The sequence below is a fragment of the Gilliamella sp. Nev5-1 genome (genome assembly GCF_001690895.1).
GTDB classification, from domain to species: Bacteria; Pseudomonadota; Gammaproteobacteria; order Enterobacterales; family Orbaceae; genus Gilliamella; species Gilliamella apicola_C.
Genome location: NZ_LZHO01000060.1, coordinates 1 through 42442, shown reverse-complemented (window position 1 = coordinate 42442; position 42442 = coordinate 1). Strand labels below are relative to the sequence as shown.

The window sequence follows — 42442 nt, the reverse complement described above, 5'->3', positions numbered from 1 at the left end:
ATCTACGTCTTAGTCTCAAACGGACCTTACTGAATCTCTTCAGGGAAAACTCATCTCAAGGCTAGTTTCGTACTTAGATGCTTTCAGCACTTATCTATTCCGCACGTAGCTACCGGGCAATGCAATTGGCATCACAACCCGAACACCAGCGGTGCGTTCACTTCGGTCCTCTCGTACTAGAAGCAAACCCTCTCAATTTTCCTACGCCCATGGCAGATAGGGACCGAACTGTCTCACGACGTTCTAAACCCAGCTCGCGTACCACTTTAAACGGCGAACAGCCGTACCCTTGGGACCTACTTCAGCCCCAGGATGTGATGAGCCGACATCGAGGTGCCAAACACCGCCGTCGATATGAACTCTTGGGCGGTATCAGCCTGTTATCCCCGGAGTACCTTTTATCCGTTGAGCGATGGCCCTTCCATTCAGAACCACCGGATCACTATGACCTACTTTCGTACCTGCTCGAGCCGTCACTCTCGCAGTCAAGCTAGCTTTTGCCATTGCACTAACCTCCTGATGTCCGACCAGGATTAGCTAACCTTCGTGCTCCTCCGTTACTCTTTGGGAGGAGACCGCCCCAGTCAAACTACCCACCAGACAGTGTCCCTTACCTCGATTCAGAAGTATAGGTTAGAACATCAAACATTAAAGGGTGGTATTTCAAGGTCGACTCCACACACACTGGCGTGCATGCTTCTTTGCCTCCCACCTATCCTACACATTAAGGCTCAATGTTCACTGTCAAGCTATAGTAAAGGTTCACGGGGTCTTTCCGTCTTGCCACGGGTACACCGCATCTTCACGGCAATTTCAATTTCACTGAGTCTCGGGTGGAGACAGCCTGGCCATCATTACGCCATTCGTGCAGGTCGGAACTTACCCGACAAGGAATTTCGCTACCTTAGGACCGTTATAGTTACGGCCGCCGTTTACTGGGGCTTCGATCAAGAGCTTCTGCATAAGCATAACCCCATCAATTAACCTTCCAGCACCGGGCAGGCGTCACACCGTATACGTCCACTTTCGTGTTTGCACAGTGCTGTGTTTTTATTAAACAGTTGCAGCCAGCTGGTATCTTCGACTGATTTCACCTCCATCCGCATGGGACTTCAATTACCATCAGCGTGCCTTCTCCCGAAGTTACGGCACCATTTTGCCTAGTTCCTTCACCCGAGTTCTCTCAAGCGCCTGAGTATTCTCTACCTGACCACCTGTGTCGGTTTCGGGTACGATTGATTATAACCTGAAGCTTAGAGGATTTTCCTGGAAGCAGGGCATCAATTACTTCTGCACCTTAGTGCATCGTCATCACACCTCAGCGTCTCAGTGACCGGATTTGCCTAATCACACGCCTACATGCTTAACCCACCATCCAATAGGTGGTAAACCTAGCCTTCTTCGTCCCCCCATCGCAGTTATAACCAGTACGGGAATATTAACCCGTTTCCCATCAGATACGCCCTTCGGCCTCTCCTTAGGGGTCGACTCACCCTGCCCCGATTAACGTTGGACAGGAACCCTTGGTCTTCCGGCGAGCGGGCTTTTCACCCGCTTTATCGTTACTTATGTCAGCATTCGCACTTCTGATACCTCCAGCATGCCTCACAACACACCTTCTACGGCTTACAGAACGCTCCCCTACCCAATACACTTGCGTGCACTGCCGCAGCTTCGGTGCATAGTTTTAGCCCCGTTACATCTTCCGCGCAGGCCGACTCGACTAGTGAGCTATTACGCTTTCTTTAAATGATGGCTGCTTCTAAGCCAACATCCTAGCTGTCTAAGCCTTCCCACTTCGTTTCCCACTTAACTATGACTTTGGGACCTTAGCTGGCGGTCTGGGTTGTTTCCCTCTTCACGACGAACGTTAGCACCCGCCGTGTGTCTCCCATGATTAAACTTGTCAGTATTCGGAGTTTGCATCGGGTTGGTAAGCCGGGATGGCCCCCTAGCCGAAACAGTGCTCTACCCCCAACAGTCATTCATGAGGCGCTACCTAAATAGCTTTCGGGGAGAACCAGCTATCTCCCGGTTTGATTGGCCTTTCACCCCCAGCCACAGGTCATCCGCTAATTTTTCAACATTAGTCGGTTCGGTCCTCCAGTTAGTGTTAACCAACCTTCAACCTGCCCATGGCTAGATCACCGGGTTTCGGGTCTATACCCTGCAACTTAACGCACAGTTAATACTCGGTTTCCCTTCGGCTCCCCTATTCGGTTAACCTCGCTACAGAATATAAGTCGCTGACCCATTATACAAAAGGTACGCAGTCACTATTACCCAACGGTAACAGCTCCCACTGATTGTACGTACACGGTTTCAGGGTCTATTTCACTCCCCTCCCGGGGTTCTTTTCGCCTTTCCCTCACGGTACTGGTTCACTATCGGTCAATCAGGAGTATTTAGCCTTGGAGGATGGTCCCCCCTTCTTCAGACAGGATATCACGTGTCCCGCCCTACTCTATAAGCTTCCACATCATGCATTTTCATGTACGGGACTTTCACCCTCTATCGTGCGACTTTCCAGACGCTTCCACTAATACATCATGCTACCCGCTTGGGCTACTCCCCTTTCGCTCGCCGCTACTTAGGGAATCTCGGTTGATTTCTTTTCCTCGGGGTACTTAGATGTTTCAGTTCTCCCGGTTCGCCTCATATAACTATGAATTCATTATATGATAGTGTAGTCACCTACACTGGGTTTCCCCATTCGGACATCAACGGCTATAGCGCCTTTTATCGGCTCACCGTCGCTTTTCGCAGATTAACACGTCCTTCTTCGCCTCTGATTGCCTAGGCATCCACCGTGTACGCTTAATTTCTTAACCTTACAACTCACAGTTGTCTTGGTTTTCAATTTACGCTTTTTTCTCTTTCTTACTTCAATGCTTTTTATTTCCTTAACTTAACTCCATATCTATTGAATATATCATTAAACCAAAAATAAAAGCTTTCCGTAAAAACGAGAACTCGTTTCTTTCAGCTTGTTCCTAATTGTTAAAGAGCTTTATCTTTCTATTCACTCATCACTAAACCAAGCAAATACAAACATAATTTTTCATCATCGAATAATAGAGATATCTTTAATGGTGGAGCTAAGCGGGATCGAACCGCTGGCCTCCTGCGTGCAAGGCAGGCGCTCTCCCAGCTGAGCTATAGCCCCATTGTCTCACTTCATCAACTAATCAAGCTAAAATCAGCTTAATAAGTAGAATTGGTGGGTCTGAGTGGACTTGAACCACCGACCTCACCCTTATCAGGGGTGCGCTCTAACCACCTGAGCTACAGACCCAATAAAGTGACTCTTTCTTCTAAACAAACAATCTGTGTGAACACTTACGAGCTCTTCGTAAGGAGGTGATCCAACCGCAGGTTCCCCTACGGTTACCTTGTTACGACTTCACCCCAGTCATGAACCACACCGTGGTAAACGCCCTCCCGAAGGTTAAGCTATCTACTTCTGGTGCAACCCACTCCCATGGTGTGACGGGCGGTGTGTACAAGGCCCGGGAACGTATTCACCGTGACATTCTGATTCACGATTACTAGCGATTCCGACTTCATGGAGTCGAGTTGCAGACTCCAATCCGGACTTAGACGTACTTTATGAGGTCCGCTTGCTCTCGCGAGGTCGCCTCCCTTTGTATACGCCATTGTAGCACGTGTGTAGCCCTGGTCGTAAGGGCCATGATGACTTGACGTCGTCCCCACCTTCCTCCGCTTTATCAACGGCAGTCTCCTTTGAGTTCCCGGCCAAACCGATGGCAACAAAGGATAAGGGTTGCGCTCGTTGCGGGACTTAACCCAACATTTCACAACACGAGCTGACGACAGCCATGCAGCACCTGTCTCACAGTTCCCGAAGGCACTCCCATATCTCTACAGGATTCTGTGGATGTCAAGACCAGGTAAGGTTCTTCGCGTTGCATCGAATTAAACCACATGCTCCACCGCTTGTGCGGGCCCCCGTCAATTCATTTGAGTTTTAACCTTGCGGCCGTACTCCCCAGGCGGTCGATTTATCGCGTTAGCTTCGGAGCCCATCACTCTAGGCAACAAACTCCAAATCGACATCGTTTACAGCGTGGACTACCAGGGTATCTAATCCTGTTTGCTCCCCACGCTTTCGCATCTCAGCGTCAGTATCTGTCCAGAAGGCCGCCTTCGCCACCGGTATTCCTCCACATCTCTACGCATTTCACCGCTACACGTGGAATTCTACCTTCCTCTACAATACTCTAGTTAACCAGTTTTAAGTGCAATTCCTAGGTTGAGCCCAGGGCTTTCACACCTAACTTAATTATCCGCCTACATGCCCTTTACGCCCAGTCATTCCGATTAACGCTCGCACCCTCCGTATTACCGCGGCTGCTGGCACGGAGTTAGCCGGTGCTTCTTCTGTAATTAACGTCAATTGTTGCACCTATTAGATACAACACCTTCCTCATCACCGAAAGTACTTTACAACCCGAAGGCCTTCTTCATACACGCGGCATGGCTGCATCAGGGTTCCCCCCATTGTGCAATATTCCCCACTGCTGCCTCCCGTAGGAGTCTGGACCGTGTCTCAGTTCCAGTGTGGCTGGCCATCCTCTCAGACCAGCTAGAGATCGTCGCCTAGGTGAGCCTTTACCCCACCTACTAGCTAATCCCATATGGGTTCATCAAATGGCGCATGGCCCAAAGGTCCCATGCTTTGGTCTCTCAACTTTATGCGGTATTAGCAGTCGTTTCCAACTGTTGTCCCCCTCCATTCGGCAGATCCCCATACTTTACTCACCCGTCCGCCACTCGTCATCAAGTGCAAGCACTCATGTTACCGTTCGACTTGCATGTGTTAAGCCTGCCGCCAGCGTTCAATCTGAGCCATGATCAAACTCTTCAATTTAAAGTTTGATGCTCAATAACTGTCTCTGACATATTCAAATGAATCTTCAGTGTCACTTATCAAGACTTAACTTTTTAGTCCGTAGACTTTAATCTTTCGTCTCGCAAGTGCCCACACAGATTGTCTGTTTCTTATTTTTAAAGAGCTAACAGCCTTTTTAAATCAATCAACTTTCCGTTAATTTACTTCGCTGTCTCAAGGGTTGCATATACTACGCTAACCTTTTTTGTTCGTCAAGATCTTTTTTCAAAATTTTTGATCTTAATTTTTCACTAACTTGCCTCAGCTTTTCTCTGACGCCGTGTCAGTGGGTGCGCATTATAGGGACTTTAAAAATTCGTGCAAGGGGTTATTGTGCATTTTATTCTTGTTTGCTTTTTTTTTATTCAAGACGAACTAAAAACAAACTAAATTGAGTTATTGTAAAAGCAAATTTTAATATCTTTGGCGGATTGATTATATTTCTTATAACAGACAAAATAACTTCAAATTAAACGCGCTTTATTAAGTTAGAATAAAAAATGCCTTTTACACTCGCTCATCCTGCTATCATATTACCTCTATATAAGAAACCCCACCTATTTTCTATGACGGCTTTGATTATTGGTAGTATGTCGCCTGATTTTGAATACTTCTTAAGAGTGGAGGTAAAAAGCACTTTAAGTCATAGTCTAGCTGGTATTTTTTATTTGATTTACCAATGACCCCAGTTATTGCTTATATTTTTCATTTTATTGTCCGAAATACTTTAATTAAAAATTTACCTAATTTCTTTTATAAGCGATTTGCTAATTATTTAACTTTCAACTGGAATAAATATTACTGTCAGCATTGGGGAGTTGCTTTGTTCAACTTTTCAGTTTATTACAAGACACTGTTAATATAGGGAAAATGGAAATTCCAATTTATAAATTATTACAACATGGTAGTTCATTAATCGGTACGAGCTTGGTGTGACTATTTATTATTTACCAATTATAACATCTAAACAGAATAAAGTTGGTTTTCCATACTGGAGATTAATATCACTTATTACTTTGCTTATTTTTATATTTAGCAACTATTCTTTTCCTATAAATCAACTAGGCATAACTGTTGTTACTTTTATTAGTGCCTGTTTTATTGGATTAACCATTGCTCCACTAATACTTAAAAGTATCACTTTAATACAGCGTTTAATCTAAACGCTGTATTAGTTAAAACCACAATCAAGATTGGTTTTTTATTCTTTTTGGCAGATCAGCCAAACTATCAATAACCCAATCAGCTTGTTCTAATGCTTCTTCTGTTATGGTATCACCCGTTTTTACTAATACGGTTTTTTTAACACCCGCTTTTTTACCCGACAATAAATCAGACACTCTATCCCCAACCATATAGGAATTAGCAATATCAATTTTTAGTTCTTTGGCTGCTGTTTGAATCATACCGGGACTTGGTTTGCGACATTCACAGTTATCAATTAACGGATCATGAGGGCAATAGTACACACCATCTAAATCAACACCGCGATCTTGTAGTGACCAATCCATCCATTCTGTCAACGTGTGAAATTGTTCTTCAGTAAATATGTTTCTGGCAATACCTGATTGGTTAGTTGTGATGACTAACAAAAAACCCATTTTCTTGAGCTCTTGCATCGCATCAATAACACCATCAATGAAATGAAATTTATCAATGGTATGCACATAATTATAATCTACATTAATAGTACCATCTCGATCTAAAAAAATAGCAGGTTTCATATTGACTCTTTCCCTTTTAATTTAGGTATTACTCTACTTCGCATAGCATATTATCGATTGACTTAGATGTCTAGACGTCTTAATATTCATTTATTCATCTTTTTCTTTATATATTATGATACAACTACAACACATTTCGAAAACATTTGAGCATAATAAAACACCTATTTATGCTTTAAAAGATATTAATATCCATGTTCCTAAAGGGCAGGTTTATGGCGTTATCGGCAAATCAGGGGCAGGAAAAAGCACACTTATTCGTTGTGTTAATCTTCTAGAAAAACCGACTAATGGTAAAATTTTTTTTGATAATCAAGAAATAACACATCTATCAAATAGAAAGTTAATCAAAATACGTCAAAAAATAAGCATGATTTTTCAACACTTCAACTTACTTTCTTCACGGACAGTATTTGATAATATTGCATTTCCTCTTGAATTAAGCCAAACCCCAAAATCAAAAATCAAGCAAAAGGTTAATGAATTAATTGAATTAGTCGGCTTAGCTGAAAAAGCCGATGCTTATCCTTCGAATTTGTCTGGCGGCCAAAAACAACGAGTTGCCATTGCCCGAGCTTTAGCAAGTGAACCCAAAGTTTTATTATGCGATGAAGCAACAAGTGCCCTTGATCCTGAAACCACTCGTTCAATTTTGGCATTATTAAAAGATATCAACCAAAAATTAGGACTAACCATTTTATTAATCACACATGAAATGGATGTAGTAAAACAAATTTGTGATCAAGTAGCAGTGATCAGCAATGGAGAATTGGTTGAACAATCATCGGTAGGTGAAATGTTCTCACATGCAAAAACAGATATTGCACGACAATTTATTCAATCAACCTTGCATCTTAATATCCCTGATGATTATTTAACAAGACTATCATCTGAGCCAAAAGAAGGGCTCAATCCTTTAGTACGCTTAGAGTTTACGGGAGTTTCTGTCGACTCCCCCTTGTTATCGCAAATTGCTAAAGAATTTGAAATTGATAGTAATATTATTAGTGCACAAATGGATTATGCAGGGGGGGTTAAATTTGGCTTAATGCTAGCAGAAATGAAAGGGAACCCGAAAAGTATGGCACCAGCAATTCAATTTTTAATAAAAAATAATACCCAAGTAGAGGTTCTCGGCTATGTTTGATTTTATTCCTTCATTTAAACCTTTCGAATCACTATTTCACTATTTATCCCAATACAGCTTTTGGGGTGACTTTGTTGCTTTTTGTTCATCATACAATGGTTTTAATCAAGCTATGCTATTGAAAATGGCACAAGCCACTGATGAAACCCTTTATATGATCTTTCTATCGGGTTTTTGGGGAACGGTGATTGGATTACCTATTGGAATATTGCTTTATACAACACGCAAAGGGCAGATCTTAGATTGCTATATAACTAATAGTGCTATTTCATTTATTACTAATATATTTCGTTCTATTCCTTTCATTATACTAATTGTATGGATTATTCCTTTTACCACGTTGTTAATGGGAACCTTTATAGGTAAACAAGCAGCTGTAGTACCGTTAAGTATTGGTGTATCGCCATTAATTGCACGTATGATTGAAAATGCATTGTTAGATGTACCTAAAGGGTTAATTGAGGCGGCTAGATCAATGGGAGCAACACCATTTCAAATTATATATAAGGTTTTATTACCTGAATCATTACCTGTAATTGTTAATAGCATGACGATTACCTTAATTACTTTGACAGGATACATTGCGATGGCTGGAGCCGTTGGCGCTGGAGGTCTTGGACAACTAGCTATTCAATATGGTTACAACGGCTACAAGCCTGCTATAATGAACACTGTTTTGGTTATATTAATTATTATTGTCTTTATTATTCAATTTATTGGCAATAGGATTGTTAAACGAGTTACACATCATTAATTTTGGGAGAAATATATGTCTATTAAAAAGCTAGTACTTATTAGCACATTGGTAAGTGCATTTTTTTTAACTGGCTGTGATAATAATAAACAACCAGCCACAACAGATAGCAAATCAGCAGAGCCTGCTAAAGTAAGTTCTATCAAAGTAGGAGTGATTTCTGGTCCTGAACAAGAGGTCGCCGAAGTAGCTAAACAACAAGCAAAAGATCTTTATAATTTAGACGTTGAACTAGTTATTTTTAACGATTACGTTACACCAAACCAAGCATTAAATGACGGCTTAATTGAAGTGAACGCATTCCAACATAAGCCTTATTTAGATGAGCAAATAAAAGAACGTGGTTATAAATTAGCTGTTGTTGGAAACTCATTTGTTTATCCAATTGCAAGCTATTCTCGCAAATTAAAACCGATTGAAGAATCAACAGAAACAGGTGAAGGGGTAAAAGTGACATCACCACGCGGTGAAACCTTCTTTATTCCAGCTAATTCAACTATTGCTATTCCTAATGACCCAACCAACTTAGGACGAGCGTTATTATTATTACAACATGAAGGCATGATTACAGTTGATAAATCTAAAGGTTTATTGCCTACTGTACTTGATATCACTAGCAATCCTTACAACTATAAGATCGTTGAACTTGAAGCACCCATGTTGCCACGTTCATTAGATGATACTCAAGTTGATCTTGCAATTATCAATAACGCCTTTGCAGGGCAAGCCAACTTAACACCAAGTAAAGATGGTATTTTTGTAGAAGATAAAGAATCACCTTATGTTAACATTATTGTTTCTCGTGAAGCTGACAAAGAGAATGAAAGTATAAAAAACTTTGTTAAAGCATACCAAACTGACGCAGTGGCAGAAAAAGCTAACCAAATCTTTAATGGTGGCGCTATTCGCGGTTGGTAATAACTTACAATAAATACTTATTACTATCAATTCCGCCGGCTTCTGTTATCGGCGGAAAGCTATTAGCATAAAAGCTATTAGCATGAAAACTATTAGCATAAAGAAAATAAACCAATCCACTTAAAAATTTTCTATAAATCAATAAACAATGACATATCAAATAAAACCAATCGGCATAATCCGCTCCCCTTATAGTGAAAAATTTTCTGTGCCAAGGCAACCTAATTTAGTTAACGCAGGACAAGGCGATCTTTACTTATTAGCGCCTTACAATGATCCCGTCAGTGTTAAAGGGCTGGAACAGTTTTCACATTTATGGCTATTATTCCTATTTCACCATATTGCTCCTGAAAAATGGAGATTAACCGTACGCCCTCCTCGTTTAGGTGGTAATAAAACAATGGGAGTATTTGCTACACGCTCACCATTTAGACCTAATCATATAGGGCTTTCTGCTGTCGAATTAAAGGACATCCTTGTTGAAAATAAACAGGTCATTTTAAAACTAGGTAGCCTAGATTTAGTTGATGGCACGCCAATTATTGATATCAAGCCTTATATTCCTTATTGTGACAGCCATTCAGATGCATTTGCAGGATACGCACAATCTACACCTAAAGAAAAACTAACTGTTACATTTTCACAAAAAGCACAATTAATTTTAGATTTACAAAAACAGGATTATCCTCAGCTCACTGAGCTCATTACACAAGTTATTTCTCAAGATCCAAGGCCTGCCTACAAACAAAAAAAAATTAATGAACAAACCTATGGACTGACGCTTTACCATTTTAATATTAAATGGAAGATCAGCAATCAACACGCTCTTGTTGAAGATATCTATATAGATAATATATATTAGTTAGACAAAAATTTAGATCAAATATGTTCTTTATTCTAAATTTTTATTAATGAAAAGCAGGTTTATCAGTGTCTTTAATAAAAAATTACATGAAACCGTTAAAAAAAATTGGTAGATTTTGCTAATTCTGATAGACTAAATGCGGGTTTAATTTCCCTATATTTCACTTTGCCACTAAAACTTTATAAGTTTTAGTGGTTCTTTTTATCTGCAATATCAATGATAACTAAAGTTATGCTTGCTTCTCATTTCGGCAATATCGATTGAATCAAATAAATAATGCTTTCCGCAATAATCACAATGAATATCAATTTTACCACCCTGTTCAGCTAGAGTTTCATCAACTTCATTATTTGGTAAGGTCATTAAGCTATTCTCGCAACGTTGGCGTGAACATCCGCACTTAAAAATAATATCCTGTGTTTCAAAAAGGCGTACGTCTTCTTGATTATATAGGCGGTATAAAATCTCATCAGTAGGAAGCTGAAACAGCTCATCGCTAGTCATTGTCTCAGTTAATGCACAAAGATGCTCAAATGATTCATAGGTGTTTTCATGAGCGGGCAAAACTTGCAATAAAATGCCTGCTGCCATTGGCTTATTATTATACACTCCCGTTTTGACAAATAAGCGCGTTGGCAGTTGTTCCGATTGCATAAAATAGTTTTCGATACAACCAATAAGCGTATCTTTTTCTAATCCGACAATTCCTTGATAACGCTCACCGTGTTTTGGTGTGATAGTGATAACAACATAACCATTACCTACCATATCTTTAAGCGTCGCATTATCAGTGATCTCACCGTTAACTCGAGCAACACCACGTAACTGTTGTTGATCATTACCATTCACTACCGCTAAAGATAAAGCGCCATCACCCTGCAACTGCACAGCAATATCGCCTTCAAATTTTAGTGTTGCGGTTAATAAACTGGTTACAACCAACAATTCACCAAGTAATTTTTGTACCGCAATTGGGTATGAATGATTATCTAAAATCGCTTCATACGTCTGCTCAAGACGGGTAATTTCACCACGAATAGGGTGATTATCAAATAAAAAACGATTTAAAGTATCCATATTAATTGTTGTCACCTTGTTGTCTATTGTATTTAAATTTAATCAAATCGCGCCGCTCCTTTTTATCAGGTTTTCTATCGGGGTGCGGCATTGTCAATGCATTGAGTTTACGTGCTTGTGCTATTGTTTCTCGTTTAACAATACTATCGGGAGTTTCTAGATAAAGTTGTTGAGCCTCAGTAGCAGTTTTTCGTTGCTCGCTAATAGCTAAAATTTGAATTGTTTTTTGATCCAAACCTTGGCGAAGCGTTAAAATGGCCCCAACTTCAACAATTTTACTTGGTTTAGAGCGCTGACCATTATAATGTACCTTGCCACCTTCAACCATTTCTCGAGCTAATGAGCGAGACTTATAAAATCTTGCAGCCCAAAGCCATTTATCTAACCTTACAAGCAAAATAACACCTTCATATCATACTAATTGTTGAGCTTTCACGCTCAAACACACATAGAAAGCGCATCTTATACATCTTAACCAGTTATATAACGATGCTTTTAATAAAAATCAATGCTCAAGATTGATAATATAATCATTTCCCTCGTTTGTCGAAAACACCCCTGAAAAGCTAAATGGTCGAAATTGTCCATGTAAATTAGCTGAATAATTTATCGCTGTTGGAGGTTGCTTTACCAATTTCCAGTCTTCTAACAACGAACTGGTGATATTATATGCATTAAATTTCAAAGATAACGGCTCATTTTGCGACAGATCAATATCTGCTTGGGATTCGATCATGCCACTATTAACTAAAGAGCCAAAAGTTAACAAAGCATGATTTTGAGAATCAAATTTTAGGACCAGATCTGGATAACGAATATCAATTCTATTAAACGAACCTTTTTCTGATTTAAAAAACACAGTTCCTGAAAATATGCCTAATTTTTGATTTTCAGCTAAAACAACATTTGAACCTGAAGCTTGAAAATTATATAGGCTAAACGGAAAATCGCTGTATTTTCTAATTATTAAACTTTGTAAAATATCAAGTTTATCAACTATAATATGCTTAAAAATATCGGGTAACACGGGTAGCTCAAATTTTTCAGGAACGTCATAATTGATATCGGCTAATGTTAATTTCTCTAGCTGTAGGTCATTATCTTTCCATTTTCCAGAAAAATTTATACTGCCTTTATTCCATTTCGCTAACGCTTTTTGAATCGTCACTTCTTGATTATCGGATGATAATTGAACCAATACCGACGAAAATGACTGCTCATGTAAAACAACATTATCAGCATTAAAAGTAAAAGAGCTTTGCTCAAAACGCCACTTATCATCATAACAAAGATTGGTTACTTCAATATTGCCTTTCTCAATTAAAAAATGAGGCAATTGTATACTACTTTCAAGTATTGATAATTGCTTAATAGTTAATTTTGGCAAAATATGGGAATAGTTGCTCCAAAACGCCTCATCTGTTGATTGGAAATTGATATTATGTAACTTTAATTGATCAATATTCAAACTATTATCAGCAAGTACTTTTAATTTACTCACAAAAAAGCCATTATTAATATTTCCACCTAAATTAGTAATCGTTGTAACACCATCGCGATGGAACCCTTGAATAAGTAGTGATTTTATTGGAATTTGATTCACTAAAACATCTTGTGAAGAAAAATCAAATTGATACTGACCTGCTCCCGATGAAATAAAAGGTTGAATGCCCCCATTAATTTTATTGAATGAAAGTTTGTCTTTTCCATTGTTGACCAGAACATCAACGTTTGAATTAACAAATTTTAGCGTATTGCTTGAAAAGGCATAGTGGCCAAAGTGAGTATCAGCAACCGCGCCGTTAATAATGGTAATATAATTAAAGTGAGATAATTGCCAAAGATTGCTTTTATCCAATCCTATCACTAATTTAGGAATATGAATAATTTCTTGCTTATTATCGCTCACAACGACTTCATCAAAAGCCAATTCATAGAAATTTGAAAACGAATGATGAACGTTGCCTATTGAAATTGTATAAGAACTTAATCTAGATAATTGCTGACTAACTATTTTAGCGCCAAAAGAGGTTTGCACAACAAAATAAGACAACAAAACTAAAAGCCAAAAAATGAATAGAAAAATGATGATATAAAATCGTAATCGTCGCATAAATAAATTTAATTGTTATAATGAACTATGAATAATTGCATTACGATAACTGATTTTAACCAAAATAGCACCTCATTGCGTATAAATGATTTGTGGTTAAGTTGGTTTTACAGTTAAGATATAAACTTTCATTATATATTTTTAAATAATAACTGAACAACTCACTTTCCCCTTCTTTGATTAAGATAAGGGAGAGTTATTTTTATTTACTATAAGTAAAAACGGGAGATACCTAGATGAAACAAATCCCAATGACGGTTAAGGGAGCTGAATTATTACGAGCCGAGCTTGAAGAGCTCAAAAATGTCAAAAGACCACAAATAACAGCCGCCATAGCTGAAGCAAGAGCTCACGGCGATTTAAAAGAAAATGCTGAATACCATGCCGCAAGAGAACAGCAGGGCTTTTGTGAAGGCCGTATTCAAGAAATTGAAGGCAAACTTTCACAAGCACAAATTATTGACATAACTAAAGTAAAAAATACTGGGCGTATTATTTTTGGTGCAACAGTAACCGTTATCAATGTAGAAACAGACGAAGAAACAACCTATCGTATCGTAGGTGATGATGAGGCTGATTACAGGCAGAATCTTATTTCAGTCAATTCACCAATTGCTAGAGGTTTAATCGGCAAAGAAGATGGCGATACTGTACAAATTAAAACGCCAGGTGGTGATGTGGAATTTGATATTATTAAAGTGGAATATATCTAATCTTCAATACATTATAAATAACAAACAGGGCTTATAGCCCTGTTGTCGCATTTATTTAGGTAAAGTGATTTTCTTATCTTCACTTGGTCTAAAAATGGTAAAGTTAGAACCCACCAATTGCACTGGCAAAGCCTTTGTTTCACGAATAATAGCATCACAAATAAGCTTCTTCGTTTCGCGATCTTCCGCAGAAACCTTAATCTTAATTAACTCATGGAAATTTAAGGCGTTGTCAATTTCGGCAAGCACTCCCTCGGTAAATCCATTGGCCCCAATCATCACTATAGGTTTTAAATGATGAGCTTCACTTTTTAAATACTGTTTTTGTTTATTCGATAAATTCATTAAATTTTTATCACTTTAAGTTGTAATTTTGCTATTCTACCCTTATATATATTTGTAATCAATGAAGTGACCTCTTTACATTAAGGATTTATTAGCTGTGAGTAATAAAAAACGCTCAGCAAGTTCAACGCGTTGGCTCAATGAACATTTTAATGATCGCTTTGTACAACAAGCACAAAAAAAAGGCCTACGCTCTAGAGCATGGTTCAAACTCGAAGAAATACAAAAAAGTGACAAATTATTCAAACCAGACATTACCGTTGTTGATTTAGGTGCAGCTCCTGGTGGTTGGTCACAATATGTTGCATCACTTATAGGTAACAAAGGTCGCATTATTGCTTGTGATTTATTACCAATGGATCCCATTGTAGGTGTTGACTTTTTGCAAGGTGATTTTCGGGACGAAGCCGTTCTAAAAGCGTTACTCGAACGAGTTGGTGAAGAAAAAGTTCAGGTTGTCATGTCAGATATGGCGCCAAATATGAGCGGGCAACCCGCTGTTGACATCCCCAGAGCCATGTATTTAGTAGAGCTTGCATTAGAGATGTGTAGAGATGTGCTTGCGCCTAATGGTAATTTTATTGTCAAAGTGTTTCAAGGTGAAGGATTTGAAGAATACCTAAAACAAGTACGTTTGATGTTTAAAACAGTCAAAATTCGTAAGCCAGAGGCTTCGCGAGCTAGGTCTCGAGAAGTTTATATTGTTGCAATGGGGATGAAGTAGCCAGTTGTATAATTTTGTAGTACCATACTTCGTTAAATTTAGTCGTAACTGTTAATTTTTATGAGAGGTTTTTCTTTTGAACGACATGGTAAAGAATTTACTGATCTGGGGAGTTATTGCTGTAGTATTGATTACTGTATTTAACCAATTCAGTTCAATATCCAATAGCGGACCTCAAGTCAATTATACCCAATTTAATTCCGATATCACAGCTGGTAATCTCCAAGAAGTGCATATTAAAGGACGTGAAATTATTGCCACAACCAAAAATAATGGCAACTACGTCACTTACATCCCTTATTTAGATGAAAAACTAATGGATGACTTGTTAGCCAATAAAGTACCTGTCTATGGTGCACCTGATGAAAGACCAAGTTTAATAATGAGCATATTTATTTCTTGGTTCCCTATCATTTTACTTATTGGGTTCTGGCTCTTTATGATGCGCCAAATGCAAGGTGGTGGTAAAGGTGGTCCAATGTCAGTTGGCAAAAGCAAAGCCAAAATGCTAACGCCAGACCAAGTTAAAACCAAATTTATCGACGTTGCTGGCAGTGAAGAGGCAAAACAAGAAGTCACTGAAGTGGTCGATTTTTTAAGAGATCCAGGTAAATACCAAAAACTAGGTGGACGAATTCCAAAAGGTATTTTAATGGTTGGGCCTCCAGGTACAGGTAAAACATTACTAGCAAAAGCAATCGCTGGCGAAGCCAAAGTGCCTTTTTTCAGCATGTCAGGTTCGGACTTTGTTGAAATGTTTGTTGGTGTGGGAGCATCACGTGTCCGAGATCTATTTGAACAAGCGCGCAAACATGCGCCTTGTATCATCTTTATTGACGAAATTGACGCTGTAGGCCGAAAACGTGGCGCAGGCTCAATGGGCGGGCATGATGAACGTGAACAAACATTAAACCAAATGCTAGTTGAAATGGATGGTTTTGAAGCCAATAGTGGCATCATTATCATTGCAGCAACCAACCGAGCCGATATTTTAGATCCAGCCTTACTCCGTCCAGGTCGTTTTGACCGCCAAGTACAAATTGGCTTACCAGATATGAAAGGCCGAGAACAAATTCTTGCAGTGCATGTGCGTAAAGTGCCTCTAGGATCTGATGTTGATTTATCGGTACTAGCGCGTGGAACGCCGGGTTATTCTGGTGCAGAATTAGCGAATTTAGTCAATGAAGCGGCTTTATTTGCTGCGCGTCGCAATAAGCGTGTGGTCACAATGGATGAATTTGAAGAAGCTAAAGATAAGATTAACATGGGCACGGAAAGACGTTCATTAACCATGACTCAAGAGCAACTTATTTCAACCGCTTATCATGAAGCAGGACATGCTATTATTGGCTACTTAATGCCTGATCATGATCCTATCCATAAAGTCACCATTATTCCACGTGGGCGCGCACTTGGTGTAACCTTCTTCCTACCTGAAGGTGATCGTGTTAGTGAAAGTCGTGAAAAACTGGAAGGCGATATTGCAACCCTTTATGGTGGACGACTTGCAGAAGAACTCATCTACGGTGCCAATAAAATTTCTACTGGTGCATCAAATGATATAAAAGTTGCCACACAATATGCACGAGCGATGGTAACACAATGGGGATTTTCTGAACGCTTAGGTCCATTATTTTACGAAACCGATGATAATTCATACGGACGACCAAAAGATATTTCTGACGAAACAGCTAGAATTATCGACGAAGAAGTCAAAGCCATTATCGATCGTAATTATCAACGAGCTCGTCAAATATTAACTGACAATATCGATATCCTTCATGCAATGAAAGATGCGCTAATGAAGTATGAAACCATTGGAGCAAAACAAGTTGCAGATTTAATTGCACGTCGCCCGATTACAGCGCCTGATGATTGGACTGAAAGTGACGAACACGCAGCAAGCAAAATACCCAATGAAGGAAGTGACATACCGCCTCAATCAAAAGGTTAATAAGCTCAAATAAAATATAACGCGCTACGGCGCGTTTTTTATCGGTAAAATAAAAATAGATGATAAGTAAATTTACCTGAATAAAACAACAAGCAAGCTAAAAATTTAACTCAACCTAGTTGATAAGTCTCAATGCCATTTAAATTATTGCATTATTGACACTAACCATATAAGGCTTTTAATCATGGAAATACATTTTAAAAATCAAGTGATGGATCTTTCATTCCCACAAGTTATGGGCATTATAAATATGACGCCAGACTCGTTTTCTGACGGTGGGACTTATAACAATCTTGATGATGCCATGCGCCGGGTTGATAGCATGATTCAAGCTGGTGCAACATTTATTGACGTAGGTGGCGAATCAACACGCCCAGGTGCAACCGAGGTTTCCGTTGATGAAGAGCTTAACCGCGTTATCCCACTCGTTGAAAAAATTGCTCGTTATTTTGATGTCTGGATATCGGTTGATACCTCAAAACCACAAGTCATGACAGAATCTGCTAAAGCAGGCGCTCACCTAATCAATGATATTCGAGCCCTTACAGAGCCTAGTGCTATTGAAGCCGCTGCACAAACAGGGTTACCTGTTTGCATTATGCACATGCAAGGCGATCCTAAAACCATGCAAAATGCACCACACTACCAGCAAGACATATATCAAGAAGTCGACCTATTTTTTGCAAAGCATATAGATCGTTGCTTAAATGCTGGTATTGCCCGTGAAAAAATCATACTCGATCCTGGTTTTGGATTTGGCAAAACACTAGCCCATAATTATCGCCTATTAGCAATGCTTGAAAAGTTCCATCATTTCAACTTACCGTTATTGGTTGGCATGTCTCGAAAATCGATGATTGGGCAAGTATTAAATGTGCCGCCACAAGAACGTACTCTCGGCAGTGTTTCATGTGCCGTGATTGCAGCCATGAAAGGTGCCCAAATTATTCGTGTACACGATGTTAAAGAAACTTTTGATGCATTGCGGATTGTCCAAGCAACGCTTGCAGAGCAAGGCTAATAGGTTGGACAGTTGAAAACAAGACATTTTGCACTAAAAACAGTCAGAAAAGCCATTGATTTTATTCAAGTTTTTATTTTAATTTAAAAAAATCAACGACTTTCTTTATTGTTTAGTGATTTTGCTGTTCTAAGATAGTGTTGTGTCGGGCATTTTAGTTTTTATTAATAAAACAAGCTAGTGTTACCATGCCAAATTTAGCGGATTTGGTGCAAAATGCCGCACACTCACACAACGCTAAATAGACTAAACAAGGTATTTGCACTAAAAAACAGTCAGAAAACCCATTGATTTTATTGAAATTTTTATTTTAACTTTAAAAAAAAATCAACGACTTCCTTTATTGTTTAGTGATGTTACTGTTCTAAGATGGTGATGTGTCGGGCATTTTAGTTTTTATTAATAAAACAAGCTAGTGTTATCACGCCCAATTTAGTGGATTTGGTGCAAAATGCTGTACTCTCACACAACGCTAGATAGCCTAAGCAAGATATTTTTCACTAAAAAACAGTCAGAAAAACCATTGATTTTATTGAAGTTTTTATTTTAACTTTTTTAAAAAAATCAACGGCTTCCTTTATTGTTTAGTGATGTTACTGTTCTAAGATGGTGGTGTGTCGGGCATTTTAGTTTTTATTAATAATAACAAGCTATTGTTATCACTCCCGATTTAGCAGATTTGGTGCAAAATGCTGTACTCTCACACAACGCTGGATAGCTTAAGCAAGATATTTTGCACTAAAAAACAGTCAGAAAAACCATTGATTTTATTGAAGTTTTTATTTTAACTTTTTTAAAAAAATCAACGACTTCCTTTACTGTTTAGTGATGTTACTGTTCTAAGATAGTGTTGTGTCGGGCATTTTAGTTTTTATCAATAAAACAAGCTAGTGTTATCACGCCCGATTTAGTGGATTTGGTGCAAAATGCCGCACACTCACACAACGCTAAATAGACTAAACAAGGCATTTGCACTAAAAAACAGTCAGAAAACATATTGATTTTATTAAAGTTTTTAAGTAATTTATACTGCACTTGTTAACCTCTGTTCACGAGCGATCTAGTTTACGGCTCATTGTCAAGCAAACAACAAACCTAAAAAAATAATAAAACCAACATAATTATTATTCATAAAGGCACTAAAACATTTGTTTCTATCTCGGTTTTTTATGAGCCATTGTTGGTAAATAAATAGTCCTATAACCAATAATACAGCCATATAAAATATCAGCGATAACTGATTGATTAAACCAATAAATAACAAGCCAATAACAGATATTATCTGTAATAATCCAATAATTAATTTATCATAATTGCCAAATAAAATAGCCGTGGATTTGATGCCAATTTTTATATCATCATTACGATCTACCATCGCATATTGGGTATCGTAAGCAATTGTCCAACAGATATTAGTCAAGAAAAGTATCCAGCACGTTAAGGGGAACTGTTCAATGGTTGCTGCATATACCATCGGAATACTCCAACTAAATGCGATGCCTAAGGTGACTTGTGGTAAATGGGTGTAACGCTTCATGAAAGGGTAAATGAGTGCGGTAAGTAACGCAAAGCAAGCAATTAGCCATGACAGCTTATTTAAATTTAATAATAAACAAAGCGCTATCAGTAATAAGACCAATAGCGTCCATAGTGCGTTTTTTTCGGTTAATGCACCTTGAGCAAGGGGGCGGTTTTTTGTTCGCTCAACGTGTGCATCAAAGTGGCGATCGGCATAATCATTCACGACACAACCTGCCGAGCGCATAACAAACACGCCAAGCACAAAAATAATAGTAATATAAGTAGATGGATGACCCGTAAGCCAAATAGCCCAAAGTGTGGGCCAGAGTAAAAGCAATGATCCAATTGGCTTATCCAATCGCATGAGTTGTAAATAAGCTAACATTAATAATATCTATTTTAAATAAATCATAATAGCGATTATACCGATTACGCTAAAAGCTGCAATGTTATGGTATGGCAAGTTATACCCAATGAGTGATGCCAATGAATATTTGCCCAAAATAACCACATTAGATTGAATCGGTTTGCGTAAGATGTTAATCACAGCATGTGTAAATATTGCTCAGCAATTACCGCTAACGCTTGATAAAATGGGCTAATCTGGCTTTTCTGTAGCTTTTTTAAATAGGCTGATGACCAACTTAACAAATGTTCATCAATTAATTGTTTTGCCGTTACATGGTGATTATTTTCCAACAACATAGCGTATGCCATAAGCATTAATCCAAATTGATCTTCTGGCTCGTTTATTCCTGTATTGAGTTTTACCCCATGTTGTTGCAGAAATTGACGATAGCTTTCTAGTGATTTTCCTAGCAATAGGTTTTCTTTATCCAAATAAAATGAACCCCACGGGGGTACAGGCATTGTTCCCTGTCCTTCAAATAATAATGAAAATTGGTAATTAAGATCTGGATTATCAATTTGATTAGCTAATATATGGCACTGCTCATAAATAAGGATAGAATCTTTCCATGGGGCTAAATGGTTAATATGTAATAAGGCCTGCGTTAATGATGTAGTAACTTTACTATTGGGTGGATAATAAAGAAACATACCAAGTAGTTTGGCTAATGTGATAGAAACTAACTTATCCAAATAAATATCTCCTTAGAACGATTCTATCAGTTAGTTACACTGATACCCCCCCAAAAAAACCCGTGGTAATTATGACATATTACTTATACTTCTTCAGGATTAAGTATTTTACCTAAGGTATCGCCAGACATCTTAGCTTGTGCATGGGGTTTTATTACAATATTGGGCTTAGTGAGCTGTGAGCTTGGTAGTGGTGCAATATCGCATTGTTCGCCATAGTGCTGGCGTAGCGTTTCAATTTCATCAAAATCTAAAGCTCGCTGTGGGCATGACTCAACACAAACAGGCTTTAATCCCTCGGCAACACGTTCATAACAACCATCACATTTTGACATGACCTTTTTTTGATAATCAAATTGTGGTGCTCCATATGGACAGTGGGTTTCACAATTTCGGCACCCCATGCAAATGTCTTGATTAACAACCACTAAGCCATCTTGTGAACGTTTATGCATTGCCCCCGTTGGGCAACTCTGCACACAAGCAGGTTGTTCGCAATGATTACATGCGATAGACAAATAATAGGTAAAAGTATCATTTTGCCAAAGATTATCAACTTGCTGCCAACGACCACCACCATATTCATAAACACGGCGAAAACGGACGCCTAAAGCATTATCTTTTTCATCTTTACAACTCACTTGGCAAGTTTTACAACCCGTGCATTTTGAAGAATCAATATAAAATCCATATTGCATTTTTATTATCCGTCCTTTTATTTATAACGCTAAACACGTATCTGATACTGGTTTGACATCAACCAAGTTGGTATGCTGTGGATTTGCTTTAGCAAGCACCGTTGGACGCAATGATGTTAAACGATTAATGCAACCGCCAATATCAACCCCTTCAGCATTATTTTTTGCCCACATTCCTTGGGGAATCGCAACAACACCTGGTAATATCCTTGGCGTAACTTTAGCAACAATATGCAACCGACCGCGATCGTTATAAACTTCAACTAATTGTCCATGTTTTATTTGCCGTTGTTCAGCATCAAATGGATTAATCCAAATACTGTTAGCGACAGCTTCACGCAATTGTGGTAAATTACTGTAAGTAGAATGGCATTGCCCTTTGGTATGAAATCCAATAAGTTGCAACGGGTATTGTTGACGTTTAGATTTATCTTCACTGCCTTCAATCGCTGGTAAATAGGCAGGAATAGGATACAGCACATCTTGCACATCAAGTTCCCATTCATTGGCAATGTTCGCTAACGTTTCTGAATAGATTTCTATTTTTCCTGACGGGGTAGTTAATGGATTTTTAATGGGATCATCTCTAAAAGCTTTTAATCCAATTTGGCTATCACTATCGGCAAGTTTGCGATCGATAACCCCCATGCCATCAGTATCAGCAAAAGGCGGTAAATGCGGATCACGTTTTCGTAATTGTTCATAACAATACGCTATCCACTGCTCTTGAGTACGGCCTTGGGTAAATTTGTCTTTTACCCCCATTTTCTCAGACAATTCAGTTAATACATCATAAACAGGACGACTTTCCCAAAGCGGTTTAATAGCACTTTGCATACGGATAAGGTAACAATATGCCCCAGATGAATAAGAGTTATTAATCAAATCATTATTCTCAACCGATGACACATCGGGTAATAATAAATCAGCATACTTAGCTGATGCTGTCATATGTGTATCCCAAACAAGAATAAATTCACATTTTGACTCATCTTGCAAAATCTGGTGAGTACGATTGAGATCTGAATGTTGATTTCCCAGTACATTACCCGCATAATTCCAGATAAATTTGATCCCCACATCCAATTTATCTTTACCTTTAAGGTAGGCATTTTTAGCAGTCATGCTTGGTCCATCTTCAATCGCTTTCGTCCACAAAAAGAAAGGAATACTGGTTTTTATTGGATTAGGTAAATTAAAGTTAGGTATAGGATAAACAACGCTCCCGCCCCAAGTTCCAATGTTAGTGCCAGGTTTACCAAATTGCCCCGTAATAATTGGTAAGATCATAATGGCTCGCGCAGTATGTTCACCATTTTGCCAACGTTGCACACCATAACCTTGCGAAATCCAAGCAGCTTTAGCATCAACAATATCTATTGCGAGTTTACGAATTTGTGTTGCTGAAATACCTGTTTTTTTAGCTGCCCATTCTGGTGTTTTAGGTGTTCTGTCATAGCCTAAACCTAAAAGGTAAGATTTATAATCACTATAAGGCGGTGCACTATCAGGCAAAGAATCGGCATTCCACCCAATACAGTATTGATTAAGCATATCCTCATCAATACGATCTTGCTCAAGCAATGTATAGCCTATTGCCGCAACTAATGCCGCATCAGTACCGGGAATAATCGGGATCCACTCAGCATTATACGCAACGACACTTTCACTACGACGAGGATCAATAATAATCACCCTTGCATGACTTTGCGCTAACGCATGAAAAAGCTCGGTAACTTGCCCACCGCCTGACATTCGAGTTTCGGCAATGTTATGTCCAAACATAACCACTAAATCAGAATGCTTGATCTGATCCAGTAAAGATTCTTTAGCATGACCAAACAAATAAGGCCGAATAGCTGAAATCTGCCCGCTTGAATAATCACCATGGTAATTTAAATGACCACCAATGATACTTAAAAAACGCTTACATGCATTACGCCCTGAAAGATTAGCGCCCGTTGTTCCTGATCCATACTGATAATAAATTGCTTCATTGCCATATTGATTAATCGTATATTTAAGTTTATTTGCAAGTAAATTAATCGCTTCATGCCAAGAAATACGTTTAAATTTACCTTCACCACGTTTACCAATTCGTAGCATTGGATACTTTAAGCGCGCAGGATCATAAGTTCGCCAACGAACTGCTCTGCCGCGAAGGCAAGGGCGGATTTGATGCAGACCAAAAACGGCATCATTAATGCCATCTTCTGAAGATATTTTAGTAATAATATCGTTTTTGACATGAACTTTTAAAGGACAACGGCTACCGCAGTTAACTAAACACGCACTATAAATAATCTTTTCTTCATCGATGGGATTTGAAATTGTACTATTAGCATTAGTACTTGGTTCAATGTAGGAAAAAGGTAATTGTACATTATTAGTTAGGGCAGCTATATCATTAATTGTTTTTGGTTTTTGTACAAAATCGCATTTGCTTGTTTTATTCTGTAATTTACTCACATCATTCCCTAATGTTGATATGAAATTATGTTGATAATAATACTAAAAGATGAATAAACAAACTAAAAACGAAAATTGTTATTAAATTAATCAAAATTCAATGGATCAATGATTAAGTAGATTGATTAGCAATATATAATGTCAACATTTTTATGTTGAACTTAGGAAAGGAGGAATTTGATATAGTTTAGACTTCATGATTAAAATAATCCGCTAAAAATGCATAAGGCGTTTTACCGGAATTTGCTTAACCTTTTATTTTCTATTTTTTTTATCTTCGAATATTGGTTGATTATGTCACATTGCCATTAAGATGCATATCACATGTTTTAACAAATAGGTGTTCACCTGTGTCTTGATATTCATGTCCATTATCCGAATAGATATCTTCAATGGTATAAGGACAGCTGTGATAAGGTATTAATTTTGTTTTTTATATATATTCATGCAGTTGTTTTTCAAATTACGGTAAATAACGCGAGTAATTGTTACATATTATTTGAAAAACTGATATCAACGTATCACTTCACGCTAATAAACAAGCAAATGATAGCGATTCATTGATGTTTTTATTTTGTGAGTGATAACTTTAGTTTATCCCTTTGAACAAGGGTATATTTAGTCTAGTTCACCTAAGGTGATATTATGGCATATTTACTTAAATTATTTAAAGCTAAGGTGTTACGCAAGCGACTTTGTGATAATTAGCAGAAGGTTTTGCATAATTAACACTTCCCCAATTTTCAGAAACGCCGTACTGATAGTTACTGTATGAATTGGAGGCCCAAAACCTATAAAATGTGTGCCAATCGCTAGCTGCGGGGGTAGTCGCTATTGTCAGTCTTGCCCCACTCATTAAACAAGCCCCCTATCCATCTGCCATCATATTTATAACTTAACTGCCTGCGGTATTTATTAATGTCCCTTCCTAGTATACCCCCAGTCCAAAAACTAGCACTATTATTTGCATTAGTGTAATCTGTGATGTGAGGAACACGATAACCATTGCCTAAATCATGACAAAATGCTTGAGCAATAGCATAACTTCCCGAATTCGGATGCGCAATATACCAGCGTTCTATCTTAAAGCTATAGAGCAACTGGCTATGACTACTGTTTGAATAAAGTTTAAATACTGCAGGGGTAAAGCTTTTATCACTTGAATCTTTAGTTGGTCCAATTAATTGTATCTTCAACGCTCGTCGCTTAGGAGAAAAAGCCCACCCAGGAGTATGTTCAGGGGTTAACAATAAATTTACTGTGCCACTGCCATTAACTGTTGACACAGTTTTCCCATTAACATCAATTACTTGCTGTGGCGTAATACCCGCTAACAACAAATAAAAATGAAGTCCATTTGAACCAGTTGTGGGAAAGGCGGTAGTTAGATCATTACCACTTGTAACTATAAAACCTTTATTTTTATCCCATTGACTTTCAAGTTCATCACCGTAACTCCACCATAAATTTGGTTGCGCATGACAGGTATATGGTTTATCTACCATTGGGGAAATATAGTAAGTATGGCTAACCTCATTAAATGTGTTAGTCCTAGGCATCCCATATTTAGTGGACAGTTTGCCATCGTGCACAGAAAGGGTAAACTTAAAGGGTGCATCGCAAGGATCTAATACCTTTGTAGGATTGTTTTTAACTAGGCTTGTAATATCTTTATTATCTGCATTTTCCCATTTTACTAACAAAAAACCAGATACTTTGGCGGAGCCATCTCCATCCTCATCCCCCCAATAGTTATTTGCACCTATTAGTCTATCGAAATAAATAGCTGGGTAATGCCCATTGCCAGATATAGGCACTAATGTTTGGATGTTTTCAAAAGAAGCAACACTGGGTGGTAACATAATTGGCTCTACTTCGCTTGATACATCTACCTCCGCATTGGGATATAAGCCTGACTCCCCACCATCTGGCACATATTCACGCCCATCAGGGAGTTTGATGCCGAATAGCGCATTAATATCGCTTTTGGTTACATCTCCATCAAAAGTTAAATATGGTGCACTACCATGTACGACTTGATTTGTCATTGCCGATAAGGCTATTGCATTATTAGCATATAAAAGAAGATAAATACAAGTAAATAGGGGTAAACGTAAAGAGAAAAATTTTATAAATGAACTATGACGTTTGTATGTAGTATAAAATAAATGTGACTGACAATTAAAAAGCGATGATTTCTGAAAAATTAAATTTTTTGATTGCTCAAGAGTATGATTAGATGACATTATACCATTACCTATTTCATGCATTTTGTAAGTTTCTTCTGATTCACTCCGTTTTTCTAAAACAAAATCATACAGTTAACTAATTTTTAAATCATTTGTTAATGATTTTTTCGATGCTAATGTTAACAACATCACTTTTGAGCAGTAATACTGTTCTAATTTTAAACAAAAAACAATGTTGTTTAAAGAAAAAACGCTTTTTTTGGTTAAGATTTGTAAAGATCTATTTATAAGATACCACCCAGATAATCCCAATCTTTATTAAAAATTGAGATTATCTATATGCAACCATTTAATAACGGGTAATCTAACAAGCGTTATTTTAAGGCGTCACACACGCAGCCATGGCGAAGGTGTAGATATTATTATTTGAGGCAATACTTCCATACGGAGATACTGTATAGCCGTCAAATGCCCAATATCGGTCATCGCTCCAATCGTCATTTCTATCTTTATCGTAGGTAAATTCTCCCCATTCATTAAATAAACCGCCTATCCACTTGTTGCCACTTTTGTAACTTAGTTGCCTGAGGCTTTCATTTGTTTGTCCCGGCTCGCCCCACTGCCAAGAAGAGTCATTCGCATTGGTATAGTCCCCAACACTAGGTATACGATAATCGTTACCTAAACTATTACAGAATATTTGAGCTTCAGCATAAGAACCATCATTAGGATCATCTGGATTGGCAATATACCAGCGTTCTATTTTAAAGCTATAAAGTAATTTGTTGTGGCTACCATCGGCGTAAAGCTTAAATAACGAGGGATTAAAACTTTTGTTACTCGAATCTTTATTTGGACCTTTTAATGTTATCTTTAATAGCTCTTCATCATAGCCACCCAATCCTAGACCTGTTTCTATACTTAATAATAATGTCACAGATTGACCACCACTTACTGCTGACACTGTTGTACCATTCGCATCAATGATTTGCTTTGGTGTTATACCACCTAAAAGTAAACGGAAACTGAGTTCATTTGATCCCGTTGTCGGAAAGTTTTGCTTGGGGTCATCAATATTTTTCACCTGAAAGCCAAGATTTCTGCTCCAGTTTGTACCTTCCATACCATACAGAGCCGGAGGTTGTGCATAACAAACACGTGCTCCATTTGTCACTTTAAACGTGTACAGTTGCCAAGCATTCGGTAAGATCCTTGTCCTTGGTACGCCATATTGAGTTGATAGTTGAGGGTTGGTTAAGTAAAGTTCTAACTGATATGGGGCCGAGCAGGGATCAAAATTACTTGTAGTATCTGTAATATATTCACCATTTACATCATACCAAGCAAGTTCTAGACGACCTGTTATGCTGACATTACCATCGCCATCATCATCTGACCAATAGTCATTTTCACCTATTAAATCGTTTAAATCAATACTTGAATCAGATAGAGGCACTAGTGTTTGGATACTATCAAAAGTGTTTGCATTGCTTGGCAACTCAATTGGTTCATACCCATCTATGACTACTTCAGCATTTGGATATAGATTTGACTCCCCACCTTCTGGCACATATTCACGCCCATCAGGGAGTTTGATGCCTAATAACGCTTTAATATCGCTTTTGGTTGCACCACCATCAAAAGTAAGATAAGGTGCATGACCGTGTATCACATCTGCTGTTGTAGCTGATAACGCACCTGCATCATGAATACGGCATGCCATGAAAAATAGAATCGGTATAATATAATGTAATACAGGTTTTGCTTTACAATAATACCAATAAAAAAGGCAAAATATTGAAATGAAAAATAAAACGACTAAATGCTTATAATTGTGGCTTACTTGCCACAACAGGTAAGTGACTATTTCTAACATTATTCATTTCCTTTCCATATGCGGATTTTATTATTTATGTTTGGTTTTTTTATTAAAAACTCAAAATAAAATCATTAAGTAAACGCTAATAAACAATCAATATCGGGGTGAATTATAAGCGATTTTGTGTTTTTAGTAATAAATTTTTATCTTACCTCCTTAAAAAATCGTATTATTTAACTTACTTAATTAATAGCGGCTCTCGTCACTTGTTAAAGTGCCTTTACCATTGACCTTGGTCTTATTTATGAAAGGTTGTTATAATAAGCCCATTTATTCGGATAAATAGAAACATTATGCCACAACCCACTTATAACGCCGTTGATATTGAAGTATTAAAAGGCCTTGATCCTGTTCGCCATCGCCCTGGAATGTACACTGACACAAGTCGTCCAAATCATTTAGGGCAAGAAGTCATTGATAATAGTGTTGATGAAGCGATCGCTGGCCATGCTCGTAAAATCAAAGTGACACTTTATGAAGATAACTCATTAGAAGTTATCGACGATGGTCGAGGTATGCCTGTTGATATTCACCCAGAAGAAGGCGTGCCAGCCGTTGAGCTATTACTTTGTCGTTTACACGCTGGTGGTAAATTTTCTAACAAGAATTACCAATTTTCGGGCGGTTTACACGGTGTCGGCATTTCAGTTGTCAACGCCTTATCAAAACGCGTTGATGTTACCGTTCATCGTGACGGGCAAGTATATGAAATCGCGTTTGAAAATGGCAACAAAGTTGAGGATCTACACGTTACTGGCACTTGTGGGCGCCGTAATACTGGCACCAAAGTCCATTTTTGGCCAGACGAAAAATATTTTGATTCACCAAGATTTTCTGTTCCTCGATTGTCTCATTTATTAAAAGCTAAGGCTGTACTTTGCCCAGGGCTTGAAATTATCTTTAAAGATAAAATTAACAATACTGAGCAACGTTGGTGTTATCAAGACGGCCTAAAAGACTATTTAATGGAAACTATTAGTGGTTACTCACTATTACCCGAAACCCCTTTTACTGGCAACCATATTGGTGAAACGGAAGCGGTAGAATGGGCGCTACTTTGGTTGCCCGAAGGTGGAGAGCTATTGACTGAAAGTTACGTTAACTTAATTCCAACGGTACAAGGTGGTACGCATGTTAATGGTTTACGTCAAGGCTTGTTAGATGCTATGCGTGAGTTTTGTGAATTCCGCAATTTATTACCGCGAGGCTTAAAATTAACTGCCGATGATATTTGGGAACGCTGTGCCTACGTTATTTCGGTCAAAATGCAAGAGCCGCAATTTGCAGGTCAAACTAAAGAGCGCTTATCTTCACGGCAATGTGCAGCTTTTGTTTCGGCTATTGTGAAAGATGCATTTAGTCTTTGGCTAAATCAAAATGTACAATTAGCCGAATTACTAGCCGAAATGGTCATTTCGAGTGCGCAAAAACGCTTAAAGGCATCTAAAAAAGTTATCCGCAAAAAATTAACCAGTGGACCTGCTTTACCGGGTAAATTGGCGGATTGTTCATCGCAAGATTTGAGCCGTACTGAGCTTTTTTTAGTGGAAGGGGATTCTGCCGGTGGTTCAGCCAAACAAGCGCGAGACCGTGAGTTTCAAGCCATTATGCCACTTAAAGGTAAGATTTTAAATACTTGGGAAGTGTCATCTGACGAGGTGCTTGGCTCACAAGAAATTCATGATATTTCGGTTGCTATCGGTATCGATCCAGATAGTGATGATTTGAGCCAGTTACGTTATGGCAAAATCTGTATTTTAGCCGATGCCGATTCTGATGGACTACATATTGCCACTTTACTTTGTGCGTTATTTGTTCGTCATTTCCGCACCATGGTTGAACATGGGCATGTCTTTGTTGCGATGCCACCACTTTATCGTATTGATTTGGGTAAAGAAGTTTATTACGCGCTTGATGAAGAAGAAAAAGAAGGTATTTTAGAGCAACTTAAACGCAAAAAAGGTAAGCCAAATGTACAACGTTTTAAAGGTTTAGGGGAAATGAACCCTCTGCAGCTACGAGAAACGACAATGGATCCCAATACACGCCGTTTAGTACAGTTATCGCTTGATGATACAGAGCAGACTATGGCATTAATGGACATGTTACTTGCCAAAAAGCGCTCAGAAGATCGCCGAGAATGGTTACAAGAAAAAGGCGATCAAGTTGAACTTAATGTCTAATAAACAGAATGATTTAGAGGAACAATAATGAGTGAGATAACTCATGACGGAGTAGAAATTCAGTCGCTACGTACCTTTACCGAAAGCGCCTATTTAAATTACTCAATGTATGTCATTATGGATCGTGCACTGCCATTTATTGGTGACGGTCTCAAACCCGTGCAACGACGCATTGTCTATGCCATGTCAGAGCTAGGTCTAAATGCGCAAGCAAAATTTAAAAAATCAGCACGTACCGTAGGTGATGTGCTTGGTAAATATCATCCTCATGGTGATAGTGCCTGTTATGAAGCTATGGTACTGATGGCACAACCCTTCTCTTATCGTTATCCATTAGTTGATGGACAAGGTAACTGGGGGGCACCTGATGATCCTAAATCATTTGCTGCCATGCGTTATACCGAATCTCGCTTATCGAAATATGCTGAATTATTATTAGGTGAGTTAGGGCAAGGAACGGTTGATTATACCCCCAATTTTGATGGTACTTTGCAAGAGCCAAAAATGTTGCCAGCCAGACTACCGAATATTTTATTAAATGGCACAACGGGGATTGCGGTTGGTATGGCAACCGATATTCCCCCACATAATATTCGTGAGGTGGCAAATGCCGCAATTATGCTGGCAGACAATCCAAATGCAACTTTAAGCGAAGTAATGGCTCACATACAAGGGCCTGATTTTCCAACCGAAGCTGAGATTATTACGCCACCTGATGATATCGCGAAAATCTACAAAACAGGGCGCGGGTCAATTCGTATGCGTGCGGTTTGGAAAAAAGAAGATGGAGATATTGTGATTACAGATCTCCCCCATCAAGTATCGGGCGCTAAAATCCTAGAACAAATTGCTTCTCAAATGCGAGCCAAAAAGCTACCTTTAATTGAAGATTTACGCGATGAGTCGGATCACGAAAATCCAACTCGTTTAGTGATTGTGCCACGTTCAAATCGAGTCGATTTAGAACAAGTGATGAATCATCTATTTGCAACAACTGATCTCGAAAAAAGTTACCGCGTTAATATGAACATGATTGGGCTTGATAACCGCCCGTCAGTCAAAGGCTTGATTGAGATTCTTACTGAATGGCTAGAGTATCGTAAAAATACCGTTACACGTCGCTTAAATTATCGTTTAGATAAAATATTAAAAAGACTGCATATTCTTGATGGTTTATTGATTGCATTTTTAAATATTGACGAAGTGATTGAAATTATTCGCCATGAAGACGAGCCTAAAAAAGAGCTGATTAACCGTTTTGCTTTAACCGACATTCAGGCCGAAGCAATTTTAGAACTAAAACTACGCCAATTAGCCAAACTTGAAGAAATGCGCATTAAAGGCGAACAGAGTGATCTTGCAAAAGAGCGCGATCACTTGCAAGCCTTGTTATCTTCGCCTAAAAAACTGAGTAACCTTATCAAAAAAGAGTTACAAGAAGATGCCGAAAAATATGGTGACAAACGTCGCTCCCCCATGGTTCAACGTAGTGAAGCAAAAGCAATGAGTGAGCAAGAATTAACACCATCAGAGCCTGTTACCGTGATTTTATCCGAAATGGGCTGGGTAAGAACGGCAAAAGGTCACGATATCGATCCTGTTGGTTTAAGCTATAAAGCAGGTGATAATTTTAAAGCAGCCGCTAAAGGTAAAAGCAATCAACCCGTTATCTTTTTCGATTCAACTGGTCGCAGTTATGCTATCGAGCCAAACACATTACCATCGGCTAGAAGTCAAGGTGAACCATTAACGGGAAAATTAGCGCTCCCCGCTAACGCAACGGTTGAACATATAGTGATGAGCCAAGAGGATAATCAAAAATTGTTACTTGCTTCAAGCGCTGGGTATGGCTTTATTTGTAAATTTAGTGATTTAGTTGCTCGTAATCGTAATGGTAAGGCGATTATCAATTTACCGAAAGAGGCAAAAATACTTGCACCAATTGAAATTACATCTGAAGATAGCTTACTACTATCTATTACTCAAGCTGGGCGAATGCTCATCTTTCCTGTAAAAGATCTACCTGAACTTGCTAAAGGCAAAGGGAATAAAATTGTATCTCTTGCAGGTGCTGATGATAGCCTTGCTTATCTACTATTAATTACACCAGAAACATCGATAACCTTATATGTCGGTAAACGCAAACTTACGTTAAACCCTGTTGATTTACAAAAATTTAGGGCAGAACGCGCACGTAAAGGAAGCACCTTACCACGGGGTTTACAAAAAATAGATCGAATTGAGGTAAACAAATAATGTCTTTTATCTGGGCAATGATCACCGGCTTTGTATTAAGCCTTATATTAAAAACGGGGTGGGGCTTTATACTAGGGCTATTTGTTGGACCAATGCTTTACCAAACTTTTTGTAATAAATTGACCGAACAAAAAACCAAAGCAAATCCAGAACTTTACTTAACGGTGGTTTTTGAAGTGCTAGGCCATTTAAGTAAAGCGAAAGGCGTTGTCACACAAGATGATATAAATCTTGCAAGCCAATTTATGGATAGGCTACAACTTAATAGTAGCAGCCGAAAACTTGCCCAAGACTCATTTAATCGTGGCAAGGCCAGTAATTACCCACTACGATCACGCCTTCAAGAGCTTTATACTCAATACCGTTTTAGACGCAACGTACTAAACATTTTTTGTGAACAATTGATTCAAGCAGCATTAGTCGATGGTGTGTTGGATGATAAAGAACAACAAATCCTGTTGATTGTGGCAGATGAATTAAATATTTCTCATCAAAAAATGGCATTATATATCCAAATGATGATGGGCAGTTACCATTTTCACCAAAATAATTACAGCTACCAACAAAATCAACGTAGCCAGCACCAATATGATCAATATCAACGCAATAACAATAACCATGGCGCTTACCAGAATCGCTCATCACAATCAGATCTACAAAACGCTTACAAAATATTAGGCGTTAAATCTACAGCCGAAATTCCCGAAATCAAAAGGGCTTATCGAAAATTAATGAATGAACATCATCCTGATAAATTAGTTTCGAAGGGCTTACCCAAAGAGATGCTAGAAGCAGCTAAAAAACGTGCGCAAGAAATCCAAGCCGCTTATGATCTTATCAAAACGTCTCGTGGTTTTAAATAGAGACGATTATCATGATGCATTGGCGCTCAATCCTTCGAATCATCGGGTTATTAATTGCCCTGTTATCGGTATTTATGTTGCTACCAGCACTTGTTGCTTTAATCTATCGTGATGGTGCTGGCGCAATCTTTGTTCGATCGTTTTTTGCCGCATTGATATTAGGCTGTTTATTATGGCTACCAAATCGCCATCATCGCCATGAACTGAGCACGCGTGAAGGCTTTTTTATCGTCGTACTATTTTGGGTGGTGTTAGGTACAATCGGCGCATTTCCGTTTATTTTTGACACACATATTAATTTAAATTTAACTAACGCCTTTTTTGAATCATTCTCAAGCCTAACAACAACTGGCGCAACAACCATCGTTAAATTAGATCACCTACCTAAAGCCCTGCTTTTTTATCGGCAATTACTACAATGGCTTGGTGGTATGGGGATTATCGTTTTAGCTGTCGCCATTTTACCATTATTGGGCGTTGGGGGAATGCAACTTTACCGAGCAGAAATTCCCGGCCCACAAAAAGATAGCAAAATGCGCCCTCGTATTGCCGAAACGGCTAAAACACTTTGGTCAATTTATATTTTACTGACCACGCTTTGTGCTGTTTGTTTATGGGCAGCTGGAATGAATGCCTTTGATGCCATTTCACATAGCTTTTCAACAATATCGATGGGTGGATTTTCAACGCATGACAATAACCTTGCTTATTTTAATAGTGCTACAATCAATTACATTGTTACCCTCTTTTTAATTTTATCGGGTTGTAACTTCGCACTTCATTTTGCCGCATTAAGTGGATTTTCAATTAAAGTTTACTGGCGAGATCAAGAATTTAGAACTTTTGTTTTTATTTTAGCTGTTTTAATTGCAATCTGTGCGTTTGGCATTTATTTTTATCAACCAGAACGAAAATTAAGTATCGATAAGATAGTACTGCAAGTTGTATCAATAACGGCAACGGTTGGATTTACGGTTGATGATATTAACACATGGCCTTCATCATTACCGATTTTTTTACTATGCGCTTCATTTATTGGTGGTTGTGCCGGTTCAACTGGCGGTGGCTTAAAAGTAGTTCGAGTTCTCCTTTTGTTTATGCAAGGGTCGCGTGAATTAAAGCGCTTAATTCATCCAAATGCTATCTATACCTTAAAATTAAATAATCGCGTGGTTCCTGAACGTATTATTGAAGCTGTTTGGGGATTCTTTTCTGCATATGCGCTAGTCTTTTTAGTCAGCTTATTTGCTATTATGGCAACCGGTATTGATACTACAGATTCTTTTTATATTGTTGCCTCATCACTGAATAATTTAGGGGTCGGCCTTGGTAGTGTGAGCGATAATTTTGCCAGAGTTAGCGATATAGTAAAGTGGGTAATGGTTGTCGATATGTTATTTGGCCGATTAGAAATATTTACTTTATTAGTTTTATTCACCCCAACGTTTTGGCGAAGCTGATTTTATACTAAAACACATGCTTTCCTGAAAATTTTTGACAAAATACACAAATTTACAAATATTTTATTGATTATTTAGCCAATTACAGACAGAATTACTGGGCAGCATGTGCTGTATTTATTAGAGGTAATCACCTGACATATGGAATGGATCATGGATCCTACAATCTGGATTGGCTTATCCACTCTGGTTGTACTTGAAATCGTCCTTGGTATTGATAACATTGTTTTTATTGCCATTCTTGCCGAGAAACTTCCACCCCATCAACGAGACAAAGCCCGCATTACAGGCCTTGCCTTTGCATTAATTACCCGAGTGTTATTATTAATGTTCACGGGTTGGTTAGTTACACTCACTACACCATTATTTTCAATATCTGGAATCAACTTTAATGCACGCCAACTGATTATGTTAATCGGGGGGATATTTTTACTATTTAAAGCCACAATGGAGCTCAATGAGCGCCTTGAAGGTGCGTCACACGAAGACGGAAAACCGAAAAAAACCTCTCACTTTTGGACTGTTGTAGCCCAAATAGTCGTACTTGATGCGGTGTTCTCACTTGATTCGGTGATTACCGCTGTGGGAATGGTTGAACATATTCCTGTGATGATTATTGCTGTTTGCATCGCCATTGGCATTATGATGGTGGCAAGTAAACCATTGGCTTATTTTGTCAACGCTCACCCAACGATTGTCATTCTCTGCTTGAGCTTCTTATTAATGATTGGCTTTAGCCTAGTTGCCGAAGGTTTTGGTTTTATGATTCCAAAAGGTTATTTGTATGCCGCAATTGGATTCTCAATTATGATTGAGTTTTTCAACCAATTAGCCATTTTTAACCGCCGCAAAGCATTAAATAAAAAACCATTACGTGAACGCACTGCCGAAGCAATTTTACACTTATTAAAAGGTGATGCAGAAGAAGATCCCGATACCCACACCATTGATGTGGTGTCAGATGCCAATAAAAAAGTCTCGGTATTTAATCATCAAGAACTGAGCATGGTTGAGCGAGTGCTTGGCCTAGCGCAACGTTCCGTCAGTAGTATCATGACATCTAGGCTTGATGTTGATATGGTTAATATCAATGATAATCGAGATGTCATCATAAAAGAAATTTTTGATAATCCTCATTCACGCTTAGTAGTCACGGATAATGACTCGATTGATGAACCATTAGGCATCATCCAAGTTAATGATCTTTTAAAAGATGTGCTACAAAGTAAAGCACCAATCGATATTCACTCACTTATCAAACAACCTTTAATCTTTCCAGAAACGGTATCGTTACTGGTTGCACTGGAACAATTTAAAAAGGCTAAAACTCATTTTGCTTTCGTGGTTGATGAATTTGGTTCAATGCAAGGGGTTGTTTCGGTAACCGATATTATCGAAACCATTGCAGGCGATTTCCCAACAGAAGAAGAGGAAATTGATGCTAAACATGATATTCAATGTTTAGATGATAATAGCTGGATTGCGAATGGTTATATTCCAGTTGAGGAACTCATTCGTTTTGTACCAATACCGATTGATGATAAGCGCGAATATCATACCTTGGCAGGACTGTTAATGGAAAAAGCGCAGCATTTACTCAATGTTGGCGAAACCATTCAAATTGGCGATTATCTATTTGAAGTAGCCGAAATAGAAAGCCACAGAATTCTGAAAGTAAAAATTACGTTAAATAAACTCGATTCTGGCGCATTGTAATACAGTATAACCAGAATAACGCTTGACCAAAATAAATAACTGGCAATAATAATGTGGCAACACCTCTGAAGATGTGGAGCAATAACTCCTCATCTTTTTTATTTTTACTTTTTGGTAAAAAAGCTAGCACTGTTTATCAACATTTATGATTACTTATCAATCCAATTAGGCCTTAACTTATGAATTCAATATTCGAAAAACTGTTTCAATTGAAAGAAAAAAAAACAACTATCGGTACGGAAATAATTGCAGGATGTACAACCTTTCTTACTATGGTTTATATCATCTTCGTTAATCCATCCATTTTATCAGCAACAGGTATGGATACCTCCGCAGTATTTGTTTTAACTTGTGTGGTTACTGCCTTTGCATCTATTTTAATGGGTTTGTTTGCTAATTTACCCATTGCATTAGCGCCCGCAATGGGGCTTAACGTCTTTTTTGCCTATGGTATCTGTGGTGCAATGGGCTATTCTTGGCAAATTGGTATGGGCGCCATATTTTGGGGTTCTTTAATCTTTTTTATGTTGTCACTCTTTAAAGTCCGCCACTGGTTAATTGAACATATTCCACAATGTTTACGTATAGGTATTAGTGCCGGTATTGGACTATTTATTGCTTTTATGGGCTTTCAAAACATGGGTATTGTGGTTGCTTCACCTTCCACACTCTTAACGATGGGGAATATCTTATCGCTGAAAGTCCTATTAGGATCACTAGGTTTTTTCATCATTGTTATTTTAGCGGCTCGCAACTTTCATGCTGCGGTATTAATTTCGATTTTAGTTGTGACATTACTGGCACTATGGCTAGATCCTAATATCAGTTACCAAGGTATTGTATCTATGCCACCAAGTGTGACAAGCGTTGTTGGTCATGTTGATCTAGCAGGTTCGCTTAATATCGGCATCATGGGTGTTATTTTTTCTGTGATGATTGTCAGCCTATTCGACTCATCGGGCACCATTTTAGCATTAACCGATAAAGCCGGAATTAGCGACGAAAAAGGCCGATTCCCTAAAATGCGTCAAGCGCTATTAATTGATAGCTTTAGCTCTTCTTTAGGGGGATTATTTGGTACATCATCAGTATTAACCTATATCGAAAGTTCGGCTGGTATTTCAGTCGGTGGTCGCACAGGCTTAACAGCTGTGGTAGTCGGTATATTATTCTTAGCCGTGGCCTTTTTATCGCCACTAGCCCATTTAGTACCAAGTTATGCAACATCTGGCGCACTTATCTTTGTTGGGATCTTAATGGTTTCAAGCTTAGTTAAAGTTAACTGGTCTGATTTAACCGAGGCAACACCAGCATTTATCACCGCAATCATGATGCCTTTTGCCTTTGCTATTACAGAAGGTGTTGCACTAGGCTTTATCTCTTACGTAGTGCTAAAAACCTTTACAGGTAAATTTAAAGAGCTCAATCTTTGCGTAATTATTTTTGCGTTACTATTTGCTTTAAAATTTATCTTTATCGATCATCATTAAAACAACTCCCCATTGTGACTTGCAATGGGGAATAAGCATTTGTCAAAACGGCTAATACAGATATTGATCTATTTTTGCTTATGAATATCAGTATAAAAACCCTACCCTCTTTTCATTAAAAAAATGATGACCTTCAATAAGAATTAAACTCTAGATCAAACACTTAATATTAGCAAAAACTTGACATTATTTCCCCTGGGGTCTAGAATCTTGCGACCCAAAACTTATATACATAGGTTTTGGTCTACAGTTATTAATTACGTATCTAAAAAGCAATTTTAAATTTATTTTAATTAATCAGGAGCTTATTAATGGCAACAATTAATCAGCTGGTACGCAAACCAAGAGCACTAAAGGAAGCGAAAAGTAACGTCCCTGCCCTTGAAGCATGCCCGCAAAAACGCGGTGTTTGTACTCGTGTTTACACAACTACACCGAAAAAACCAAACTCAGCATTACGTAAAGTGTGTCGTGTACGTTTAACTAACGGTTTTGAAGTAACTTCTTATATCGGTGGTGAAGGTCACAACTTACAAGAGCACAGTGTAATTTTAATCCGTGGTGGTCGTGTTAAAGACTTACCAGGTGTGCGTTACCACACTGTTCGCGGTGCATTAGACTGCGCAGGTGTTAAAGATCGCAAACAAAGCCGTTCTAAATACGGTGTTAAACGACCTAAAGCTTAATGGAACTCCGTTAAGTAAGGCCAAACTATATAATTCCATTTAACTCATTTGAGTTTTGGGTAAACCTGAAAAATTTATAACATATAAACGGAGTATTCCAATGCCACGTCGTCATGTTGTCGGTCAAAGAAAAATTCTTCCTGATCCGAAGTTCGGTTCAGAGTTACTGGCGAAATTTGTAAATATTTTAATGATAGATGGTAAAAAATCTATCGCAGAATCAATCGTATATTCAGCTCTTGATAAATTAGCTGAGCGTAGTGGAAAAGACCACTTAGCAGCTTTCGAAGTTGCATTAGATAACGTAAGACCAACTGTAGAAGTTAAGTCTCGTCGCGTTGGTGGTTCTACATACCAAGTTCCTGTTGAAGTGCGCCCTGTTCGTCGTAATGCACTTGCAATGCGTTGGATTGTAGATGCTGCACGTAAACGTGGCGATAAATCAATGGCTCTACGCCTTGCGAATGAACTTATGGATGCTTTTGAAAACAAAGGCACCGCTGTGAAAAAACGCGAAGATGTTCATCGTATGGCTGAAGCTAATAGAGCGTTTGCACACTATCGTTGGTAATCAAGTCATTTACACAAATGACTTGAATTAAGACTGATTGCCCTTATCTGCTTTCAGTCTACTTAAATGATACTTTGTTAAGCAAACGATTCTAAATAGAGGATTAATATGGCTCGTACAACCCCCATAGCACGTTACCGTAATATCGGTATCAGTGCGCATATTGACGCAGGTAAAACAACAACAACTGAACGTATTTTGTTTTACACTGGCGTAAGTCACAAAATTGGTGAAGTTCATGATGGCGCAGCGACCATGGACTGGATGGAACAAGAACAAGAGCGTGGTATTACTATCACATCTGCAGCAACAACTGCATTCTGGTCTGGTATGGGTCAACAATTTGAACCACACCGCATCAACATTATCGACACCCCAGGACACGTTGACTTCACAATCGAAGTTGAGCGTTCTATGCGTGTACTTGATGGTGCAGTTATGGTTTATTGTGCAGTAGGCGGTGTTCAACCACAATCAGAAACAGTATGGCGCCAAGCAAATAAATATAAAGTTCCACGTATCGCATTTGTCAACAAAATGGACCGTATGGGTGCTAATTTCTTACGTGTTGTTGATCAAATCAAAACCCGTTTAGCAGCAGTTCCTGTTCCTTTAGTTTTACCAATCGGTGCAGAAGAAGGATTTACTGGTGTTGTTGATTTACTTAAACGTAAAGCAATCAACTGGAATGATGCTGATCAAGGTGTAACATTCACTTATGAAGATGTACCAGCAGATATGGTTGAGCAAGTTGAAGAATGGCGCTCATTCTTAATAGAAACTGCTGCTGAAGCAAGTGAAGAGTTAATGGAAAAATACCTTGGTGGTGAAGAGTTAACTGAAGAAGAAGTCAAAGCAGCACTACGTGAGCGCGTGCTTGCTAACGAAATCATCTTAGTAACTTGTGGTAGTGCCTTTAAAAATAAAGGTGTCCAATTTATGCTTGATGCCGTTATTGAATATTTACCAGCACCAACCGATGTACCAGCAATCAAAGGGGAATTACAAAATGGTGAAGCAGCGGAACGTCATTCAAGCGATGATGAACCATTCTCATCATTAGCATTCAAAATTGCAACTGACCCATTTGTTGGTAACTTAACATTCTTCCGTGTGTACTCTGGTGTGGTTAACTCTGGTGATACTGTTCTTAACTCTGTTAAAGATAAAAAAGAACGTTTTGGTCGTATCGTTCAGATGCACGCTAACAAACGTGAAGAAATCAAAGAAGTTCGCGCAGGTGACATTGCAGCGGCTATCGGTCTTAAAGATGTGACTACTGGTGATACACTGTGTGCTGAAAGCGCACCGATCATTCTTGAAAGAATGGAGTTCCCAGAGCCAGTAATCTCGGTTGCTGTTGAACCAAAAACCAAAGCTGACCAAGAAAAAATGGGACTTGCTTTAGGTCGATTAGCGCAAGAAGATCCTTCATTCCGTGTTCACACTGATGAAGAATCAGGTCAAACTATTATTTCTGGTATGGGTGAACTTCACTTAGAAATCATCGTTGACCGTATGAAGCGTGAATTTAAAGTGGAAGCAAATGTTGGTAAACCACAAGTTGCTTACCGTGAAACAATTCGCAATGAAGTAGAACAAGAAGGTAAATTTGTTCGCCAATCTGGTGGTCGTGGTCAATATGGTCATGTATGGTTAAAAATCAAGCCATTAGAAGCAGGCGGCGAAGGCTACAAATTCAACAATGAAATTGTTGGTGGTGTGGTTCCTAAAGAATACATCCCTGCAGTTGATAAAGGCTGTCAAGAACAAATGAAAAACGGTGTTCTTGCTGGTTATCCAATTGTTGATGTTGAAGTCACTATCTTTGATGGTTCTTACCATGATGTTGACTCATCAGAAATGGCATTTAAAATTGCTGGTTCAATGGCATTTAAAGACGGCTTTATGAAAGCAAAACCAGTGCTTTTAGAACCGATTATGAAAGTAGAAGTTGAAACGCCTGAAGATTATATGGGTGATGTTATCGGTGACTTAAACCGTCGTCGCGGTATGATCGAAGGCATGGAAGATACTGCAACTGGTAAAACAGTAAAAGCACAAGTTCCACTTTCAGAAATGTTTGGTTATGCAACAGACCTACGTTCACAAACTCAAGGTCGTGCTTCTTACTCTATGGAGTTCTTGAAGTACAATGAAGCACCAACAAATATTGCAACAGCAATTATTGAAGCTCGTAAAGCGAAATAATTATTTATCTAAATAAAGTAACACTTCCCTTAATAACATAAGGGAAGTGATTTAATAAAGGAACATTAAGATGTCTAAAGAAAAATTTGAACGTACAAAACCCCACGTTAACGTTGGTACAATCGGCCACGTTGACCATGGTAAAACAACTTTAACTGCAGCAATTACTTCTGTTCTTGCTAAAAAATACGGCGGTCAAGCTCGTGCATTCGATCAAATCGATAACGCACCAGAAGAAAAAGCACGTGGTATCACCATCAATACTTCACACGTTGAATACGATACACCAACTCGCCACTATGCGCACGTAGACTGCCCAGGCCATGCTGACTATGTTAAAAACATGATCACTGGTGCGGCACAAATGGACGGTGCTATCTTAGTCGTAGCGGCAACTGATGGTCCTATGCCACAAACTCGTGAGCACATCCTTTTAGGTCGTCAAGTAGGTGTTCCTTACATCATCGTATTTTTAAACAAATGTGATATGGTTGATGACGAAGAGTTATTAGAATTAGTTGAAATGGAAGTCCGTGAACTTCTATCTCAATACGATTTCCCAGGTGATGACACACCAGTAATCCGTGGTTCAGCGCTTAAAGCATTAGAAGGCGAAGCAGCATGGGAAGACAAAATTGTTGAATTAGCTGAAGCATTAGACAGCTATATTCCAGAGCCAGAGCGTGATATTGATAAACCATTCCTATTACCAATTGAAGACGTATTCTCAATTTCAGGTCGTGGTACAGTAGTAACTGGTCGTGTTGAACGCGGTGTAATCAAAGTGGGTGAAGAAGTTGAAATCGTGGGTATCAAACCAACAACTAAAACCACTTGTACTGGTGTTGAAATGTTCCGTAAATTACTTGACGAAGGTCGTGC

The 42442-nt window shown here is 38.5% G+C and carries 29 protein-coding genes, 2 tRNA genes, 2 rRNA genes and 1 pseudogene; 19 read left to right on the top strand and 15 right to left on the bottom strand.

From position 1 onward, the window contains the following. The 4 genes from A9G41_RS08280 to A9G41_RS08265 form a co-directional block, all read right to left on the bottom strand. Positions 1 to 2831, bottom strand: a 23S ribosomal RNA gene (locus A9G41_RS08280); the annotation flags it as partial. Positions 2832 to 3090: 259 nt separating this feature from the next. Next, positions 3091 to 3166: transfer RNA gene (locus A9G41_RS08275), tRNA-Ala, on the bottom strand. A 52-nt stretch (positions 3167 to 3218) separates the two neighbouring features. Continuing rightward, a tRNA-Ile gene (locus tag A9G41_RS08270) sits at positions 3219 to 3295 on the bottom strand. 58 nt (positions 3296 to 3353) lie between these two features. Next, positions 3354 to 4891, bottom strand: a 16S ribosomal RNA gene (locus A9G41_RS08265). A 521-nt stretch (positions 4892 to 5412) separates the two neighbouring features. On the opposite strand from A9G41_RS08265, the pseudogene A9G41_RS15070 reads away from it, so the two are divergent. Then, positions 5413 to 5777, top strand: a pseudogene (locus tag A9G41_RS15070) (DUF4184 family protein). A 322-nt stretch (positions 5778 to 6099) separates the two neighbouring features. Here the strand turns inward: A9G41_RS15070 and gmhB are convergent. After that, positions 6100 to 6636: a D-glycero-beta-D-manno-heptose 1,7-bisphosphate 7-phosphatase gene (gmhB, locus tag A9G41_RS08260; RefSeq protein WP_065566584.1), complete on the bottom strand. Its 537-nt coding sequence runs from the start codon at positions 6634 to 6636 to the stop codon at positions 6100 to 6102. Positions 6637 to 6751: 115 nt separating this feature from the next. Here gmhB and metN point away from each other — a divergent pair, with 115 nt between their 5' ends. From metN to tsaA, 4 genes are all read left to right on the top strand, one after another. After that, complete coding sequence (gene metN / locus A9G41_RS08255; protein WP_065582201.1) at positions 6752 to 7783, top strand: methionine ABC transporter ATP-binding protein MetN; 1032 nt, start codon at positions 6752 to 6754, stop codon at positions 7781 to 7783. 112 nt (positions 7784 to 7895) lie between these two features. Further along, a complete protein-coding gene (locus A9G41_RS08250; protein WP_065566589.1) occupies positions 7896 to 8537 on the top strand; it encodes a methionine ABC transporter permease in 642 nt (213 codons plus the stop codon). Between the two features lie 15 nt (positions 8538 to 8552). Then, a complete protein-coding gene (metQ, locus tag A9G41_RS08245; RefSeq protein WP_065582202.1) occupies positions 8553 to 9455 on the top strand; it encodes a methionine ABC transporter substrate-binding lipoprotein MetQ in 903 nt (300 codons plus the stop codon). A 148-nt stretch (positions 9456 to 9603) separates the two neighbouring features. Then, positions 9604 to 10317 carry a tRNA (N6-threonylcarbamoyladenosine(37)-N6)-methyltransferase TrmO gene (tsaA, locus tag A9G41_RS08240; RefSeq protein ID WP_065582203.1) on the top strand — a complete coding sequence of 238 codons (714 nt, stop codon included), beginning with the start codon at positions 9604 to 9606 and terminating at the stop codon, positions 10315 to 10317. 216 nt (positions 10318 to 10533) lie between these two features. Here tsaA and hslO read toward each other — a convergent pair whose 3' ends face one another. From hslO to A9G41_RS08225, 3 genes are all read right to left on the bottom strand, one after another. Further along, on the bottom strand, positions 10534 to 11397 hold the full coding sequence (gene hslO, locus A9G41_RS08235; RefSeq protein ID WP_065582204.1) for an Hsp33 family molecular chaperone HslO: 864 nt from the start codon (positions 11395 to 11397) through the stop codon (positions 10534 to 10536). A 1-nt stretch (position 11398) separates the two neighbouring features. Next, a complete protein-coding gene (gene hslR, locus A9G41_RS08230) occupies positions 11399 to 11794 on the bottom strand; it encodes a ribosome-associated heat shock protein Hsp15 (protein ID WP_218057944.1) in 396 nt (131 codons plus the stop codon). Between the two features lie 108 nt (positions 11795 to 11902). After that, a complete protein-coding gene (locus A9G41_RS08225) occupies positions 11903 to 13453 on the bottom strand; it encodes a hypothetical protein (RefSeq protein WP_065582206.1) in 1551 nt (516 codons plus the stop codon). Positions 13454 to 13746: 293 nt separating this feature from the next. Here A9G41_RS08225 and greA point away from each other — a divergent pair, with 293 nt between their 5' ends. Beyond that, on the top strand, positions 13747 to 14223 hold the full coding sequence (gene greA / locus A9G41_RS08220; RefSeq protein WP_065566577.1) for a transcription elongation factor GreA: 477 nt from the start codon (positions 13747 to 13749) through the stop codon (positions 14221 to 14223). A 51-nt stretch (positions 14224 to 14274) separates the two neighbouring features. Here greA and yhbY read toward each other — a convergent pair whose 3' ends face one another. Then, positions 14275 to 14568, bottom strand: coding sequence for a ribosome assembly RNA-binding protein YhbY (gene yhbY, locus A9G41_RS08215; RefSeq protein WP_065582207.1), 294 nt, complete (start codon positions 14566 to 14568; stop codon positions 14275 to 14277). A 97-nt stretch (positions 14569 to 14665) separates the two neighbouring features. Here yhbY and rlmE point away from each other — a divergent pair, with 97 nt between their 5' ends. The 3 genes from rlmE to folP all read left to right on the top strand — a co-directional run bounded on the left by rlmE (position 14666) and on the right by folP (position 18267). Then, positions 14666 to 15292, top strand: a complete 627-nt coding sequence (rlmE, locus tag A9G41_RS08210; RefSeq protein WP_065582208.1) for a 23S rRNA (uridine(2552)-2'-O)-methyltransferase RlmE — start codon at positions 14666 to 14668, stop codon at positions 15290 to 15292. A gap of 85 nt (positions 15293 to 15377) precedes the next feature. Further along, the gene (ftsH, locus tag A9G41_RS08205) at positions 15378 to 17246 is read left to right on the top strand and encodes an ATP-dependent zinc metalloprotease FtsH (RefSeq protein WP_255305719.1); all 1869 of its coding nucleotides are present in this window, start codon (positions 15378 to 15380) and stop codon (positions 17244 to 17246) included. A gap of 184 nt (positions 17247 to 17430) precedes the next feature. Next, positions 17431 to 18267, top strand: a complete 837-nt coding sequence (folP, locus tag A9G41_RS08200) for a dihydropteroate synthase (RefSeq protein WP_075539543.1) — start codon at positions 17431 to 17433, stop codon at positions 18265 to 18267. A gap of 1078 nt (positions 18268 to 19345) precedes the next feature. Here the strand turns inward: folP and ubiA are convergent. From ubiA to A9G41_RS08170, 6 genes are all read right to left on the bottom strand, one after another. Next, positions 19346 to 20173 carry a 4-hydroxybenzoate octaprenyltransferase gene (gene ubiA, locus A9G41_RS08195; protein ID WP_075539542.1) on the bottom strand — a complete coding sequence of 276 codons (828 nt, stop codon included), beginning with the start codon at positions 20171 to 20173 and terminating at the stop codon, positions 19346 to 19348. Between the two features lie 158 nt (positions 20174 to 20331). Then, on the bottom strand, positions 20332 to 20889 hold the full coding sequence (locus tag A9G41_RS08190) for a TorD/DmsD family molecular chaperone (RefSeq protein ID WP_082211794.1): 558 nt from the start codon (positions 20887 to 20889) through the stop codon (positions 20332 to 20334). 83 nt (positions 20890 to 20972) lie between these two features. Next, the gene (locus A9G41_RS08185) at positions 20973 to 21587 is read right to left on the bottom strand and encodes a DMSO/selenate family reductase complex B subunit (RefSeq protein ID WP_065652597.1); all 615 of its coding nucleotides are present in this window, start codon (positions 21585 to 21587) and stop codon (positions 20973 to 20975) included. A 21-nt stretch (positions 21588 to 21608) separates the two neighbouring features. Then, positions 21609 to 24056, bottom strand: a complete 2448-nt coding sequence (locus A9G41_RS08180; protein WP_143425445.1) for a DMSO/selenate family reductase complex A subunit — start codon at positions 24054 to 24056, stop codon at positions 21609 to 21611. 812 nt (positions 24057 to 24868) lie between these two features. Further along, on the bottom strand, positions 24869 to 26104 hold the full coding sequence (locus A9G41_RS08175) for a hypothetical protein (protein WP_141675200.1): 1236 nt from the start codon (positions 26102 to 26104) through the stop codon (positions 24869 to 24871). Between the two features lie 520 nt (positions 26105 to 26624). After that, entirely contained in the window at positions 26625 to 28121 is a 1497-nt protein-coding gene (locus A9G41_RS08170; RefSeq protein WP_065582214.1) for a hypothetical protein, read from the bottom strand. Positions 28122 to 28417: 296 nt separating this feature from the next. Here A9G41_RS08170 and parE point away from each other — a divergent pair, with 296 nt between their 5' ends. The 10 genes from parE to tuf all read left to right on the top strand — a co-directional run. Beyond that, positions 28418 to 30307 carry a DNA topoisomerase IV subunit B gene (parE, locus tag A9G41_RS08165; RefSeq protein ID WP_065582215.1) on the top strand — a complete coding sequence of 630 codons (1890 nt, stop codon included), beginning with the start codon at positions 28418 to 28420 and terminating at the stop codon, positions 30305 to 30307. A gap of 27 nt (positions 30308 to 30334) precedes the next feature. Next, a complete protein-coding gene (gene parC, locus A9G41_RS08160) occupies positions 30335 to 32563 on the top strand; it encodes a DNA topoisomerase IV subunit A (protein WP_075539539.1) in 2229 nt (742 codons plus the stop codon). Continuing rightward, entirely contained in the window at positions 32563 to 33426 is an 864-nt protein-coding gene (djlA, locus tag A9G41_RS08155) for a co-chaperone DjlA (protein ID WP_065582217.1), read from the top strand. The genes parC and djlA overlap by 1 nt, the downstream gene beginning before the upstream one ends. A gap of 14 nt (positions 33427 to 33440) precedes the next feature. Beyond that, complete coding sequence (locus A9G41_RS08150) at positions 33441 to 34886, top strand: TrkH family potassium uptake protein (protein ID WP_065582222.1); 1446 nt, start codon at positions 33441 to 33443, stop codon at positions 34884 to 34886. A gap of 141 nt (positions 34887 to 35027) precedes the next feature. After that, on the top strand, positions 35028 to 36602 hold the full coding sequence (locus A9G41_RS08145; protein ID WP_065582218.1) for a TerC family protein: 1575 nt from the start codon (positions 35028 to 35030) through the stop codon (positions 36600 to 36602). Between the two features lie 179 nt (positions 36603 to 36781). Beyond that, entirely contained in the window at positions 36782 to 38092 is a 1311-nt protein-coding gene (locus A9G41_RS08140; RefSeq protein ID WP_075539538.1) for an NCS2 family permease, read from the top strand. A gap of 311 nt (positions 38093 to 38403) precedes the next feature. Beyond that, positions 38404 to 38778 carry a 30S ribosomal protein S12 gene (gene rpsL / locus A9G41_RS08135; RefSeq protein ID WP_034883792.1) on the top strand — a complete coding sequence of 125 codons (375 nt, stop codon included), beginning with the start codon at positions 38404 to 38406 and terminating at the stop codon, positions 38776 to 38778. A 100-nt stretch (positions 38779 to 38878) separates the two neighbouring features. Then, on the top strand, positions 38879 to 39349 hold the full coding sequence (rpsG, locus tag A9G41_RS08130) for a 30S ribosomal protein S7 (RefSeq protein WP_034915550.1): 471 nt from the start codon (positions 38879 to 38881) through the stop codon (positions 39347 to 39349). 108 nt (positions 39350 to 39457) lie between these two features. Beyond that, complete coding sequence (gene fusA, locus A9G41_RS08125; RefSeq protein ID WP_065582220.1) at positions 39458 to 41560, top strand: elongation factor G; 2103 nt, start codon at positions 39458 to 39460, stop codon at positions 41558 to 41560. A gap of 70 nt (positions 41561 to 41630) precedes the next feature. Beyond that, positions 41631 to 42442: elongation factor Tu (tuf, locus tag A9G41_RS08120; RefSeq protein WP_075539220.1), on the top strand; the 812-nt coding region annotated here is incomplete at its 3' end.

Bases quoted from the DNA above. Each gene is read 5' to 3' on its own strand.
- parE (WP_065582215.1), top strand. From the start codon at position 28,418: ATGCCACAACCCACTTATAACGCCGTTGATATTGAAGTATTAAAAGGC.
- hslO (WP_065582204.1), bottom strand. From the start codon at position 11,397: ATGGATACTTTAAATCGTTTTTTATTTGATAATCACCCTATTCGTGGT.
- ubiA (WP_075539542.1), bottom strand. From the start codon at position 20,173: ATGTTAGCTTATTTACAACTCATGCGATTGGATAAGCCAATTGGATCA.
- fusA (WP_065582220.1), top strand. From the start codon at position 39,458: ATGGCTCGTACAACCCCCATAGCACGTTACCGTAATATCGGTATCAGT.
- gmhB (WP_065566584.1), bottom strand. From the start codon at position 6,636: ATGAAACCTGCTATTTTTTTAGATCGAGATGGTACTATTAATGTAGAT.
- A9G41_RS08145 (WP_065582218.1), top strand. From the start codon at position 35,028: ATGGAATGGATCATGGATCCTACAATCTGGATTGGCTTATCCACTCTG.
- A9G41_RS08170 (WP_065582214.1), bottom strand. From the start codon at position 28,121: ATGTTAGAAATAGTCACTTACCTGTTGTGGCAAGTAAGCCACAATTAT.
- A9G41_RS08250 (WP_065566589.1), top strand. From the start codon at position 7,896: ATGCTATTGAAAATGGCACAAGCCACTGATGAAACCCTTTATATGATC.
- yhbY (WP_065582207.1), bottom strand. From the start codon at position 14,568: ATGAATTTATCGAATAAACAAAAACAGTATTTAAAAAGTGAAGCTCAT.
- A9G41_RS08140 (WP_075539538.1), top strand. From the start codon at position 36,782: ATGAATTCAATATTCGAAAAACTGTTTCAATTGAAAGAAAAAAAAACA.
- A9G41_RS08150 (WP_065582222.1), top strand. From the start codon at position 33,441: ATGCATTGGCGCTCAATCCTTCGAATCATCGGGTTATTAATTGCCCTG.
- tsaA (WP_065582203.1), top strand. From the start codon at position 9,604: ATGACATATCAAATAAAACCAATCGGCATAATCCGCTCCCCTTATAGT.
- A9G41_RS08185 (WP_065652597.1), bottom strand. From the start codon at position 21,587: ATGCAATATGGATTTTATATTGATTCTTCAAAATGCACGGGTTGTAAA.
- greA (WP_065566577.1), top strand. From the start codon at position 13,747: ATGAAACAAATCCCAATGACGGTTAAGGGAGCTGAATTATTACGAGCC.
- rpsL (WP_034883792.1), top strand. From the start codon at position 38,404: ATGGCAACAATTAATCAGCTGGTACGCAAACCAAGAGCACTAAAGGAA.
- metN (WP_065582201.1), top strand. From the start codon at position 6,752: ATGATACAACTACAACACATTTCGAAAACATTTGAGCATAATAAAACA.
- ftsH (WP_255305719.1), top strand. From the start codon at position 15,378: ATGGTAAAGAATTTACTGATCTGGGGAGTTATTGCTGTAGTATTGATT.
- metQ (WP_065582202.1), top strand. From the start codon at position 8,553: ATGTCTATTAAAAAGCTAGTACTTATTAGCACATTGGTAAGTGCATTT.
- folP (WP_075539543.1), top strand. From the start codon at position 17,431: ATGGAAATACATTTTAAAAATCAAGTGATGGATCTTTCATTCCCACAA.
- rpsG (WP_034915550.1), top strand. From the start codon at position 38,879: ATGCCACGTCGTCATGTTGTCGGTCAAAGAAAAATTCTTCCTGATCCG.
- djlA (WP_065582217.1), top strand. From the start codon at position 32,563: ATGTCTTTTATCTGGGCAATGATCACCGGCTTTGTATTAAGCCTTATA.
- A9G41_RS08175 (WP_141675200.1), bottom strand. From the start codon at position 26,104: ATGACAAATCAAGTCGTACATGGTAGTGCACCATATTTAACTTTTGAT.
- parC (WP_075539539.1), top strand. From the start codon at position 30,335: ATGAGTGAGATAACTCATGACGGAGTAGAAATTCAGTCGCTACGTACC.